The organism is Cyanobium sp. Alchichica 3B3-8F6, from assembly GCF_024346435.1.
Lineage (GTDB): Bacteria > Cyanobacteriota > Cyanobacteriia > PCC-6307 > Cyanobiaceae > Cyanobium_A.
This window is the reverse complement of sequence record NZ_JAGQCZ010000010.1, coordinates 53,074-95,808: the sequence shown is the minus strand read 5'-3', so window position 1 is coordinate 95,808 and position 42,735 is coordinate 53,074. Positions and strand designations below refer to the sequence as shown.

58 protein-coding genes, 2 tRNA genes and 1 pseudogene (1 of these 61 only partly in view) are annotated in these 42,735 nt (G+C 64.4%); 30 read left to right on the top strand and 31 right to left on the bottom strand.

Annotated elements, in window-relative coordinates; translation table 11 throughout:
- Window positions 1-86: 86 nt before the first annotated feature.
- Together KBY65_RS09815 and KBY65_RS09810 are read right to left on the bottom strand one after the other, a co-directional pair.
- The gene (locus KBY65_RS09815; RefSeq protein ID WP_094560550.1) at window positions 87-299 is read right to left on the bottom strand and encodes a hypothetical protein; all 213 of its coding nucleotides are present in this window, start codon (window positions 297-299) and stop codon (window positions 87-89) included.
- A gap of 92 nt (window positions 300-391) precedes the next feature.
- Window positions 392-640: a type II toxin-antitoxin system HicB family antitoxin gene (locus tag KBY65_RS09810; protein ID WP_255001464.1), complete on the bottom strand. Its 249-nt coding sequence runs from the start codon at window positions 638-640 to the stop codon at window positions 392-394.
- 147 nt (window positions 641-787) lie between these two features.
- Between KBY65_RS09810 and KBY65_RS09805 the strand changes: the two genes are divergently transcribed.
- The 3 genes from KBY65_RS09805 to KBY65_RS09795 all read left to right on the top strand — a co-directional run bounded on the left by KBY65_RS09805 (window position 788) and on the right by KBY65_RS09795 (window position 3,359).
- A complete protein-coding gene (locus KBY65_RS09805; RefSeq protein ID WP_255001461.1) occupies window positions 788-1,486 on the top strand; it encodes a sigma-70 family RNA polymerase sigma factor in 699 nt (232 codons plus the stop codon).
- A gap of 292 nt (window positions 1,487-1,778) precedes the next feature.
- Entirely contained in the window at window positions 1,779-2,084 is a 306-nt protein-coding gene (locus tag KBY65_RS09800) for a hypothetical protein (protein ID WP_094560684.1), read from the top strand.
- A 273-nt stretch (window positions 2,085-2,357) separates the two neighbouring features.
- Entirely contained in the window at window positions 2,358-3,359 is a 1,002-nt protein-coding gene (locus KBY65_RS09795) for an STAS-like domain-containing protein (protein ID WP_255001460.1), read from the top strand.
- A gap of 131 nt (window positions 3,360-3,490) precedes the next feature.
- Here the strand turns inward: KBY65_RS09795 and KBY65_RS09790 are convergent, their stop codons facing one another.
- A complete protein-coding gene (locus KBY65_RS09790; protein WP_094560544.1) occupies window positions 3,491-3,877 on the bottom strand; it encodes a hypothetical protein in 387 nt (128 codons plus the stop codon).
- Window positions 3,878-3,992: 115 nt separating this feature from the next.
- Window positions 3,993-4,066 (bottom strand) — tRNA-Arg (locus KBY65_RS09785).
- 126 nt (window positions 4,067-4,192) lie between these two features.
- Between KBY65_RS09785 and KBY65_RS09780 the strand changes: the two genes are divergently transcribed.
- A complete protein-coding gene (locus tag KBY65_RS09780; RefSeq protein ID WP_255001459.1) occupies window positions 4,193-4,954 on the top strand; it encodes a hypothetical protein in 762 nt (253 codons plus the stop codon).
- Here the strand turns inward: KBY65_RS09780 and KBY65_RS09775 are convergent.
- Both KBY65_RS09775 and rsmI read right to left on the bottom strand, forming a co-directional pair.
- A complete protein-coding gene (locus KBY65_RS09775; protein WP_094560540.1) occupies window positions 4,933-5,175 on the bottom strand; it encodes a hypothetical protein in 243 nt (80 codons plus the stop codon). The two genes, KBY65_RS09780 and KBY65_RS09775, sit on opposite strands and share 22 nt — an antisense overlap.
- 69 nt (window positions 5,176-5,244) lie before the next feature.
- Entirely contained in the window at window positions 5,245-6,168 is a 924-nt protein-coding gene (gene rsmI / locus KBY65_RS09770; RefSeq protein ID WP_094560682.1) for a 16S rRNA (cytidine(1402)-2'-O)-methyltransferase, read from the bottom strand.
- Between rsmI and KBY65_RS09765 the strand changes: the two genes are divergently transcribed.
- Complete coding sequence (locus tag KBY65_RS09765; RefSeq protein ID WP_094560538.1) at window positions 6,167-7,102, top strand: 3'(2'),5'-bisphosphate nucleotidase CysQ; 936 nt, start codon at window positions 6,167-6,169, stop codon at window positions 7,100-7,102. The two genes, rsmI and KBY65_RS09765, sit on opposite strands and share 2 nt — an antisense overlap.
- 15 nt (window positions 7,103-7,117) lie before the next feature.
- On the opposite strand, the gene KBY65_RS09760 is transcribed toward KBY65_RS09765, so the two are convergent.
- From KBY65_RS09760 to KBY65_RS09740, 5 genes are all read right to left on the bottom strand, one after another.
- Window positions 7,118-9,250 carry a polyribonucleotide nucleotidyltransferase gene (locus KBY65_RS09760; protein ID WP_094560536.1) on the bottom strand — a complete coding sequence of 711 codons (2,133 nt, stop codon included), beginning with the start codon at window positions 9,248-9,250 and terminating at the stop codon, window positions 7,118-7,120.
- A 189-nt stretch (window positions 9,251-9,439) separates the two neighbouring features.
- Window positions 9,440-9,742, bottom strand: coding sequence for a 30S ribosomal protein S14 (rpsN, locus tag KBY65_RS09755; protein ID WP_094560534.1), 303 nt, complete (start codon window positions 9,740-9,742; stop codon window positions 9,440-9,442).
- 73 nt (window positions 9,743-9,815) lie between these two features.
- A complete protein-coding gene (gene rseP / locus KBY65_RS09750; protein WP_094560532.1) occupies window positions 9,816-10,904 on the bottom strand; it encodes an RIP metalloprotease RseP in 1,089 nt (362 codons plus the stop codon).
- Window positions 10,905-11,057: 153 nt separating this feature from the next.
- The gene (gene serS / locus KBY65_RS09745) at window positions 11,058-12,335 is read right to left on the bottom strand and encodes a serine--tRNA ligase (protein WP_094560530.1); all 1,278 of its coding nucleotides are present in this window, start codon (window positions 12,333-12,335) and stop codon (window positions 11,058-11,060) included.
- 38 nt (window positions 12,336-12,373) lie between these two features.
- A complete protein-coding gene (locus KBY65_RS09740) occupies window positions 12,374-12,658 on the bottom strand; it encodes a NifU family protein (protein ID WP_094560528.1) in 285 nt (94 codons plus the stop codon).
- Between the two features lie 76 nt (window positions 12,659-12,734).
- Between KBY65_RS09740 and lepA the strand changes: the two genes are divergently transcribed.
- The 5 genes from lepA (at window position 12,735) to KBY65_RS09715 (ending at window position 16,662) form a co-directional block, all read left to right on the top strand.
- A complete protein-coding gene (gene lepA / locus KBY65_RS09735; RefSeq protein ID WP_094560526.1) occupies window positions 12,735-14,543 on the top strand; it encodes a translation elongation factor 4 in 1,809 nt (602 codons plus the stop codon).
- A gap of 161 nt (window positions 14,544-14,704) precedes the next feature.
- Entirely contained in the window at window positions 14,705-15,169 is a 465-nt protein-coding gene (locus tag KBY65_RS09730) for a hypothetical protein (RefSeq protein ID WP_094560524.1), read from the top strand.
- Window positions 15,166-15,594: a hypothetical protein gene (locus tag KBY65_RS09725; protein ID WP_094560522.1), complete on the top strand. Its 429-nt coding sequence runs from the start codon at window positions 15,166-15,168 to the stop codon at window positions 15,592-15,594. The genes KBY65_RS09730 and KBY65_RS09725 overlap by 4 nt, the downstream gene beginning before the upstream one ends.
- The gene (locus KBY65_RS09720; protein WP_254987597.1) at window positions 15,581-16,105 is read left to right on the top strand and encodes a GspH/FimT family pseudopilin; all 525 of its coding nucleotides are present in this window, start codon (window positions 15,581-15,583) and stop codon (window positions 16,103-16,105) included. Before KBY65_RS09725 ends, KBY65_RS09720 begins: the two co-directional genes overlap by 14 nt.
- The gene (locus tag KBY65_RS09715) at window positions 16,102-16,662 is read left to right on the top strand and encodes a prepilin-type N-terminal cleavage/methylation domain-containing protein (RefSeq protein ID WP_255001457.1); all 561 of its coding nucleotides are present in this window, start codon (window positions 16,102-16,104) and stop codon (window positions 16,660-16,662) included. Before KBY65_RS09720 ends, KBY65_RS09715 begins: the two co-directional genes overlap by 4 nt.
- A gap of 7 nt (window positions 16,663-16,669) precedes the next feature.
- Here the strand turns inward: KBY65_RS09715 and KBY65_RS09710 are convergent, their stop codons facing one another.
- From KBY65_RS09710 to KBY65_RS09675, 8 genes and pseudogenes are all read right to left on the bottom strand, one after another.
- On the bottom strand, window positions 16,670-17,875 hold the full coding sequence (locus tag KBY65_RS09710; RefSeq protein ID WP_255001456.1) for a hypothetical protein: 1,206 nt from the start codon (window positions 17,873-17,875) through the stop codon (window positions 16,670-16,672).
- A complete protein-coding gene (locus KBY65_RS09705) occupies window positions 17,869-18,441 on the bottom strand; it encodes a prepilin-type N-terminal cleavage/methylation domain-containing protein (protein WP_255001455.1) in 573 nt (190 codons plus the stop codon). Before KBY65_RS09705 ends, KBY65_RS09710 begins: the two co-directional genes overlap by 7 nt.
- 5 nt (window positions 18,442-18,446) lie before the next feature.
- Window positions 18,447-19,010: a hypothetical protein gene (locus tag KBY65_RS09700; protein ID WP_255001454.1), complete on the bottom strand. Its 564-nt coding sequence runs from the start codon at window positions 19,008-19,010 to the stop codon at window positions 18,447-18,449.
- Between the two features lie 404 nt (window positions 19,011-19,414).
- Window positions 19,415-19,549 (bottom strand): annotated as a pseudogene (locus KBY65_RS14075) (prepilin-type N-terminal cleavage/methylation domain-containing protein); the annotation flags it as partial.
- Window positions 19,550-19,984: 435 nt separating this feature from the next.
- Complete coding sequence (locus tag KBY65_RS09690; protein ID WP_255001453.1) at window positions 19,985-20,389, bottom strand: type II toxin-antitoxin system VapC family toxin; 405 nt, start codon at window positions 20,387-20,389, stop codon at window positions 19,985-19,987.
- Window positions 20,386-20,634, bottom strand: a complete 249-nt coding sequence (locus KBY65_RS09685) for a FitA-like ribbon-helix-helix domain-containing protein (protein ID WP_255001452.1) — start codon at window positions 20,632-20,634, stop codon at window positions 20,386-20,388. Before KBY65_RS09685 ends, KBY65_RS09690 begins: the two co-directional genes overlap by 4 nt.
- 81 nt (window positions 20,635-20,715) lie before the next feature.
- Complete coding sequence (locus tag KBY65_RS09680; RefSeq protein ID WP_233128602.1) at window positions 20,716-21,171, bottom strand: TA system VapC family ribonuclease toxin; 456 nt, start codon at window positions 21,169-21,171, stop codon at window positions 20,716-20,718.
- Window positions 21,168-21,416, bottom strand: a complete 249-nt coding sequence (locus tag KBY65_RS09675) for a CopG family transcriptional regulator (protein WP_094560676.1) — start codon at window positions 21,414-21,416, stop codon at window positions 21,168-21,170. Before KBY65_RS09675 ends, KBY65_RS09680 begins: the two co-directional genes overlap by 4 nt.
- Window positions 21,417-21,560: 144 nt before the next feature.
- Here KBY65_RS09675 and KBY65_RS09670 point away from each other — a divergent pair, with 144 nt between their 5' ends.
- Window positions 21,561-22,382 (top strand): ABC transporter permease, encoded by an 822-nt coding sequence (locus tag KBY65_RS09670; RefSeq protein ID WP_255001473.1) that lies wholly within the window; start codon window positions 21,561-21,563, stop codon window positions 22,380-22,382.
- A gap of 180 nt (window positions 22,383-22,562) precedes the next feature.
- Entirely contained in the window at window positions 22,563-22,775 is a 213-nt protein-coding gene (locus KBY65_RS09665; protein ID WP_254987591.1) for a hypothetical protein, read from the top strand.
- Here the strand turns inward: KBY65_RS09665 and trmH are convergent.
- Window positions 22,769-23,458, bottom strand: coding sequence for a tRNA (guanosine(18)-2'-O)-methyltransferase TrmH (gene trmH, locus KBY65_RS09660; RefSeq protein WP_094560672.1), 690 nt, complete (start codon window positions 23,456-23,458; stop codon window positions 22,769-22,771). The two genes, KBY65_RS09665 and trmH, sit on opposite strands and share 7 nt — an antisense overlap.
- Before the next feature lie 126 nt (window positions 23,459-23,584).
- Here trmH and KBY65_RS09655 point away from each other — a divergent pair, with 126 nt between their 5' ends.
- Window positions 23,585-23,941: an MGMT family protein gene (locus KBY65_RS09655; RefSeq protein WP_255001451.1), complete on the top strand. Its 357-nt coding sequence runs from the start codon at window positions 23,585-23,587 to the stop codon at window positions 23,939-23,941.
- 31 nt (window positions 23,942-23,972) lie between these two features.
- Window positions 23,973-25,364, top strand: coding sequence for a 16S rRNA (cytosine(967)-C(5))-methyltransferase (locus KBY65_RS09650; RefSeq protein WP_255001471.1), 1,392 nt, complete (start codon window positions 23,973-23,975; stop codon window positions 25,362-25,364).
- On the opposite strand, the gene KBY65_RS09645 is transcribed toward KBY65_RS09650, so the two are convergent.
- From KBY65_RS09645 to KBY65_RS09635, 3 genes are read right to left on the bottom strand one after another with little or no spacing between them, the layout of a single operon-like run.
- Window positions 25,361-27,451 carry a transglycosylase domain-containing protein gene (locus KBY65_RS09645; RefSeq protein ID WP_409996640.1) on the bottom strand — a complete coding sequence of 697 codons (2,091 nt, stop codon included), beginning with the start codon at window positions 27,449-27,451 and terminating at the stop codon, window positions 25,361-25,363. The genes KBY65_RS09650 and KBY65_RS09645 overlap by 4 nt on opposite strands.
- A gap of 1 nt (window position 27,452) precedes the next feature.
- Entirely contained in the window at window positions 27,453-28,433 is a 981-nt protein-coding gene (gene chlG / locus KBY65_RS09640) for a chlorophyll synthase ChlG (RefSeq protein ID WP_094560498.1), read from the bottom strand.
- 25 nt (window positions 28,434-28,458) lie between these two features.
- Window positions 28,459-28,674 (bottom strand): DUF2862 domain-containing protein, encoded by a 216-nt coding sequence (locus tag KBY65_RS09635; protein ID WP_254996055.1) that lies wholly within the window; start codon window positions 28,672-28,674, stop codon window positions 28,459-28,461.
- A 68-nt stretch (window positions 28,675-28,742) separates the two neighbouring features.
- Here KBY65_RS09635 and hisF point away from each other — a divergent pair, with 68 nt between their 5' ends.
- The 8 genes from hisF to KBY65_RS09595 all read left to right on the top strand — a co-directional run bounded on the left by hisF (window position 28,743) and on the right by KBY65_RS09595 (window position 34,829).
- Window positions 28,743-29,531: an imidazole glycerol phosphate synthase subunit HisF gene (gene hisF, locus KBY65_RS09630; protein WP_255001449.1), complete on the top strand. Its 789-nt coding sequence runs from the start codon at window positions 28,743-28,745 to the stop codon at window positions 29,529-29,531.
- A gap of 113 nt (window positions 29,532-29,644) precedes the next feature.
- Entirely contained in the window at window positions 29,645-29,953 is a 309-nt protein-coding gene (locus KBY65_RS09625; RefSeq protein ID WP_254987587.1) for a hypothetical protein, read from the top strand.
- Entirely contained in the window at window positions 29,940-30,644 is a 705-nt protein-coding gene (gene ubiE, locus KBY65_RS09620; RefSeq protein ID WP_255001448.1) for a bifunctional demethylmenaquinone methyltransferase/2-methoxy-6-polyprenyl-1,4-benzoquinol methylase UbiE, read from the top strand. Before KBY65_RS09625 ends, ubiE begins: the two co-directional genes overlap by 14 nt.
- 59 nt (window positions 30,645-30,703) lie before the next feature.
- The gene (locus KBY65_RS09615) at window positions 30,704-31,471 is read left to right on the top strand and encodes an EAL domain-containing protein (RefSeq protein WP_255001447.1); all 768 of its coding nucleotides are present in this window, start codon (window positions 30,704-30,706) and stop codon (window positions 31,469-31,471) included.
- Between the two features lie 94 nt (window positions 31,472-31,565).
- Window positions 31,566-32,486: a glycine--tRNA ligase subunit alpha gene (glyQ, locus tag KBY65_RS09610; RefSeq protein ID WP_255001446.1), complete on the top strand. Its 921-nt coding sequence runs from the start codon at window positions 31,566-31,568 to the stop codon at window positions 32,484-32,486.
- Window positions 32,483-32,677: a hypothetical protein gene (locus tag KBY65_RS09605; RefSeq protein ID WP_233128597.1), complete on the top strand. Its 195-nt coding sequence runs from the start codon at window positions 32,483-32,485 to the stop codon at window positions 32,675-32,677. The genes glyQ and KBY65_RS09605 overlap by 4 nt, the downstream gene beginning before the upstream one ends.
- A 58-nt stretch (window positions 32,678-32,735) precedes the next feature.
- Entirely contained in the window at window positions 32,736-34,709 is a 1,974-nt protein-coding gene (locus KBY65_RS09600) for a ComEC/Rec2 family competence protein (protein ID WP_255001445.1), read from the top strand.
- A gap of 35 nt (window positions 34,710-34,744) precedes the next feature.
- Window positions 34,745-34,829, top strand: a tRNA-Ser gene (locus KBY65_RS09595).
- Window positions 34,830-35,145: 316 nt separating this feature from the next.
- On the opposite strand, the gene KBY65_RS09590 is transcribed toward KBY65_RS09595, so the two are convergent.
- On the bottom strand, window positions 35,146-35,373 hold the full coding sequence (locus KBY65_RS09590; RefSeq protein ID WP_255001444.1) for a hypothetical protein: 228 nt from the start codon (window positions 35,371-35,373) through the stop codon (window positions 35,146-35,148).
- An 863-nt stretch (window positions 35,374-36,236) separates the two neighbouring features.
- Between KBY65_RS09590 and KBY65_RS09585 the strand changes: the two genes are divergently transcribed.
- Window positions 36,237-36,410, top strand: a complete 174-nt coding sequence (locus KBY65_RS09585) for a hypothetical protein (protein ID WP_198953867.1) — start codon at window positions 36,237-36,239, stop codon at window positions 36,408-36,410.
- Between the two features lie 310 nt (window positions 36,411-36,720).
- Here KBY65_RS09585 and KBY65_RS09580 read toward each other — a convergent pair whose 3' ends face one another.
- Both KBY65_RS09580 and KBY65_RS09575 read right to left on the bottom strand, forming a co-directional pair.
- The gene (locus KBY65_RS09580; RefSeq protein ID WP_255001443.1) at window positions 36,721-36,900 is read right to left on the bottom strand and encodes a hypothetical protein; all 180 of its coding nucleotides are present in this window, start codon (window positions 36,898-36,900) and stop codon (window positions 36,721-36,723) included.
- Window positions 36,897-37,091, bottom strand: coding sequence for a hypothetical protein (locus KBY65_RS09575; protein ID WP_094560481.1), 195 nt, complete (start codon window positions 37,089-37,091; stop codon window positions 36,897-36,899). Before KBY65_RS09575 ends, KBY65_RS09580 begins: the two co-directional genes overlap by 4 nt.
- Window positions 37,092-37,435: 344 nt before the next feature.
- Here KBY65_RS09575 and KBY65_RS09570 point away from each other — a divergent pair, with 344 nt between their 5' ends.
- Window positions 37,436-37,567, top strand: coding sequence for a hypothetical protein (locus KBY65_RS09570; RefSeq protein ID WP_255001442.1), 132 nt, complete (start codon window positions 37,436-37,438; stop codon window positions 37,565-37,567).
- Between the two features lie 288 nt (window positions 37,568-37,855).
- The gene (locus KBY65_RS09565; RefSeq protein ID WP_233128612.1) at window positions 37,856-38,062 is read left to right on the top strand and encodes a hypothetical protein; all 207 of its coding nucleotides are present in this window, start codon (window positions 37,856-37,858) and stop codon (window positions 38,060-38,062) included.
- A 16-nt stretch (window positions 38,063-38,078) separates the two neighbouring features.
- On the opposite strand, the gene KBY65_RS09560 is transcribed toward KBY65_RS09565, so the two are convergent.
- The gene (locus KBY65_RS09560) at window positions 38,079-38,222 is read right to left on the bottom strand and encodes a hypothetical protein (protein WP_255001441.1); all 144 of its coding nucleotides are present in this window, start codon (window positions 38,220-38,222) and stop codon (window positions 38,079-38,081) included.
- A gap of 391 nt (window positions 38,223-38,613) precedes the next feature.
- On the opposite strand from KBY65_RS09560, the gene KBY65_RS09555 reads away from it, so the two are divergent.
- Window positions 38,614-38,859 carry a helix-turn-helix domain-containing protein gene (locus tag KBY65_RS09555; RefSeq protein WP_158217103.1) on the top strand — a complete coding sequence of 82 codons (246 nt, stop codon included), beginning with the start codon at window positions 38,614-38,616 and terminating at the stop codon, window positions 38,857-38,859.
- Between the two features lie 249 nt (window positions 38,860-39,108).
- Here the strand turns inward: KBY65_RS09555 and KBY65_RS09550 are convergent, their stop codons facing one another.
- A complete protein-coding gene (locus tag KBY65_RS09550) occupies window positions 39,109-39,291 on the bottom strand; it encodes a ribbon-helix-helix domain-containing protein (RefSeq protein ID WP_254987579.1) in 183 nt (60 codons plus the stop codon).
- Between the two features lie 238 nt (window positions 39,292-39,529).
- Here KBY65_RS09550 and KBY65_RS09545 point away from each other — a divergent pair, with 238 nt between their 5' ends.
- Entirely contained in the window at window positions 39,530-39,739 is a 210-nt protein-coding gene (locus KBY65_RS09545; RefSeq protein ID WP_094561777.1) for a hypothetical protein, read from the top strand.
- 138 nt (window positions 39,740-39,877) lie between these two features.
- Window positions 39,878-40,081 (top strand): hypothetical protein, encoded by a 204-nt coding sequence (locus KBY65_RS09540; RefSeq protein ID WP_094561781.1) that lies wholly within the window; start codon window positions 39,878-39,880, stop codon window positions 40,079-40,081.
- A gap of 403 nt (window positions 40,082-40,484) precedes the next feature.
- Here the strand turns inward: KBY65_RS09540 and KBY65_RS09535 are convergent, their stop codons facing one another.
- Together KBY65_RS09535 and KBY65_RS09530 are read right to left on the bottom strand one after the other, a co-directional pair.
- Entirely contained in the window at window positions 40,485-40,793 is a 309-nt protein-coding gene (locus tag KBY65_RS09535; protein ID WP_255001439.1) for a hypothetical protein, read from the bottom strand.
- Between the two features lie 357 nt (window positions 40,794-41,150).
- Window positions 41,151-41,345, bottom strand: a complete 195-nt coding sequence (locus KBY65_RS09530; RefSeq protein ID WP_094561783.1) for a ribbon-helix-helix domain-containing protein — start codon at window positions 41,343-41,345, stop codon at window positions 41,151-41,153.
- Between the two features lie 351 nt (window positions 41,346-41,696).
- Between KBY65_RS09530 and KBY65_RS09525 the strand changes: the two genes are divergently transcribed.
- Complete coding sequence (locus KBY65_RS09525) at window positions 41,697-41,906, top strand: hypothetical protein (RefSeq protein ID WP_255001437.1); 210 nt, start codon at window positions 41,697-41,699, stop codon at window positions 41,904-41,906.
- Window positions 41,907-42,232: 326 nt separating this feature from the next.
- Window positions 42,233-42,565: a YciI family protein gene (locus tag KBY65_RS09520; protein ID WP_255001436.1), complete on the top strand. Its 333-nt coding sequence runs from the start codon at window positions 42,233-42,235 to the stop codon at window positions 42,563-42,565.
- Here the strand turns inward: KBY65_RS09520 and KBY65_RS09515 are convergent.
- A protein-coding gene (locus KBY65_RS09515; RefSeq protein WP_255001435.1) for a hypothetical protein crosses the window boundary here: on the bottom strand, window positions 42,531-42,735 show its 3' portion. It continues 38 nt past the right edge of the window; only the last 205 of its 243 coding nucleotides appear in the window; its start codon lies beyond the right edge, outside the window — the gene reads right to left on this strand; it ends in the stop codon at window positions 42,531-42,533. The genes KBY65_RS09520 and KBY65_RS09515 overlap by 35 nt on opposite strands.

Here is a 42,735-nt window from a genome sequence, read left to right as displayed (position 1 = left end):
TTGGTAGGCGCGCCTGATTTTCCGCCTCCTCTCAAGGGGCGCCTGGATGTAGAGCTGTCGGAACTGGTCGGTTGTAACCGAGTTCACTACAACTGGTCGATGGGCTGAACCCGGCCCGCCTGGAGATCCTGAATGGCTTCATTGGCCATCCGCTCCAGCAGATTCTGCGAGTCGGCAAAGAGTGTGCTCCAGCGCTCTTCCGATTCCATTTCCTCTAGGAGGATCGCCGCCAGAGCATCCTGTTCCTCTTCAGGAAGCTGGGCAGCAGTTGCAACCGCGGCCGACAAGGCTTGCGTCATCGCTCCCGCTCCAGGTCAGAGGGCTTGATCCATTCTGTCAGGCCTAGCTAGCGGTCACCGGAGAGTGGCGGCCCCTGCTCAGAGCGACTGCTCTAGGGCAGCCAGAACTGAATCGGCATCCAGCCCAGGGTCGCTGCCTCGTCGGTGAGCACAGGCCCCACCAGCACCGGCTGGGGAAGCTCCTCCATGAACAGCTCGGTGGCCTCCCGCAGGTTGGCCAGGGCCTCTTCCACGGTGTCGCCCTGGCTCACGGTTCCCACCTCCGGGCACTCGGCCACGACTACCTCCTCCTCCTCGCGGTGAAGGATCGCCGTGAGTCGTTGGGCTGTTGCAGTGCTCATCGGCGTTGAGCGACGTGCTTCCAGTCTGGGGCTTTTGCTGAGCGCCAGCCAGCAGCACTGACCACGAGGGGATTGGATCGCCACCGGCCCGGCACACACCCACCTCATTCCCTCGTCCAGTCCTCACGCCGTGTCAAGGATCGGGCCATGCGCCCCTACTGGGCGTCCTTGCCACGGCACTGCGGCCGGCCGTTGGGGGTGGGGTTCTCCGCCGTCCCCCAGATGGCTTCTCCTCTTTCCCCCTCCCGCCGCAAGCAGCAAGCCAAGGCCCTCAGCCGCTCGGCCCTCAAGGCCCGCAATGCCCTTGTGCTGGAGCACCTGCCCCTGGCTGATGCCATCGCTGCCAAGGTGGCCTGGCGCTTCTTCCCGCTCGTTGATCGGGAAGATCTGATCCAGGTGGCCCGGGAGGCCCTGCTTTTCTCATCTCCTAGCTGCCGCGCCGGCGAGCCTGCAGCTCCCTATCTCCGCCGCTGCATCAGCGGGGCCCTGCAGCATCACCTGCGTGATCGAGTCCGCCTGGTGCGGGTGCCCAGGCAGGTTCACGAGGCAGGTCATTGCCCTCTGGGCCACAGCAGCCTCGATGCTCAGGCCGATGGCGAGCCCTGCCTGCTCGATCAGCTGGCCGCCCCAGAGCCCGAGGCACCTGATGGCAATGGCGCCGATGGGCTGGCGCTGGAGCAGCTGGTCGAGCAGCTCCCCGCCGCCCAGGCCGCAGCGCTGCGGCTCACGATCCTTGAAGGCCTGAGCCTCCGAGATGCAGGTCAGAAGCTCGGCATCAGCGCCATGTCAGTGCAAAGGGCCCAGAAAAAGGCCCTTGGGGCCCTGCGTATGCAGCTCCAGGCCTGAGGGGCCTTTGGCCACCCCTGGTGGCCGGAAGGTTCTGGGAACAGGCTCCGCGTTTCCACCCACTCGCTCCCGCTCGGGGATTCCAGCTCTGCGCTGAACAGCCCGGACTTCGGGCCTTGCTCCACCCGTTCACGCCTGCTCAGGGATTCCGCTGCAACCCAAACAGCCCCTGACCTTGATCCCCTGAGTTCTCCACCAGTGGCTTGCTCCGGGCTTCCTCAGTGTGAGGCATTCCTGCGTCATGCCTCGGCTTCGGGAAGTCCCTTCGCTGCGCCAGATGGCGCAGAAAATCATGGCTTCTCTTTCAGCTACCGCTTCACCGTTCTGCCGTCCTGAGGAAGATCCGTTCCTGCTGCTCGAATCCACGCTCCGTTCCATCGAGGTGGTGCTGATGCTGCGGCGCGATCTGCCGCTGCGCCGCACCTGGATCGAGCAGCCCTATGGAGAAGAGGAAATCACCCTCTTAGAAGAAGAGGTGCTGCCCGCCATCCGCCAGTGCCTGGCGCGGGTGGATGAGCTCGATGAGCGGCTGCTGGCCAAGCAGGAGTTGCTGCGGCGCTGTACGCTGGAAGCTGAGCGCAGGCCATTGCTGGTCTGATCGGCACATGCGGCCGGTAGCAGCGGCTGCCGGCTGCTTTGCACGATCCAGCCATCGAGCTGACCGGTGGTCATCAGCCGCCTAGCTCCGCCTCAAGGGACCAGCCAACGGTCGCTGGCCATCCCTCCCCAGAACGCTGACAGGGACTTGAGCTTGCCTTGGCTGTCAGCCAGCGGAGGTTGACAATGATGTTGACAATGCAGCCTTATTAGGTTGACAATTAGGCATCTATCGAGCGGTGCCTTGCCAGCGATTCGAGGTCGTGGAGAGGAGGTGCGCACGTTCATCGTCGCCAATGTGACCAAGCACCCCACGGACATCGTCCGCCGTGCGGCGGAGAAGTTCGACTGTTCCCGTCAGGCCATCCATCGCCACATTCAACGCCTGTTGGAAGTAGGGGCGCTGATCGAATCCGGCAAGACCCGCAGCCGCACCTATGCGCTGGCCCAGCTCAGCTCATGGCGGCAGCACTATGAAGTGGCCTCCAGTGGCGATGAGGGTGATATCTGGATGCGGGACGTCCGCCCGCAACTCGAGCCCTTGGCCACCAACGTGATGGGCATCTGGCAGTACGGCTTTACGGAGATGTTCAACAACGCGCTGGATCATGCCCAGGCCAGGAGCATCGCGGTGGCCGTCACCAAGACAGCAGCCACTTCGGAGGTGAGCATCCGTGATGACGGTGTTGGCATCTTCCACAAGATCCAAGCAGCCCTTGGCCTTCTGGATGAACGCCATGCCGTGTTGGAGCTGGCCAAGGGTAAATTCACCACTGATCCACAGCGCCATTCCGGAGAAGGCATCTTCTTCAGCTCGCGCATGTTCGATTGTTTTTCGACCACATCGGGCTCTGTGAGCTTCAGTCATCAGGCCAAAGCCCCTGAAGACTGGATTCTCGAAACCGACGCTAGCGGTGGCACCGCCGTCAGGATGGAACTCGGCAATCACACGTCTCGTTCCGTCAACAAGGTCTTCAAACAGTTCACCACTGGTGATGACTTTGGTTTCACGAAGACCGTTGTGCCCGTTCGCCTGGCCCAATACGGCGACGACAATCTTGTGTCGAGGTCGCAGGCCAAGCGCCTGATCGCCCGATTTGAAAAATTTAGAACTGTGGTGCTCGACTTCAAAGGTGTCGCCTTGATCGGCCAGGCTTTTGCCGATGAAGTGTTACGTGTCTTCCCCCTCGCCCATCCAGAAGTCGAGCTTGTACCCCTCAATGCCAACAAGGAAGTAAGCCAGATGATTGCTCATGTTTTAGAGACCTCCAGGTGAAGAGCATGGTCATTCGTTACGAGGTGCTGGTTGCGGCCCAAGTTCTTGTCATCAACGCATCAGTGGCTTGATGCGGTTGCTGCTGAGCTGATCAGGACTTCACGACCGGTGACAGCCGCCGCTCGCGTGGATCAAGCCAGCCAACCAGCGGTTCTCTTTGCCACCCGTTGCCGCAGCGTCTGCGTCAGCTCCTGAATGGCGGAGCACTCCAGCAAGGCGCTGGGCACCAGCAGATCGAGCTGCTCCAGCTGAGTGATCCACTCGATGGAACTGGTGCTGGCGCAACTCATCAGCGGCGCCAGCAGGCTGATCTCCACCAGCAGCGCCGGACCATCGCGCTGTGGCAAGGCTTCACCGGTGAGGGTGCACCAGTGCTCCAGCAGGGAAGAAAACATCGACGCCTTCTGGATCGCCTGGCTCTGCAACAGCGCATAGGCCTGGGATGCCGCCAGCGAGACCTCGGTGGCGATGCGCGGTGCACCCTGGGCGCTTGAGGGGATCAAAGCGTCGCGGCGCATCCCTTGGTCGAGCGATTCCAGCCAGGCGCAGGCGAGCAGAAGCAGGCAAAGCCTGTCAGCCCAAAAGCCTGTGACAGGAAGGCTTTTGGGCTAAAAAATCAGGCTCTGACTGAAACGCCCCCTGTGTGATTCGAACACACGACCGGCTGCTTAGAAGGCAGCTGCTCTATCCAGCTGAGCTAAGGGAGCTTCGATCTCATGATCGCGCACCTGCCCCAACGTCATATCCGCCCACCCCCTGAGCGCCGCCGTTGGCTGCCTTTGGGGGAGTTGGGGCAATCCGCCTAAAGTGGCGAGCTGCGCATTGCTCGACCCATGGCTGCCCCCCGGCTCTCCGCCAGCCAGAAAATCGAGATCGTGGCGCGCTATCGCGCCGGTGAGGGGAGCACGGAGCTGGCGGAGGCCTACGGCTGTAGTGCCAACACCGTGAGCCGCGCGGTGAAGGCCGCGCTCGAGCCGGCCGAATATGAGCAGCTCAAGCAGCTGCGCACCCCCCGCGCCGCCAAGGCCGTGCCGCAGCCCGCCAAGCCAGATCCCCTTCCTCAAGTCAGCGCGCCAGATCTCCCAGATAGCCCGCCAAAGGGGGCCGACGACGACGAGGCTGCGGTGTTGGCGATCGACGATGCCGATGATTTCGGCGATGACGCCAGCGACGCAGCCGAAGCGGACGCCCACCTCGACTTCGACGATGACGACACGAGCGATCCGAGTGAGTCGTTCATGGCTGTGCCGTTGCTGCTGGGAAACCACCACGGCGAGCCAGCCCAGTGCCAGCCCCTGGCGGAGGCGCCGCTGCCCGCCAGCGTCTACATGCTGGTGGACAAAACCGTGGAGCTCCAGGCCAAGCCGCTCAAGGAGTTCCCGGAGTTGGGGCAGCTGCCCGATGGGGAAGAAGACCGGCAGGCCCTGTTGGTGTTTGCCAATCCGCGCCAGGCCAAGCGCCACTGCGGCCGCACCCAGCGGGTGATCAAGGTGCCCGACACCCGCGTGCTGGAGCGCACCGCCCCCTACCTGATCGCCCAGGGCATCAGCCGTGTGGTGATCGAGGGAAGCCTCTATTCCCTGCCGGGCAGCTGATCGCTGCGGGGAGCCAGTAGCGCCGCGCTGCAGCCGCCGCTGAGCACACCGATCACCAGGGCGATGCCCACCAGGAAGCCGGCGGGCAATGGAGCGCTGCGGCCAAACCCCAGGTTGAGGCTGGGGCGCTGATCGAGGTTTTGGGCGCCGAGGCAGAGAATCGCCAGCAGCAGGCTGCCGCCCAGCAGGCTGGCCAGAAGCAGACGCAGGCGCACGGCCATCAGGGGATCCGGGATCGGCCGATCCGGAGCTGGAACTGCGCAGAAGTCTGACGGGTCAGGGTTGCGGCGTCAGCTGTTGGGGCCTGGCGGCGTCTGATGCAACAGAGCGTAGAGCTCGCGTTTGCTGTGGCCGGTGCGTTCGGCCAGCAGCTTGGCGGCGGCATTGCTGCTGTGGCCCGCCTGTTGCAGGGCCTCAAGCTCGGCCGTGAGGCTGGCGGCGTCCCAACTGGGCGGCGCTGGCGGCTCGGCGCCGCCCAGCACCAGGGTGCATTCCCCCTGGGGTGGCGTGCGCCGGAAATGCTCGCGGGCCGCCACCACCGTGGGGCCCACCTGCTCCTCGTGCTTCTTGGTGAGTTCGCGGGCGACGCGCAGGGGCCGATCGCCCAGCACCGCCAGCAGATCGTTGAGCAGATCCAGCAGCCGGTGCGGTGCTTCAAACAGCACCAGGGTGCGCTGCTCGCCGGCGAGCTCCTGCAGCCGCTGGCGCCGCTGGTTGGCCTTGGGCGGCAGGAAGCCCTCAAAGCAGAAGCGCCCGCTGGGTAGGCCGCTGCTCACCAGGGCCGTGGTCACGGCGCTGGGGCCAGGAACGCAGATCACCCCATGGCCGGCGTTGCGGGCGGCCGCCACCAGCGCCTCGCCGGGATCGGAGATGCCCGGCAGACCGGCATCACTGATCACGGCCAGCGCCTCGCCTGCGGCCAGGGCGGCGAGCAGCTCGGGGATGCGGGCGGTTTGGTTGTGGGCATGGAAGCTCACCAGCCTGGGCCCCTGGTCCTTCTGGCGTAGCCCCAGCTGGTGCAGCAGTAAACCGCTGCGGCGCGTGTCCTCACAGGCGATGCGGCTCACGCCGGCCAGCACCTGCCGGGCGCGGGGCGACAGGTCGCCCAGGTTGCCGATTGGGGTGCCCACCAGGTAGAGCACGCCGGGGGCCGGTTCGGTGGCTTGCACGGCTCGGGGCTCGCTCCTGCACAATGCTGATCCCTGCCCCACCATGATGCCGGCTGCCCTGCCCTTGCCCTCGGGCATCACCTTGGAGGTGCTGCTGGGTGAGCTGCGGCGGCTGAGCTGGGGGGCCGCCGACATCCTGCTGGCCTATGGCCGCGGCGAGCAGCCCCCCTACGGTTTTCCCCGGGCCCTGAGCGTGGACGAGGGGGGCGAGGGCCCGGTGAGCGCGGCGGATCTGGCGGTGAACCGCTGGCTGCTGGATGGCCTGGCGGCGGCTTTCCCCGCCGCCGACTGGACCGTGCTCAGCGAGGAGACCGCCAAGGAGCAACTCACCGACGGCCAGCCCTTGGCAACCGAGTGGCTGTGGATCCTCGATCCCCTCGATGGCACCAAAGACTTCCTGCAGGGCACCGGCGAATACGCCGTGCATCTGGCGCTGGTGCACCGCGGCGAACCGGTGCTGGGGGTGGTGCTGCTGCCGGTGATGGAGGAGTTGTGGCTGGGCGTGATGCCCGCCCTCACTGGGGCCAGCGGTGAGGCTTGGTGTGAAAACCGCGCTGGTGTGCGCTCGCCCGTGCGGTTCAGCGGCCGCCACGCCCTGGGCGAGCTGGTGCTGGTGGCCAGCCGCAACCACCGCGACGCGCGCCTCGAGCAGCTCCTAGAGGCCTTAGCCCTAGGCGACACCAAGGCAATCGGCAGCGTGGGCGGCAAGGTGGCCACGATCCTGCGCGGCGAGACCGACCTTTACATCTCCCTGTCTGGCAAGAGTGCCCCGAAGGACTGGGACATGGCGGCCCCGGAAGCGGTGCTGCGCGCCGCCGGTGGGGCCTTCAGCCATGCCGATGGACGGCCGTTGGCCTACAACAGCGGCGACGTGCGTCAGGCAGGTTGCCTGATCGCCAGCCACGGGACCGCCCATGGCGCGTTGTGCGCAAGGGCGGCCGCGACGATGGCCACGATTGATCCGGGCTTTGTCGTCTGAGTTGGCCTCGGGGCCTCAGGCCGGCACCGGCGCTTCGGATTCGGATTGGGGCACACCGCGCAGGGTGAGGTTGATGCGGCCGCGGTTGTCGATTTCGCGCACGCGCACGGTCACCTGATCGCCCACGTTGACCACGTCTTCCACCTTCTCTACCCGGGCTTCGGAAAGCTGGGAGATGTGGATCATCCCTTCCTTGCCGGGCAGGATTTCCACGAAGGCACCGATCGGGATCACCCGGGTGACGCCACCGGTGAACACCTCGCCTTCGCTGATGCGACGGGTGAGGCCTTCGATGATGCGCTGGGCCTCTTCGGCCGCGGCGCCGTCGTGGCTGGCGATCGTGACGATGCCGCCATCTTCGATGTCGATCTTGGTGTTGGTGCGCTCGGTGATGCCCTTGATCGTGCGGCCGCCGGGGCCGATCACGGTGCCAATCAGCTCCGGATCAATCCGGAAGCTGAGCAGGCGCGGGGCGTGGGGCGACATGGTGTCGCGGGGCTTGTCGATCGCCTCGAGCATCTTCTCGAGGATGTGCAGGCGGGCAGGGCGGGCCTGGTTGACGGCTTCGGCCACGGTTTTCACGTCGAGGCCCGTGATCTTCATATCCATCTGCAGGGCAGTGATGCCCTTCTCGGTGCCAGCCACCTTGAAGTCCATGTCGCCGAGGAAGTCCTCGATGCCCTGGATGTCGGTGAGGATGCGCACCTCTTTGCCCTCCTTGATCAGGCCCATGGCGGCGCCGCTCACCGGAGCCTTGAGGGGCACGCCCGCATCCATCAGCGCCAGGGTGCTGCCGCACACCGAGCCCATCGAGGTGGAGCCGTTGGAGCTGAGGCACTCCGACACCACGCGCAGCACGTAGGGGAAGGACTCCTTGCTGGGCAGCACCGGCACGATCGCCCGCTCAGCCAGGGCGCCGTGGCCGATTTCGCGGCGGCCGGGGGAGCGCATCGGCTTGGTTTCGCCGGTGGAGTAGGGCGGGAAGTTGTAGTGGTGCAGGTAGTGCTTCTCGGTGGACGGGTTGAGGTCGTCCATCTCCTGGGCGTCGCTCGGGGTGCCGAGGGTGGCGCAGGAGAGCACCTGGGTGAGGCCGCGCTGGAACAGGGCTGAGCCGTGCACGCGCTTGGGCAGCACGCCGGCGGCGGCGCTGATCGTGCGCACCTCGTCGAGGTTGCGGCCGTCGACGCGCTTGCCGTCCTTCAGGATCTGCTCGCGCATCAGCTTCTTGGTGAGGCTCTTGTAGCTGTTGCCCAGGGCCTTGCCGCTGGCCGCCGAGCGGATCGGGTCGTCCTCGGCGAGGGCGGCGATCTTCTCGCTCACCTCAGCCTTGATCGCGTCGAGTTTCTCGTCGCGCTCGGGCTTGGTTTGGGAGAACTGCTTGAGCACCTCACCGATGCCTTTGGCGCATTCCTTCTCGAGGAAGCTGGGCAGGGTGGCGTCGACCACCTGGGCCTCGGGGATCACCTGCTCGATGCCCAGCTCCTTCAGCAGGTTTTGCTGGGCCTTGATCAACTCGCACACCGCTTCGTAGCCGAAGTCGATTGCTTCGATCACGTCCTGCTCGGGCAGCTGGTTCGCTCCGGCTTCCACCATGATCACGCCCTCGGGCGTGCCGGCCACCACCAGGTCCAGCTCGCTGCGCTCGATCTCGCGGAAGCTGGGGTTAAGCACGAAGTCGTCGCCCAGCAGACCCACCCGCACCGCAGCCATGGGGCCGTGGAAGGGGATCTTGGCCAGCAGGGTGGCCATCGAGGCGCCGGTCACGGCGAGCACATCGGGCGGTACCCGCTCATCGAGGGAGAGGCAGGTGGCCACGATCTGGATGTCGTCGCGCATCCAGCTGGGGAACAGCGGCCGCATCGGCCGATCGATCAGCCGGCAGGTGAGGATCGCCCGCTCGGGGGGACGAGCCTCACGGCGGAAGAAGCTGCCGGGGATGCGACCGGCTGCATACAACCGCTCTTCGTAGTCGCAGATCAGGGGCAGAAAATCGATGCCTTCGCGGCCGCCTGAGCGGGTGGCGGTAACCAAAACGGAGGTATCACCACATTCGACCATCACCGAGCCCCCGGCCTGGGGGGCAAACCGACCGGTGGTCAGCCGGATCTCCCGACCATCGAAGGAGATCGACTGAGTTTGTCCTTGCACTTGGGCTTATGTCCTGTTGTTGTCAAGAGCCATTCTCGCATTCGGCCTCTAGCTGCTGCGGATTCCTTTGCTTTTTCTCGCGTTTGGGCCGTTGGCGGCAGCACAAAAAAAGGCGCCCTTAGGCGCCTTGGGGGATTGGATGGGGGAGAGGCAATTCGGATTTCGATGCCGATGCCTGCCCGCTCCGGATCACCAGGAGGACTTGACCACGCCGGGCAGCTCACCCTTGTGAGCGCGCTCACGCAGCTGGTTGCGGCACAGGCCGAAATCGCGGTACACACCACGGGGCTTGCCGGTGGCCCAGCAGCGGTTGCGCACGCGGGTGGGGGCGCTGTTGCGGGGCAGCGCCTGGATTTTGCGGTGGATTTCCAGCCGCTCCATCGGATCGGCAGCGGCGTCGAAGGCGGCCTTGAGGGCAGCACGCTTGGCAGCAAACTGCTGCACTATTTTCTTGCGCTTCACATCGCGCGCAATCATCGACTTCTTCGCCATGCGGCCTGGGCTGCGATCGGGTAGGTGGTGCCGAGCTTACCGTGCGGGGGTCGGGCTCCGGGTTGGGGCGAGATCAGCGCCCCAGCAGCTGCTGCACCGCCGGCAGCTGGGAGGTGTCCTTGACGATCAGCACCACGCTCAGGCCCACCAGGAACACAAAGCCCGACTGCATGAAGGCCATCTGGAAACGCTCGGGTAGGGGTTTGCCGCGCACGCCCTCGAGCAGCAGCAACACAAACTGACCGCCATCGAGCAGGGGCAGTGGCAGGGCATTGAGCACTGCCAGGTTGATCGAGATCAGGGCGGTGAAGATGAACAGGCTGCTGCCGCCCTGTTTGGCCAGCGATGCCCCCATCTCGACGATTTTCACCGGGCCGCTCACCTGGCTGGCGGTTTCGCCGAAGTGGGTGGCGAGGGTGACGAAACCCTCCACGGTGCGGCTGGTGAGGGCGACGAAGTCGTGGTTGGCCTGGCGGAAGGGCTCAAGCGGATTGCGGGCGGGGCGGAAGGCCTCGCTGCCGTTGGGTTGCAGCTGGGCGCCGATGCGGCCTACGCCGCCGAGGTCGGCGGGGGTGAGCTGCATGGCCACGGTCTGACCGTTGCGCTCGGCATCGAGGCGCAGGGTTTGGTCAGGGGCGGCCTTGATCCGCTCCACCAGGGCGGCCACGCCGCTCTGGCCGCCGCCGAGGGGCTGGCCATCGAGGCGCATCAGGCGATCACCAGGTTGGAGGCCGGCGGCGGCGGCGGCCTGTCCAGGCTGCACGCCGCTCACCAGCACGCCGGGGCTGGCGCTGAAGCCGGCGGGGATGCCGAGCACCAGGCCCTGGCCCAGCAGCACGGCATAGGCGAGCAGCAGGTTGGCCATCACCCCGGCGGCGATCACCAGGGCGCGCTGGGGTAAGGGCCGGTTGGAGAGCAGGTTGGGGTCGTTTTTGGGGATGGGGCTGTCGTCGTCGTCATCGGGGAAGGCCACGAAGCCGCCCAGCGGAATGGCGCGTAGGGCGAATTGCACGCCGCGGCGCTGGCGCTCCAGCAGCACCGGCCCGAAGCCGATCGAGAAGCTGCTGACCCGGATGCCCTGCCAGGTGGCGGCAAAAAAGTGCCCCGCCTCGTGCACCACGATCAACCCCGCCAGGATCGCCAGTGCTGTGAGAACGCCCATTCAGGCCCTGCTGTGAAGGCCTTCATTGTGGTGGGTTTGGGGTGCCAGCCGTTTTTGGGGCTGGTTCCTCTCCGTGGGGCCTCCAGACTTCAGTACAGCCTGTACGGAATTCGGGCAGCCCAGACGGGAGATCCGCGAGTTTGGCCCCCAGCTTCACCCTGCGCTGATCCTGGCGCTCCCGAAGTAGGGCACCAGGGCGGCGGGGAGTTTCACACTGCCATCGGGTTGCTGCCCGGTTTCGAGCAGGGCGGCCATGGTGCGGCCGATGGCCAGGCCGGAGCCGTTGAGGGTGTGCACCAGGTGGGTGCCCTTGCCCTGCTTGTAGCGGATGGCGGCGCGGCGGGCCTGGAAGTCGTTGCACACCGAGCAGCTGGAGATCTCGCGGTAGGCGCCGGCGCCGGGCAGCCACACCTCGAGGTCGTAGGTGCGGGCGGCGGAGAAGCCCAGATCCCCGGTGCAGAGCTCGATCTTGCGGTAAGGAAGCTCGAGACCTTCCAGCACGGCTTCCGCGTCGGCGGTGATCTGTTGGTGGGCGGCGGCGGACTCCTCGGGATGGCAGAACCAGTAGAGCTCCACCTTGTTGAACTGGTGCAGGCGGATCAGGCCGCGGGTGTCGCGGCCGTAGGAGCCGGCTTCGCGGCGGAAGCAGGGGGTGTAGGCGGCGTATTTGAGCGGCAACTGCTCGGCGGGGATCACCTCATCGCGATGGAGGGAGGTGAGCGGCACCTCGGCGGTGGGGGTGAGCCAGAGGTCGTCGTCGGCGCAGCGGAAGCTCTCTTCGGCGAATTTGGGCAGCTGGCCCGAGCCGGTGAGGCTGGCGGAGTTCACCAGGATCGGCGGCATCACCTCCTGGTAGCCCTTGCTGGCGTGCAGATCGAGCATGAAGCTGATCAGGGCCCGCTCTAGCCGGGCGCCAGCGCCCATCAGGGTGATGAAGCGGCTCTGGGCGATGCGCACCGAGCGCTCGGTTTCAAACAGCCCCAGCCGCTCGCCGATCTGCCAGTGCTCCTCGAGCCCCGCTTCCACGCGGGGGCTGCCCCAGCGCTTGATCTCCACGTTGTCGGCCTCCACGCGGCCGTCGGGCGCGTCGGGCGAGGGCAGGTTGGGCAGGGCGGCGAGGGCCTCGCGCAGCTGAAGCTCGAGGGCTTTCTCCTGCTCCTCGATGCTGGCCACCTGATGCTTGATGGCATTGCCCTGGTCGCGCAGGGCCTGCACCTCTGGACCTTTTGGGTCGCCTCCACCCTGGATCAGCTGCCCTACGGCCTTGCCGATGCGGTTGCCCTCAGCCTGCAGGCCGCTGCGCTGTTCTTCGAGATCGCGCTCCTGGCGGGCGATCTGCTGCAGCGGGCCGAGGTCGAGCGTCATGCCGCGCCGCCCGAGCTGCTGCGTGATCAGCTCGGGGTTGTCGCGCAGCAGGCGCTGATCCAGCACAGACCCAAGGCAAGTAAACCGAGCCTACGGGGCAAGGTTCACAGCACTTGCACCACTTCGCTCACCTCGGGGATGGCCTCGCGCAGCTTGCGCTCGATGCCCATCTTGAGGGTCATGGTGCTGCTGGGGCAGGAGCCGCAGGCGCCCTGGAGCCGCACCTTCACGATCGGCCCGTCGATCTCCACTACTTCCACGTTGCCGCCATCGGCCATCAGGTACGGGCGCAGCTCATCGAGGGTGCGCTCCACGTTTTCAATCGTGAGGGCGTGGGGGTCGGCGCTGCTGGGGGTGGCGTTTTCGGGTGCCGTGGTTTCTGTTGTCATGGCTAAGGGTTGGGGGCGATACCAAGGAGCTTAGGAATGGATCGCGGCGGCAGGGCCTCTCCCTAGGATCGCTGCCATGACAGACGTTCCCGTTCAACGGATCCGAAATTTCTGCATCATCGCCCACATCGACCATGGGAAATCCACCCTGGCCGACCGGCTGCTGCAGGACACAGGCACCGTCGCTGCCCGCGACATGCAGGAGCAGTTCCTCGACAACATGGAGCTGGAACGTGAACGCGGCATCACCATCAAGCTCCAGGCCGCGCGCATGGAGTACACGGCAGCCGATGGCGAGCCCTACATCCTCAACCTGATCGACACTCCCGGCCACGTTGACTTCTCATATGAAGTGAGCCGTTCCCTGCAGGCCTGCGAAGGGGCCCTGCTGGTGGTGGATGCGTCCCAGGGTGTGGAAGCCCAAACCCTGGCCAACGTGTATCTGGCCCTAGCCAACGATCTCGAGATCATTCCCGTTCTCAACAAGATCGACCTGCCGGGAGCCGATCCCGAGCGCATTGCCGAAGAAATCGAAGCGATCATCGGCCTCGATTGCTCCAACGCCATCCATTGCTCCGCCAAAACCGGCCTCGGTGTGCCCGAGATCCTGCAGGCCGTGGTGGATCGGGTGCCGCCCCCACCCGACAAGGTGGCTGAGCCGCTGCGGGCGCTGATTTTCGATTCCTATTACGACCCCTACCGGGGCGTGATTGTGTATTTCCGGGTGATATCCGGCTCGATCAGCAAGCGCGACAAGGTGCTGCTGATGGCGTCCAAGAAAACCTACGAGCTCGATGAGGTGGGCGTGATGGCGCCTGATCAGCGCCAGGTGGAGTCGCTTCACGCCGGCGAGGTGGGCTATCTCGCCGCTTCCATCAAGGCCGTGGCCGATGCCCGCGTGGGCGACACGATCACCTTGATGTCCAATCCCGCTGCCGAGCCCTTGCCCGGATACACCGAGGCCAAGCCGATGGTGTTCTGCGGCCTGTTTCCCACCGACGCCGACCAATACCCCGATCTGCGCGAAGCCCTCGACAAGCTGCAGCTCTCCGATGCGGCGCTCAAATACGAGCCCGAAACCAGCAGCGCCATGGGCTTCGGCTTCCGCTGCGGCTTTTTGGGCCTGCTGCACATGGAGATCGTGCAGGAGCGGCTCGAGCGGGAATACAACCTCGATCTGATCGTCACCGCGCCGTCGGTGATCTATCAGGTGAACATGCTCGATGGCAGCACCTTGATGGTGGACAACCCCGCCACCCTGCCCGATCCGCAGAAGCGCGAATCGATCGAAGAGCCCTATGTGAAGCTCGAGATCTACACCCCCAACACCTACAACGGCACCTTGATGGAGCTGTGCCAGGAGCGGCGCGGTGAATTCATCGACATGAAATACATCACCACCGATCGGGTGACGCTCCACTACGAGATGCCGCTGGCTGAGGTGGTGACCGATTTCTTCGACCAGATGAAATCGCGCACCAAGGGCTACGCCTCGATGGAATACAGCCTGATCGGCTACCGCAAAAACGAGCTGGTGCGCCTCGATGTGCTGATTAATGCTGAAAAGGCCGATCCACTTACCACGATCGTGCACCGCGATAAGGCCTACAACGTGGGCAAGGGCCTGGTGGAGAAGCTGAAAGAACTGATTCCTCGCCAGCAGTTCAAGATCCCCATCCAGGCCTCGATCGGCAGCCGCGTGATCGCCTCCGAAAGCATCAGCGCGATGCGCAAGGACGTGCTCGCCAAGTGCTACGGCGGCGACATCTCGCGCAAGAAGAAGCTGCTGCAGAAGCAGGCCAAGGGCAAGAAGCGGATGAAGGCGATGGGCAAGGTGGAGGTGCCCCAGGAGGCCTTCATGGCAGTGCTCAAGCTGAATCAGTAGCTCCCCCTGATGGGCGGCCGTGGGGGCTGTGGGAATGCTGAACGGGTCGTTGTCAAACAGGTGCCCCGATGGCCCCGTTACCGCGCTTGCGACCACGGTTTTGCTTTGGCCCTTGCTTTTGCTTTGGCCCTCGCTCTCGACCGGCGCAAGATGGCTTTCTGTTGCCGCTGTCCACTGCCGCCTCCCTGCTGTTGATGCTCAGCAGCCTGTCGCTGCAGGCGGCGGCACTCCAATCCCGCAGCCAGGTGAGTGCGGGCCAGCGGCTGCGCCAGGCCGAGGATGGGCTGATGTCGGCGGCCCAGCACCTGCTGGCGGATCCCCGCAGCGTTGATCAACTCGCCGCCCGGGTGGGCGAGACAGGCCAGGTGGGCCCGGTGGCCTACCGGCTGGTGCGGGTTGAGGGCCCCACTTGGCAGGACGCCGCTGAGGCCGGGGCTCCGCAGCGGGGCCAGGCGGTGGCCACGCTGGAGCTGCTGGCCAGTGCCGAGCAGCCGCGCCCGCTGCAGGCGGCGTTTGCCCTGGAATTGATGCGTCAGGCGGCCGCTGAGGGACTGGCGCCCCCGCAGTTGGTGGCGCTGCGGGAACTCGGCTTGCGGGGTCGCTCCGCCGCGGCGGGGGCGTCATGAACCTGGTGGAAACCCTGGTGGCGTCGGTGATTCTGGTGGTCTCGTCGAGTTGCTCCCTGCAGCTCTGGGCCAGCGGCACCAGCTCAGCGGCGGCGGCGGAGCAGCGTCAGCAGCAACTCGGGCAGCTGGAGATCGCCCTGCTGGGCAGTCAGGCCCGGCTGACGGCCATGGCGGCCGAGCCCGTGGCGGCCGACTGCGTGGATGCCGCCCGCTGGCTGGCCGCCCATCTGCAATCCCAGCCTCTGGGGGCAGGGTTGAGCCGTGTGGTGAGCGCCGAACCCGGCGCCCTGGTGCGCGTGCAGATCACTGCGGCGGAGGTGGGGCAGCGGCAGCGCTGGCTCAGCCCGGCGGCCTATGGCCTGTGCGGCTCAATGGCGCCCACAACTGAGCCCCCAACTGAGGAGCAGACCGATGCCACGCTTTGACAGCCGCACCGCACACGCTGGCTTCAGCCTGCCGGAGGTGTTGGTGGCGATGGCGGTGTTGGGAATCCTGGCCGCGATGAGTGTTGGCTCGGGCCAGCGCAGCCTGGCGCTGATGCGGGTGGAGTCGACCAGCCGCCGGCTGGCCCTGGGCCTTGAGCAAGCACGCCAGGCGGCCGCGCGCCACGGCCAGCCCTGCGCCCTGGCGCTTGGACCCTCGGGCTGGCGTGAGCCCAGTGGCGGCAGCTTGCCGGCCTGTGGAATCAGCGATGGCGCGGAGCAGGAGCACCAAGCCGGCGTGGAGCTGCGGCACAACCTGCCTGCGGCCCTGCGATTCAGCAGCAACGGACTGGTGCTGGATGGCGGCACGGTGCTGATCGCTGCTGAGGGCATCGAGCTGCGGCGTTGCCTGGTGCTGTCGTTGCCCCTGGGGGTGGTGCGGCTGGGGCGCTATAGCGGCCCGGCGGATGGCACGCCCAGCAGCAGCGCCTGCCTTGCCGATGGGGCGTTATGACCCACAAGTGTCTTGCTCAATCCCAGGGGTTTTCCCTGGTGGAGTTGTTGCTGGCCCTGGTGATCGGCTGCGGCCTCACCGGCGGGCTGCTGCAGGCCATGCTGGCGGAAGGCAGCAACGGCCAGCGGCTGGGCCGGTTGCTGCGCGAGCGGGTGGTGGCCCGGCGCACGCTGGAGCTGGTGCGGGGCGATCTGCTGCAGGCCCAAGGCCAGGCTGATCCGGCGGTGCTGCCGCCGGCCTGCAATCTGGCCGGGCGCACGGTGGTGCTGCATCTGGCCACCGCTGCCGGACCGATCACCTACTCGCTGGGCAAACCCGCCGAGCCGATCTGGCGCGGGCGGGTGCTGATGCGCTGCGGGCCGGCCTATGGACTCCATGGCGAACTGGGCAGCGGCGCGGCCCAAAACCGGGTGGTGCTTGATGCCCTGGCCAACAGCGATGGCTTTCGGGCTGAGCCCGGCGCCGATGGGGTGCTGCAGCTGCAGGTGCAGCAGAGCTGGGCCGATGGCGGGCAGCTGCGCAGTGAGTTGCCGGTGGCGCTGCTGCGGGGTGCCTGAAGGCGACTCAGGGATCGAGGTCGATGCGGGCGTCCTTGAAGATCAGGATCTCTACGCCAGACAGCGTGTTGGTGCCTTCCGGGCGGGTGCCATCGGCGCTGGCTGCTGCGTTGTCGGTCACGATGCAGCTGCTTTTGGAGCAACCAGCGGAGAGGGAGTATTCGCTGCGATTCCCTTTGAAAAACACCACATCGAGGCCAGAGCCGCCAATCACGGTGTCGTTGCCGGGGCCAGGAAGGTAGAGGTTTTGGCCTTGGCCGCCATAGAGCGTGTCGTCGCCACCACGGCCAACGAGTTCGTTTCGGGTGTCAGTAATACCAGTGTTTGTAGGACTGTCTCCGTAAAGCGTGTCGTTTTGATTGCTGCCCACCAAGCGATCGCTGCCACCCATTCCATAGGCTGTGCAGGCATCAATGCCATTGATTCCGCCATCGCCACATTCCAGAATGTCGTTTACATTGGAGCCGGGGATCGTGTCGCCACCACCTTTGCCGCACATCAGCACTTCGTCTTCGCTGGTGAGTGCACCAATGGGAACGCTGAGGGTGTCTGCGCCAGTGGTTGATCCCACGGCCCAGTTGTACATGCCGCCCCCGCACAAGCTGCCTTCACCGGGGCGTGGATAGAGAGGGTTGACGCGGGAGTGAACGCCCGCATCCTGGCTGTAGGCACGGGTTGAAAGGCCTTTCAGAGCCAGGTTAAATGTGAATGATTTGCTGTCGCTGCTACTGGCTGCAAAGCCATTCCCAATGGCGTCACCATCCAGCCCATCCACCATCATGGCGAGCTGGATTGGCTGGGAGGAATCGTAGCGGCCTTCGGCCGTGATCACCGGGCCGCAGCGCCACAGCGCATGGCTCGGTAGAGAGCCGCTCACACTGGGCTTCACCCCATAGATCACCAATGGCAGATCACGGCGGAGATCCAGAGCCGCGCGGAATTGGTCCGTTTGAAAGCCACAACTGCTGGGAATGTTCACCTTGCTGGCAGTGGTGATCACCTGCTGGCTGAGAGCGGCTTCAGCTTCGATGAAAGATGAGGCTCGCGACCACTCGCTTTTCTGGCGTTCGGCTGCCTCCATGCGCTCATCGGTGCGCATCTGGCTCAGCATGATTTGACCAGCTCCCACCACCAGCAAGCCGCTGATGAAGCCTGCTATCAGCAGTTCTGGAAGCGTGAACCCCTCAGCTTGCCGTGGTGTGGTGATCACCATGCACTAGTCCAGTCGCAGCGGTCGTTGAGCACGCGTCCTAGCCGGATCAGGCCAAGCGGTGATAGCACCGCGATGCAGCGGTTGTGGCTTTGTTTGGTGCTGTGCAGCTCAATCAGAGCATTGTCGGGCGTGGTGCCGCGCGGTGTGTAGCGCACTGTCAGCGCGCTGCCGGATGACGAGCTGCTGCAGGGTGTGAACTCCGCGCTGGGATTCATCAATCTGGCGCAGAGCTGCACGATTTCGCCTTGTCCCACCTGCTCTTGCAGATTGAAGGTGAAGGGCCGTGGAGGATCCTGAAAATCGCAGTTTCCCAGGGTGGGATCCGTGACCAGCTCCAATGTGCCGCTGGCGGGATTGATTTGCACGGTGCAGGTTTTGGAATTTTGGATGGCCATGCGCCGTATTTGATCGAGCCCGCCAGCGATAGCTTTGCCGCCTGAATTGAGGCGAGCATCATTCATGAAGCGGTAGTAGCTGCTCAGTCCGACCACGCTGGTGAAGCCCATCAGCACCACCACCAGCATCAGCTCAACCAGGGTGAAGCCTTGGCTGTTGCGGGATCGCATTGGCCTCAGGGACACCAGCCGGTGGATTCCGGCACGATGATCGCCTGTTGATACACCGGGCTGTTGCCGGATTCCGAGGAAAGCGAGCTGTATTTCACCGCGAGCTCGTTGCCCGTCGCGCTCACCGTGCGCGAGATGCTCACCCCCCGAAGGCTCACTCCTGAGAGGGTTGGGGGAATGGCCAGGGTGGAGGTGCCGCCCAAGGCAGTGTCGGTGGATGCCAGGCCTTCGGCCAGGGTGCCTGCCCTGCAGCGGGTCACATCCGGAACGAAGGTGATCTGCCCATCAGCAAAGGAATTTTCGCGGGCCGTGGGGCAACCGGCTGGCTCATTGGGCTGGGGGGATGGATCGCAGCGCACGTAGTTGAACGCTGTGGCCCGCAGGCCTTCGAGATCTTTGGCGATCAGGGCGCTGATCGCATCGCGCTCGCGGCTTTTGCTGAAGCTCTTGCCCGATTGCGTGAGCGTGCCCACCGAGTTGGTCACCACCAGGGCCAGAATGAAACCCTGCTCCTGGGGCTTGTTTGCCTTCAGGAGCAGGAATTTGCGTTGCCAGTGATGAGTGGACATGATTGGCCTTGATTCGCAGAATTAACTTTGGAACATGGCCGCTACTTAGGGCTAAGTAAAGCTGGTTAAGTTTGTCCTATTTCTTCTTTCGTTCTTTTGCCCTGTTAGCTCCAGGCGCATGCCATGGAGCCGTCTTGCTTGACGGTAATAGTTGCTATTGTCTTCCCTGAAGATTTGTCATCTGCAAGGCATTTAACTCCAGCCGGGGCTGCAGGGGAGAGTGCTGCGGTCGGAAGTAAAACATCTTGCTTGCCATCACATTTTGCGGTGGGGACAATGCCGCTGGCTCCAAGTCCAAGGGTCTGCTCTACCCCAGTAACTTGCCCCACTGCACATTCTTTTGCGAGTCCAACCAGTTCACCTACCTTGGCGGACGCTGCTGCCCGATCCCGCACCCCTAAAAACTGAGGAATCGCCACAGCAGAAAGAATGCCGATGATCGCCACCACGATCATCAGTTCGATCAGGGTGAAGCCCTGGGCCAGGCCCTTGCGGTCTTGTTTGGTGATCAGGCGGTTGAGCAGAAGCTTCTGCTGCATCAGACGTGTGGAGCTGGTCATGGGTCCGTGGGTTGGATTCCTGCAGTATCGCCGGAGTGTCTTTCCCGGTCTACAGGGTCTGCTGAGATCTGTCTGAGAATTTGCTTGGCCATCGTTTCTGACCCGCCCTTCGCAACGACCCTGCTTCCAGCCCACGTTCCTGCTGGCGGCCAATTGGCAGCTGTTGCAATGGCGCCGTTTGCAGGGCCCGCAACCGGTCCAGCAGCTTCTCGAACGAGAAGGATTCACCCGGTAGTCGTCGGCACCGGCATCCAGGGCGTTCACCCGGTCTTCGATGCCGTCAACGCCGGTGAGCATCGGCAGGGTCTAATCGAGCAGCAGCAGATTCCAGGGCTCAGCGCGGATCAGCTCCAGCTCCAGCTCGCTGCGCAGGAACGGGCGCTGGCCATGGGCGGAGGTTAGGAGGGGGCCGCGTTACGGCAGAACCTTGCTGGCAAGCTTTTGCAGTCGCTGATCAGCCGTCAGAAGCAGCGCTGCTTCTCGCCTGGCCAGGGCCAAGTAGAGGCAGTCATAAACGGGGTGGTCGAGATGGCAGGCGAGGGCCAGAGCTTCCACCTGGAGGTGACGATCCGGTTCGATTTGGTCCATCAGATCGCGGGCGTCGGCCAGCAGCTCCTGGGGATCCTGTGCACTGAGGTGGCCGGTGCGATGCAGTTTCCAGAGCGTGTTGGCAACTTCGCTCAGCATCAGTTCAGGCGCAAGCACCAACGGGGCTCGTTCGATGTGCTGCGCCCATTGGGATGCCTCCGGATCGCCCGTAATCAGCCTCACCACCGCTGATGCATCCAGCACGCAGGTGGCGAGGGAGGGTGCTGTCATCCGCGGTCACGGTCGGCCCGGATGAGATCTTCCGGTGACTGGGTCCACTGTAGGGGCAAGCGCTGCTTCCAGCGCTGCTGGATCCGCTCCAGGGTCAGTTGGCGACGCTGGCGCTGATCGCCGCCCGCCATGGTTTCCAGATCGGCCAGCGCTTGCTGGCTCAGGCTGCGCTTGTGGGCACGGGCCCGCCGCTGCAGCAGGCGATGCAATGGCTCGGGCAGGTCGCGAATCTGGAGTGAGGGCATCGCTACCCGAGGAAGGTGAATGCCGATTGTAGTGGATATGCATGCATCATGCATGCGTTATGCGCTGGCCATGGGCGGAGGTTAAGGGGGCGCTGCGTCGGTGGGAATCAGCTCAAGGGCGCCTTGTCCGCCCGCCACGGCGAAGGTGCTGAGGCGTCTGTCGAGGCTGGCCAGCACCCCTCCTTTTTGAACCGCCAAAGCCAGCAAAAAGGTATCGGTGATTTGGCCCGATTCCACCAGGGCCGATGGGTTGACATGCCCCAGGCCCAGCAAGCTCGGGGCCTCCGCCCAGAACTGATGCTGGGGATGGGAGACGAGCTCCTGCAAAATCCGACTCACCACCGCCGGTGATCCCGGGGAATTGGGGTATCGCGGATGCCCCACGATGCGCAGTACGGCGTTTTGGGTCACGGCACAACTGGCCCAATCGGCCTCTCCCCGGCTCGAAAACCAGCGATGGGAGCTGTCGTGATGCACATGCCTGGGGTCGATCAAGGCGATCAGCACGTTTGCGTCGAGCAGGGCGACCGGGATCACTCGCCGTCCTCCCGCAGGCTGTTGACCAGATCGAGATCCACCGGGCCTCCGGTGGGCTGGAGGGGCAGCAACGGAAAGCCATTGCGGTGTTCCTGAGGTGCTCTGGCGAGATCCGCTGGCACTGGCGTGGTTAAGGCGCTGCGCAGCAATTGGCTGATCACGCTGCCGATGGATTGGCGCCGTTCCCGAGCCAGAACCCGGGCAGCCGAGAGCACGTCGTCATCCAGCCGCAGGGTGGTGCGCATTTGGTGCCTGGCATCAAACATCAAAATAGATCTGATCGCCGTGGCGCTGCAGCCCCATCTCTGCTCAACTGGTGCCCACCGCCATTGGCGCACCTCTTGTTTGCAGGCTTTGCCCTTCGCCGCGCCACCAGCCTTTCGGGCCGCATGGCCCGTTGGGGGCTGGCGATCGTGGTGCTCTATGCCCTGGTGGCCCTGCTGACGCCGCTGCTGGTGCACATCGGCTGGTTGGCGGATCCCAACGCCGGCCTGCAGAACCCTATCTATGCGCCGCCGTCGCTGGCCCACTGGTGCGGCACCGATCGATTGGGCCGTGATGTGTGCGTGCGCACCCTGGCCGGCAGCGGCGTGGCCCTGCAGGTGGTGCTGCTGGCCCTGGTGATCGCCCTGGTGATCGGCGTGCCGCTGGGCATGGTGAGCGGCTACCTGGGCGGCTGGGTCGATCGGGTGCTGGTGCTGCTGATGGACACCCTCTACACCCTGCCGGTGCTGCTGCTCTCGGTGGTGCTGGCGTTTCTGTTGGGCCGCGGCCTGCCCAATGCCGCTGCCGCGCTGTGCGTCGTCTATATCCCCCAATACTTCCGGGTGGTGCGCAACCAAACGGCTCAGGTGAAGGCGGAGTTGTTTGTGGAGGCGGCCCAGTCGCTCGGGGCGGGCCCGCTCTGGATCCTGCGCCGCTACATGCTGCGCAACGTGATCACGTCGGTGCCGGTGCTGCTCACCCTCAACGCCGCCGATGCGGTGTTGGTGCTGGGCGGCCTCGGCTTCCTCGGCCTGGGCTTGCCCGAAACCATCCCCGAGTGGGGCGGCGATCTGCAGCAGGCCCTCACCGCTCTGCCCACCGGCATCTGGTGGACCGCCCTCTATCCCGGCTTGGCCCTGTTTGTGCTGGTGCTCGGCCTGTCGTTTCTGGGGGAGGGCCTGGAGAGCTGGCTGAGTGGGGCCGACGGCCAGCGGGCGGGATCCTGAAGCCGACTTCAGGGGCGCAGCTGCCGGGCGCACTGCTCGCTCAGCGCTTTTGGGTTTGTTGAACGTTCTGTTGAACAAACCCAAGTTGCCGATTCTCCTTGCCTCCTGACCAGCCCCTCCGCGAGCGGCGAGTTTTGGCATGAAGCTGCGCCAGAATCGGTGGGTGTGAAGGTCGAACCCATGCCCTGGTGGTTGGATCTGCTCCTGCTCTCTGCCGCGGCGGCCCTCTGGTTCAGCGGCAGCGCCGACCCAGACGACGTTTGGGGTCTTTTCCAGAAGCTGCTCGCCGCTGTGGCCCTGGCGGTGGTGCTGCTGGGCGGCCGCCAGATCCCGCTGGAGCTGCTGGCCCTCGGCGTGGCCCTGTGGCTCCCCAGCGCCCGCCGGTTTCAGTAGCGCATCTTCAGGGTGCGCGGCAGGTTTTCGCTGATGGCGCCCTCGGCATCGAGAGCCGGGTAGGGCCGCCCTTCCCGCTGGCACCAGGCCGCCACCTCGGGGTAGGCCCACTCAAACAACAGCGGTCCGTAGCGCTCCGCCGGCACCCCTTCGCCGCAGGTGGGCAGCACCCCGGCAGCCTGCCGCTGGCGCAGCGCCTCAAACAGCAAGGTGGCGCAGGCCACGCTCACGTTCAGCGACTGCACCATGCCCTGCATCGGGATCACGATCGGCTGGTCCACCAGCGCCGCCGCTTCTGCGCTCAGGCCCCACTTCTCAGCGCCCAGCACCAGGGCACTCGGGCCGGTGAAATCGCAGGCGCGGTAGTCCACCGCCTCCACCGACAGGTGGGTGCCGTAGAGCCGGAAGCCCTGGGCCTTGAGCTGCTGCAGCAGGGCCACGCTGTTGCTGTGGCGGTGCAGCGGCACCCACCTCTCGCTGCCCTTGGCTGTGCAGTTGAAGGTGGGGGTGCGGCCCGCCAGGCTCACCACATGGGCCTCCAGTACCCCCACGGCATCGCAGCTGCGCAGGATCGCCGAGAGGTTGTGGGGTTTGTCGACGTGCTCGAGCACCACGGTGAGGTCGCCCATGCGGCGATCGAGTACGGCCTTGAGCCGCTCGAAGCGGCGGGGCAGCAGGGGCATGGCGTTGGAATCTGGCGTCAAGGGCCGTTGCGCCATCCTCAATCAACACCCCACCAGCAACGCCCCTACCGGCTGGGGAGCTGGTGTTTCGGGCGAATTGGATTTGTTGAACAACTTGTTGCACACATGCAAACCGCCGATGGCACATCCCCGCTCCCGCCCGCGCCCAGCGCTTCCTTCGACCAGCGGGTTTATGCCGCGGTGGCCGGCATCCCCTGCGGGCAGCTGGCCACTTATGGCCAGATTGCCGAGCTGATCGGGGCCTACGGCGCGGCGCGCCAGGTGGGTTGGGCGTTGCGGCGGCTGCCCTTGCCGTCGCCGATTCCCTGGCAGCGGGTGGTGAATGCCCGCGGCCAGATCAGCTTCAGCCCCAGCCGCGAAGGCAGCGACTGGATCCAGCGCGAGCTGCTGCTGGCCGAAGGCATCCCCGTCGACGCCGCCGGTCGCCTGCCCCTGGCCCGCCACCGCTGGCGGCCGCGCTAGGTGTGGAGTTGGATCACCGCCCGCACCACCCCTGACCCCGTCGCCCGCCGCACCGCCCACCGCGCCCCCTGCCGCGATCGGTCTGGCGCCACGCCAGTTGGCCTGGCAGGTGTTGCTGGCGGTGGGGGGTGGCGCCTACGCCGATGTGGCCCTGGAGCGGGAGCTGCAGCGCCATCCTCTCGACGGGGCCGACCGCGCTCTGGCCACCGAACTGGCCTACGGCGCCATCCGCCAGCGGCGCCTGCTCGATGCCTGGCTCGATGCCCTCGGCAAGGTGCCGGCCGCGCGCCAGCCGCCCAAGTTGCGCTGGCTGCTGCATCTGGGGCTCTACCAACTGCTGTTCAGCAGCCGGGTGCCGGCTTCGGCGGCGGTGAGCACCACCGTGGAGTTGGCGAAACGGGGCAAGCTTGGCCGGCTGGCGCCGGTGGCCAATGGCCTACTGAGGGCCTGCGGGCGGCGGCGCGCGCAGGCCGGACCTGAGCCCTGGGATGGGTTGGGCCCCCTGCCCGGCGATCCTGCGGCTGCGTTTGGCCTGCGCCACTCCCTGCCCGAATGGCTGGCGCAGCTGGCGCTGCAGTGGCTGCCCGCTCCAGAAGCAGAGGCCTTCGGCTGCTCCTGCAACCAGGCCCCCGCCCTCGATCTGCGGGTCAACCCGCTGCGCACCAGCCGTGCGGCCCTGCTGGAGGCCTTCGCCGCCGTCGGGCTGGAGGCGGCCCCCCTGCCGGATCTGCCCAACGGCCTCACGCTCCTGGGCCGCAGCGGCGAGTTACGAGCCCTGCCCGGCTACGCCGAGGGCCACTGGTGCGTGCAGGACCGCGCCGCCCAGGCGGTGGGCCTACTGCTCGCTCCCCTGCCTGGCGAGCGGATTCTCGATGCCTGCGCCGCCCCCGGCGGCAAAAGCACCCACCTGGCCGAGTTGATGGGCGACCAGGGCGAGGTGTGGGCGGTGGATCGCTCCGAAGGGCGGCTGCGCCGGGTGGGCGTTAACGCGGCGCGCCTGGCCCTGCAGAGCATCCACACCCTGGCCGCCGATGCCGCCCAGTTGGCGGCCGACAAGCCCGAGTGGCGCGGCAGCTTTGATCGCATCCTGCTGGATGCCCCCTGCTCAGGGCTCGGCACCCTGGCCCGCCACGCCGATGCCCGCTGGCGCATCACGCCCGAGGCGATCGCCGAGCTGGTGCTGCTGCAGCGCCAGTTGCTGGAGGCCCTGCTGCCCCTGCTCAAGCCCGGCGGCCAGGTGGTGTACGCCACCTGCACGGTTCATCCGGCTGAAAATGCCGAGCTTCTCGATGGCGTCCTGGCCGACCACCCCAGCTGGCAGCGGCTGCAGCAATGGCAGCGCTGGCCGGAGCCCAGCGGTGGCGATGGCTTTTTTGCGGCCCTGCTGCAGGCCCCGCTGCCACCCGCGGCCTTGGCGGCTTAGGGCGGCGGGGGTGCCGCCACCGGTGGCGGTGGGGCGTCCAGGGGTGGCGGTGGTGTGGCCTGGGGTGCGGCCGGGGTGGCCGGTGCAACGGGCGCTCCTGCTCCGGGTGCGGTGGCGCCTGGCTGCTCGTTGACCCCCGGGGTGGGATCGAGCTCCTGTCCCCGCGCGTCCTCGCCATCCAGTGGGGCGTCGGGGCGTGCAGGGGCTTCACTGGGGCGCACCGGCGGCTTCTTGCCGCCCCGGTAGGTGTCCTGCAGATCCGGCTTGGGCGGAAACTGGCGCGCCGGTAGGTCCTTGCTGATCGGCGCCATGAAGGCCCGCCAGGCGTAGGTGGCCACCACGCTGGTGCTCTTGGTGGTGCGGCTGTTGTCGTAGCCCAGCCACACCCCAGTGGTGAGCTGGGGGATCGAGCCGATGAACCACAGATCACGGCCCCCTTCTGAGGTGCCCGTTTTGCCCGCCACCGGCCGGTCCGGCAGGGCGGCGCCGCCACCGGTGCCCGACTGCACCGCCCGCTGCAGCATCCACAGCATGAGGGCGGCGAGGTCGCTGCTCACAGCCCGGCGGCCCTGGTCGCCGTCCACCCGCCGGCTCCACAGCAGCTCGCCGTCGGGGCCGAGGATCTCCTCAAACGGCGTGGGCTTGACGTAGATGCCGCCGTTGTTGATCGCCGCGTAGGCGGCCGTCATGTCCACCACGGTCTGCTCGGTGGCGCCGAGGGCCAGGGGGAAGAAGCGCCCCAGCTCCCGCGTGATGCCCAGGCTCTTGGCCGTGTCGATCACCTTGTCGAAGCCCAGCTCCTGCAGCAGCGCCACCGCCACGGTGTTGAGCGAGTTCTGCAGGGCCACCACCATCGACACCGAGCCCATGTAGCGGTTGCCGAAGTTCTTCGGGCAGTAGCTGGCGAAGCAGCGGGCCGCATCGCGGAACATCCGCTCTGGCAGCATCCCCTGCTCCAGGGCGGTGAGATATACAAACAACTTGAAGGTGGAGCCCGGCGAGCGCAGCGCCTGGGCCGCCCGGTTGAACTGGCTGGCCTTGAAGTCGGTGCCGCCCACCATCGCCCGCACCAGGCCCGTGCCGGGCTCCATCGCCACCAGGGCTCCCTCCATGTCGCCGCTGGCGTAGGTGTTAATCGCCTTCTGCGCCTGCTGCTGCCAGGCCAGGTTGACGCTGCTGCGCACCGTCAGGCCGCCCACCTCCAGTTGCTCGGGGGTGAGCACCTTGGGCAGCTCCTGCTGCACCCAGCTGCTAAACCACGGCGCCCCACTGTCCCAGTATTTGGGCTCGGCCGGCTTCAGCTGCAGCGGCGTGGCCTCGGCCTGTTGCTGCGCGCTGGCGCTGATGAAGCCCGCCTCCTGCATGCGGCGCAGCACCACCGCCCGGCGCTCGAGGGCCAGCTCCGGGTTCACCAGGGGCGAATACACCGAAGGAGCCGGCGGCAGGCCCGCGATCAGGGCCGCCTCAGGCAGGGTGAGCTGGTCGGGGGTTTTGGAGAAGTACACCCAGGCCGCATCCGCCACGCCGTAGGCGCTGGAGCCCAGATACACCACATTCAGATACTCGCTGAGGATCTGCGGCTTGCTGAGCTGGCGCTCGAGCTTGCCGGCCAGGGCGGCTTCCTTGATCTTGCGCACCAGGGTGCGGTCCTGGCTGAGAAACACGGTGCGGGCCAGCTGCTGGGTGATCGTGCTGGCGCCCTCCTCAACCGAGCGCTGGGTGATGTTGCGCATCAGAGCCCGGCCGATGCCCACCGGGTCGATGCCGTCGTGGTTGTAGAAGCGCCGGTCTTCCGCGGCGATGAACGCCTGCTCCACCAGGACGGGCATCGTTTCGGGGGTGAGCTTCTCGCGCGTCACCGGGCCGATTTTGTGCACCACCTGGCCGTCGGCCGAGAGGATCGTCAGGGTGCCGGGGCGGTTGAAGTGGTTGATGCCACGGGCATCGGGCAGCAGGCTGTCGAAGCCGGACACCAGGGCCGCCTGGCCGCAGGCCACGCCCCCGCCGATCAGTGCCGCCAGCACGCCGGCACCCACCAAGTTGGTGCGGCGCGTGGGCTTGCCGGAGCTTTTGACCGTGCGGCTCACCTCAGGCAACGAGGGCGCTGTGGCCGATAGCCAGAGCCGTCACCAGCATGCCTAACACCAGGAAGGGTTGGGCACTGGCCTGGTATTTCACATCAAAGGCCACCGGATCGCGCAGCAGCCAGATGTCTTGGAAGGTGATCTGGGGAATGATCAGCAGCACCAGCAGCACCGCGGCGAAATGCTGACCGATGGCGATCAGCACGGCCACCATGGCCAGCTGAAACACATCGATCATGCCGGCGCTGATCCAGCTGGCCTTCTCGATCCCGAAGGCCACGGGCAGCGATTGCAGCCCCAGGGCCCGGTCGCCCTCCACGCTCTTGAAGTCGTTCACCACGGCGATGCCCAGGCCTGCCAATGAGTAGGCCAGGGTGAGGATCGCGGTGGTCCAGGTGAGCTGGCCAAACAGCGCCTGGCCGGCCCACCAGGGCAGGGCGATGTAGCTGGCGCCGAGGGCGTAGTTGCCCAGCCAGCCGTTCTGCTTGAGCTTCAGCGGCGGGGCTGAATAGATGAAGCTCACAAACGAGCCACCCAGGGCCAGCAGCAGCAGCACGGGGGTGGAGTGGCCGGCCCACAGGTCGAGCCCATAGGCCACGCCCAAACCCGCCAACAGCAGGATCCAGATCTGGGCCTTCACCTGGCCCAGCGGAATCGCGCCTGAGGGGATGGGACGGTAGGGCTCGTTGATCGCGTCAATCTCGCGGTCGTAGTAGTCGTTGATGGTTTGCGTGTAGCCGGCCAGCAGCGGCCCGCTCATCAGCATGCAGGCGATCGAGGCCCCCACCTCCGGCAGGGTCCAGTGGAAATTGCCTGATGCCGCCGCGCCACACAGCACACCCCAGATCAGGGGGATCCAGGTGACGGGCTTCATCAGCTGCAGCCGGATTTTCCAGATGCTGCTGGTGCCGCTGGCACCCTTCATGCCCAGCAGCTGGCGGGCGCCGGCGCCGCTGGAGGCTTCAGGGTTGGGGCTGTTGGTCAAGGCGGGCTGTTCCGGCGAGGGGAGCTCAGGCGAGGGTGATTTCGTCGTCGAAGAACCAGGCGGTCTGACCACCACTCAGCTCCACCACCACGCCGATGCCTTTGCCGTCCACCGTGCGGAAGCCCGTCACGGTGCCGGTGGCGTCAGCCTTCAGGGAATCCACCATCTCAGTGGAGATGCGATCCCGCACCCGGGTGATTCGCACCTTCGACCCGACGTTGATGGTGGCAGCCTGGGACATGGCCAGCGCGACTGGAAAGTGGCGCAACCTTAACAGTGGCCACACAGTGCCCAACGGAGTTCGCGTCCATGGTTGCCAAGCGGATCATTCCCTGTCTGGACGTGGCTGATGGCCGGGTGGTGAAGGGGGTGAATTTCGTGGGCCTGCGGGACGCGGGCGACCCGGTGGAGCTCGCCTGCCGCTACAGCGCCGCGGGGGCCGATGAGCTGGTGTTTCTCGACATCGCGGCCAGCCACCAGGGCCGCGGCACCCTGGTGGAGCTGGTGCGGCGCACCGCTGAGGCCGTCACCATTCCCTTCACCGTGGGTGGCGGCATCAGCAGCGTGGAGGGCGTCACCGAGCTGCTGCGCGCCGGCGCCGACAAGGTGAGCCTCAACTCCTCGGCGGTGCGCGACCCGGAGCTGGTGGCCCGCGGCGCCGAGCGCTTCGGCTGTCAGTGCATCGTGGTGGCGATCGACGCCCGGGCCCGCAGCGGCGAGGCCGCCACCACCGGCTGGGATGTGTATGTGAAGGGCGGTCGCGAGAACACCGGCCTCGATGCGGTGGCCTGGGCCAGGGAGGTGGTGGCGCTCGGCGCTGGCGAGATCCTGCTCACCTCGATGGATGGCGACGGCACCCAGGCCGGCTACGCTCTCGACCTCACCCGGGCGGTGGCCGATGCGGTGGAGGTGCCGGTGATCGCCTCAGGTGGCGCTGGCTGCATCGCCCACCTGGCCGAGGCCCTCGATCCGGGCCCCGAGGGCGGGCATGCCTCCGCGGCCCTGTTGGCGTCCCTGCTCCACGACGGCGTGCTCACCGTCGAGGCGATCAAAACCGAACTGCTGCAAAGGGGTTTGCCGATCCGGCCGCTGGCGTGATGAGCACCCACGTCGGCGTGTTAACGCTTGTAACGTGATTGCATTAAGGCCAGCCGCAGTCCACCATTCCGGCATCACTCCGTTTTCGGCATCACTTCGCTTCAGGCATCACGTTGTTCTCCGCCCTGCCCGTTCTTCCTGCTCCCGCGTCCACAGCAATCGCCATCGGCATGGCGGGGGCCGTGGTGGCCTTGGTGGCCTGGGCCCTGCAGCTGATGCAGGCCGCCAACGATCGCCAGGAATTTTCGTTGATGCTGGCCGGCTGCATGGTGTGCTCGGCCGCCGTTGGCCTGGCCACGGTGATGGTGCTCACCTTCACGAGCCCGGAGCGACTGGAGGCCCGCGGTTTGCTGCCCGTTCCGGAGGTGGAGGCTGGGATCAGCCTTGATGCCATCGTGTTGCCCTGGGATGGTCAGCTTTAAGCCGGGAGATCCGGCGGCGGTGCAGGAGCTGTTTGAACAGATTGCACCCCGCTACGACCAGCTCAACGATCTGCTCAGCTTCGGCCTGCATCGGCTCTGGAAGCACCAGGCGATCGCCTGGTTGCAGCCCCGCCCCGGCCAGCAGCTGATCGATCTTTGCTGCGGCACCGGTGATCTGGCGTTGGTGCTGGCGGCCCGGGTGCGGCCGGGGGGCTCCGTGCTCGGAATCGATGCGGCAGCGGCTCCCCTGGCGGTGGCAGCCCGGCGCGGCGCGGCCCAGCCCTGGCTGCCGCTGCGCTGGCAACAGGGCGACGCCCTGGCCACCGGCTTGGCGAGCGCCAGTTGCGATGGGGCCGTGATCGCCTACGGCCTGCGCAACCTCGCCGATCCGGGCGCTGGCCTGCGGGAGCTGCGGCGGTTGCTGCGCGACGGCGGCCGGGCGGCGGTGCTCGATTTCAACCGGCCCAGTGGAGTGGCGGCGCGCTTTCAGCGTTTCTATCTGCGCCGTCTGGTGGTGCCCACCGCCGAGCAGTTCGGCATTCCGGAGCACTACGCCTACCTCGAAGACAGCCTGCAGCGGTTTCCCACCGGGCTCGAGCAGGAGGCCCTGGCTCGGCAGGCGGGCTTCAGTGCGGCGCGCCATCGCCCCCTCGCTGGCGGCCTGATGGGGCTACTGGAGCTGGTGGCTTGACACCAAGCAACTTGCTGGCTGTCAGGGTTGATTAATCTTTGCCAATAGGCTCGATTGTTGTGGGCCATCGTTTGAGGGCTTTGGCAACGTTTCACATCCAGCCCATCGTTGATCTGACCTCAGGGCGTGTTTGCGGCGGCGAAGTGCTGTGGCGTCCCATCAATGCTCAGCCGACGGCGGCAGACATTCAGGCCCTGGAGGTGGATCCGGATCTGAACATTGCGGTGACGCAGGACTCTTTTATTGTTGCCTTGCGGGCCCTCGACCGCATGCCGCCCCACCTTTGGTTGTCGGTCAACCTGTCCTGTAAGTTCATCGGCTCCGGGTTGATGTTTTTCAGGCCCATCTCCCGGGAGCTTGGTGATCTCGACAGCCTGCGTCGTCGCATCGGCCGACGGCTTGTGGTGGAGGTGACCGAGTCTGGTGTGGCGGATCAGCATGCGTTGTCATTCATCCACGAGCTCGCAGACCTGCACACGATCGCTGTTGATGATTTCGGCACCGGCGATGCACCCCTCTCCCACATGCTGAATCTGCACTTCAGCAAGCTCAAGCTGGATCGCTCGATCGTCGCGGGCGTTGATGTGGATGGCTTCCGTCAGCGGTTTGTGAAGTGGGTGGTGTCGGGCTGCCACGCCATCGGGGTGGAGGTTTGCGCGGAGGGCGTGGAAACGGAAGCGGAAGCCAGCTTCCTCCGCAACCATGGGGTCAACCAGGGCCAGGGCTGGCTGTGGAGCGAAGCGCTCCCCGTGGAGCTGTTTGAGAGCCTTGCCCTCGCCGGAGAAGCGGTGCCCGCGTCGTTCGATCGCCTGCTCAACGCCCCCTGAGCTTGGGAACCTCCTGCCACACCGCTAGCCCTTCTGGGATCATCAGAGGCTCACGGCCTGCGGGTCGATCCTCGAATCCAGTTGCTGCCAGCCCGTGAACTTTCAGGACATCATCCAGACCCTCAACGGCTTCTGGGCCGAGCGCGGCTGCCTGATCCTGCAGCCCTACGACACCGAAAAGGGCGCCGGCACGATGAGCCCCCATACGGTGCTGCGGGCGATCGGCCCCGAGCCCTGGGCGGTGGCCTACCCCGAGTCCTGCCGCCGCCCCACCGACGGCCGCTACGGCGACAACCCCAACCGGGCGCAGCACTATTTCCAATACCAGGTGCTGATCAAGCCCAGCCCCGACGGCATCCAGGAGACCTACCTCGCCTCCCTCGAGGCGCTCGGCATCCGCGCCAAGGATCACGACATCCGCTTCGTCGAAGACAACTGGGAATCGCCCACCCTCGGCGCCTGGGGTGTGGGCTGGGAGGTGTGGCTCGACGGCATGGAGGTGACCCAGTTCACCTACTTCCAGCAGTGCGGCGGGCTCGACTGCCGGCCGGTGTCGATTGAGATCACCTACGGCCTCGAGCGCCTGGCGATGTATCTGCAGGATGTGGAGAGCATCTGGGATCTCTCCTGGGATGCCAACCGCTCCTACGGCGACATCTGGCTGCCGTTTGAGAAGGGCCAGTGCACCTACAACTTCGAAGCCTCCAACCCCGAGCGGCTCAAGCAGCTGTTTGCCATCTATGAGGCCGAGGCGGCGGATCTGGTGGCCAAGCAGCTGCCGGCTCCGGCGCTGGATTTCGTGCTCAAGTGCAGCCACACCTTCAACCTGCTGGAGGCCCGCGGCGTGATCTCCGTCACCGAGCGCACCGCCACCATCGGCCGCATCCGCACCCTGGCCCGTCAGGTGGCGGAGGCCTGGCTGGCGGAGCGCGAGGCCCTGGGTTTCCCGCTGCTTGATTCGGCCAAACGCCAGCCCGAGATGGTGGCCCAAGGCGCTGCTGCTGCTGCGCCGTGAGGCGTCTGCTGCAGCGCACCCTGCTGGTGGCCGTGCTCGCCGGCGGCAGCTTCCAGTTGGGACGCCTCAGTGAGCGGGCTGTGTGGCCGTGCCGCCTGCGGCCCGTGGCCGGCCTGGTGGCGCCGCTGCTGGGCCAGCAGATGCCCAGCCGGGAGGTGTGCGATCTGCTGCTGAAGATTCCGCGTTTTTAGGTCGGTCTTCTGGGCGCTCCGTGGGAACCCTGAGCGGGTTGCAGCCAGGTGCAAACCGTTGGCCAAGTGTCCGCTGAAATCGCTGCTCTGGGGGCTGCTGCTGGCGCTGCTGCTGTTGCGGGTGGCGCTGGTGGCCTTCACCCCGCTGGCCCCGGCAGCTGGCGATCCGGTGCTGCGGCTGCAGGCAGCGGCGGACACATCGGTGGAGCTGGAGCTGCGGGGCACCCTGCTGCGCGATCCGGTGCCCAGCGGTGGCCCGATCCCCAGAGGTGGCGCCGGAGCCTGCCGGGTCCTGCTGCAGTTGCCCGTAGGCCGCACCGAACTGCGTTTTCAGGAGTGCCCACTGCTCCAGGAGGGTTGGCGCCTGCAGGTGCAGGGCCGCTTGCGCCAACCCCAGAGCTCGCCGCATCCGTTGCTGTCTGCCCCTGCCGAGCGTTTGGCCCGCCAGGGGGTTTTCAGCCAGCTGCAGGTGCAGGATTTCACCGTGCTGCAGCGTCCCGCCACGCCGGTGGCGGATCTGCGCCGCCGCATGGCCCGGGCCCTGATCCAGCAGGCTGGCCCCGACCGCGGTGGCGTACTCGCTGCCCTGGTGCTGGGCGGTGCGGTTGTGCCGCTGCCGGCGGAGCTGCGCGAGGCCTTCCGGGCGTCGGGCCTCTCCCATGCCCTGGCCGCCTCGGGCTTTCACCTGTCGGTGTTGCTGGGGGTGGTGCTGCCGCTGGGCTCCCGGCTGCCGCGCTTGGGCCGGTTGGGCCTGGCGGCGGCGGCGATGGGGTTGTTCGTGCTGCTGGCTGGGCCCCAGCCTTCGGTGCTGCGGGCGGTGTTGATGGGGGCGCTGGCGCTAGGGGTGCTGGAAAGCGGCCACCGCAGCAGGCCCTTGGGGATCCTGGCGGCCAGTGCTTTGGTGCTGCTGCTGGCCCGGCCCGACTGGCTGCTGGATGTGGGTTTTCAGCTGAGCGTGGTAGCCACTGCTGCCCTGGTGATCTCGGCCCGGCCCCTGGAGCTGGGGATGCGCCGCTGGCTGCCGGGCTGGTTGGCGGTCGCCACCGCGGTGCCCCTGGCGGCTTCGCTTTACACCCTGCCGCTGCAGCTCCTGCACTTCGGCGTGGTGCCGCTCTATGCCGTGCCCGCCAACCTGGTGGTGGCGCCGCTGCTGACGCCCCTCACCCTGGGGGCGATGGCGCTCGCTTGTTTGGCGGTGCTGCTACCGCCGTTGCTGCCCCTGGCCACCGTGCCCATCGACTGGCTGTGTCGGCTGTTGGTGCTGGTGGTGAAGGCCTTTGCGGCCCTGCCCATGGCCCAGTGGCAGCTGGGCCGGCCGGCGCCGTGGCTGGTGCTATTGCTGGCCTTGGCCGTGATCGCCCTGGCGGTGCCGGGCCTGACCCGGCGCTGGCGGCTGCTGGGCGTGGGGCTGCTCACCCTGGTGGCGGCGGTTCATCTCAGCCTGCTGGGTGCCGACCAGCTGCTGCTGGTGCACCAGGGGCGGCTGGATCTGCTGGTGGCGCGGCATCGCGGCCGGGCGGCGCTGGTGAGCAGCTCGGCTGATGGCTTCAGCTGCAGTTTGGCCAGCCAGCTGGCCCGTGGGCTGGGGGTGCAGCGCTACGACTGGGCTCTGTTGCTCGATCCCCTGGCCCCCGAGCAGCCGGGCTGCTGGCAGGGGCAAGCCGGCCTGGTGCTGGCCAGCGCCGACGGCAGTGTGCCGCTTCAGCCCGGCCAGCGCCTGGCCAGCCGGGGGCTGAGTGCCGCCCCGGTGGCAATCGAAAGCCGGGCGATGCAGCTGCAGGTGGGCCGCTGGCACTGGTTGCTCTTGCCCGACCGACAGGCGCTCTGGGCCTGGCAGGGGCGTGCCAACACCGGTGATCCGGCACGTCTTGATGGCGTGTGGCTCGGCTTCCGGCCTTCACCTCGTGAGCGTGTCCAGCTGCAGGCCCTCGGCGCTGAGCGGGTGTGGCTCAGCGGTGGCACCCCTCCAGGCTGGCCCGGGGGCTGGGCGGCCAGCGGCTCCAGTGGATCCCTGCAGGCTGCTCGGGGCTGATCGATCCTTAAGGTGGTCTGGGCCTGCGGGCTGTTGGAGAGGTGGCTGAGTGGTCGAAAGCGAACGACTCGAAATCGTTTGAAGGGAAACCTTCCGTGGGTTCGAATCCCACCCTCTCCGTGTAGAGAAGGTCCTGCGAAGACCGCCTAAGTCCCACTTCCCCTGCGGCAGTGGGACTTTTGCTTTGTGGATCGTCCTGGTTTGTTCGCCCTAAAACGGAGGAGTCCGAGCGACGTGTTGTTGGATTGCTGAGACGCCACTCTCTGACTCGCAAGTTCGTGCCCTGAAGGCGGCTGAGCGCAGGCAGAGCAAATCTGTCGGGTATTCCCTGATTTTGGTGATTGAGTCCGTTGCCAGGGGGGCAAGTCCTTTGAAGGGGCTGGGCATGTGGACCCTCAAGGAGGCGAGGGAGGAGTGGGATCGCATCCGGGCGCGGTCAAACCTGAATGTCTTCCACGCTGGTTGGGTTAATCGCCTGAAGTTCTCTATATACTATTGGAATAAATTTGTCATCCAATGCATAGTCTCCCGTGCATGCATGCATTGCAGGAGTCGCCTCGTGCACAAGGCTTTCCCAGTATTCATCGGGATCTTTGGCGTCTATGTTGTTGATGCAAATCACGATCCGATCAGTCTTCTTATCTTCGAATTCGTAGTATGACACAACGTTCTTTTCCTTGCACTTTGATTCAACTATTTTTGTGCCTGTTTTGAGTAACTCGTTTCTTGGCCTCTCAATATCGCTCCATGTCCCTGCGATTACAGGTGCTTGCGCGAGGCATCCTGCAGTGAGCGCCCTCGCTTCACTTGAGGGTGCTATGTGCTACCCCCCTTGGTTTTAGGCAGAAAATGCTCAAGTTTCTTAATTAATCTTTCTATGTTTGAAGTGTCTACTTCGTAATCCACGGAAGACTCCAGCTCTCCTTGGTAATACGAAAGAATTTTTGCTAGTTCTAATATATCTTTGTGCTGCAACTTGAACTCTACCTTCTCGCTAAGGAACTTTGATTCCTTTTTGCTCCTTGACTTTGGCTTCTTGAGTTTTTCGTCACAATCAAGACAGTAATAAGAGTACCCGTCCGTAAAGTATTTGACTACCTGAAAGTGTTTTTTGTCCAGTGGTTTGGTTTTTTGGCAGCAAACGCATTTACGTTTTATGGCGCCTCTGTGTCATGTACAATGTCAAGATGATCTCTCTTCCAAGGAATAAAGGTGGTTGCGGTTACTTCCTCCAACTCATCAGGGTAATCACACTCAATAGCCGCGCCATAAAACTTTGTACGGAGGTCATTCGCTCTAATGGTCGATTTTGAGGAAGACCCATCAAGTCATCAACCTTCCATCCAGTATCCCACCGCCGTCCTGAACTGCGATGTCGCCTTCTCTTCCCACCATGTTCTCAGCCCACACATAGACCCACTCCTCCTCTTCAATAGGGGCCATGTGGCGCTTTTTGGACGGATTTACGCCCCTCTTGATGCCTGACCTTCACGGCGCTTTTCTGAGTTCCTCCCTTCTGCCCAAGCAATGTCCCTGATCCCCCGCTGGCGCTACATGACCGATGAGGCGAAGGCACTCACCAAGCGCACGGCGGTCTCTGCCCTAGTGCTTCTGGTGGTGCTGTTGGTCTTTAGGACACTGGTGCCTTGGGTGATGGTGGCAGTGGTTGCCTGGTGGATCTGGAGGTCGGTTCAGCGGTAGTTGCCTGTGGGCGGCAGAAGCGCAACCATTTCGCCTCTACAGAACGGTTGCCCAATAAAAAAGCGGACCCGTCCAGGACCGCTCGATGACCAGAGCACACTCTATGAACTTCTGTAACGAACCGTGGATGCGCTGGGTTTTCAGGGTCGCTTTGACCAGATCCGCTCCAGTGCCCGTCTGAATTGCCCCTCGCTCATTGGTCGTGCCAGCTCTCGCCTTCTAAAGACGCTGCTGATCCACCAGACCTGAAGACCGCCAAAGGCAAGGGCGACTAATCCCAGTTGGATGGTGCCCCAGTTCAGGTGGTCCATCACACCGCCTGCTGATCCTTCTGCCAGATCCTCTCCAGTGCCTGCCTGAAGCGTTCGGTTCGTGAGGGGACCCCCAGCAGGTGCTTGCGGAACAGGGCGGAGAGGCGCCAGAACTTTAACCCAGCAGCGATCGCAAAGACCGCCCAGGGCACCAGCATCCACAGGGGATTGGTTGTCACCGATTCAGTGCCCATCGCAATGCCCCCACACCGATAGAGAGTCCCACCATCGTGTTCCAGGCGATTGCCCTGCGGGTGCTGAGGCGCTGAAGCAGTGGTGGCAGGGTCTGAGGTCGTTGAAGCAGCAGCAGGGTGGAGACCACCAGATAGGCGGTGGGTATGCCCAGTGCCAGTAGCAGTTCAGTGGTCACAGGCGACGCTTCTGGTGCCTTTGCTGAAAACGTAGGCACCTCAGTCAGTCCAGTGAGGCGCCTCAGGAGACTTCTTGACCTCAGCCCCCATCAGGAGTAGTACTGATGTTCTTATCTCGCTGCTGTGACCGCCTCTGCCGCTTTGACCCACCCAGAGGAGTGGGATGACCTGGAGTGGGATGTCCTGAAACCATCCCGCACGGGGTCTGTCTGCATCACCTGCCAGTACTTCCGCTACGAGGTCGGCAGGCACTGCGTCACCCTGCTCACCTGCCCCCTCCATAGTTGGAGTCGGTAGTCGTGTCAATTGCCCTGGCGCTTATTTGCTAGCAGGCAAAGGGAAGGTGTGCCAGGCAGCACCTGAATACAAGGACATCATCTACCTTGGCGAGAACTCCAGCAAAACCTGCATCTTTCCCTACACCCGTGTGAATGCCGGTGATAGCAAGTGGTGCGTGACCTACCTCAACCCCTAGAAGGCCCACTCAAGGATGTCCATCAATCGCCCACAGCTATCCACCTGGTTCTGCTAGGTCTGGATGGTCGCCGGATCACCCTTCCCCACCTCACCCCCAGCAGCAGTGGGCTTAGGGAGAATTTGACGGCAGTGGAGGCGGATGCCTGGGGGCCGTTGCTGCTGCTCTTGTGAAGTTATTTGTTGGGCACTCCCGCCGTTGCAGATAATGGTTCTCATCAGTTGAGCACCCTGGGTGGATTGCTCCTCGTCCCCGCTACTGGATGCCCTGGATCACTTCCTGTATCGGATGGATGGTGACCCAGAGTTGGGGCGTGAGTTCTATGCCGCCACCACCCCAGAGGAGATGGTCGCCCTGGCGGAACACTGCGGGATTTTGATCGATGCCGATGACTTCCGCGCCCTCCTCAGAAGCGGCAGCACTGAGTTTTGGGTTGTTGGTGGAGATGAGGCCAGCAACCCCGTCGCCCATCTTCAGCGGGTTTTTCGCGTCTGATGCTCGGGAGGGAGTCTCAGGCGCTTTCCTGGGTCAGGCAGAGGGTGATGGCTTGATTGCTGCGTTGGCGGAAATGCTGATTTTCAGAGACCAGTCTGATCGTGTCCTCACTGTGGTGGATGCCGAGCGGCTGGGGCGCATCAGGGTGTTCGTGCGCCATTCGCGCTGGGGTGGGTGGAGGAAGGGTTGCTGGGGATTCCGCCCGCACCAGCAGGAGTCGCGGAACGCATTGAGAAATCTCTTGTCTTAAACACTGTACTACTAGTGCCTAAAACTGATAAATGAGCGCTTAGTGTTCTGAGCCATTGAGCGATGTTCTGTTCGGTGCTGCTGTGTGTATCACTACGGATGGTTCTTCGGATTCCCTTTAGAAATGGTTGATCGTTCGAGGGCGGGAGATGGGTGTCGCTGGTCTGCCGTCGTTGCTTGCCCTTGTGGGTCTGCTCGGATTCCTGGTGGTGCGGATCGTGATCGGGGTGATTGCTTGAGCGCCTTTTGGTGTGCCTCATACTCAGGGTCATGCCGAGGGCACCTGAGTTATGGTGCCCGATATGGCAAAGCAAGTTCGCCTGACCCTCGCCAAAGCAATTGCCAAAGCAAATTTGCGCCGTGCTGAGACGGGCGAGAAACCCATCACGATGAACGCGCTGGCCGTTCAGGCGGGGGTGGCGGCGACCACCATCACCCGACTGGCACGAAACGATCAGAAGGCGGCATCAGCGCTGTCGCTGGATCTGGCGTCCAAGATTGTGACGGTGCTGGATTGTGGGATTGAGGACTTGCTGGAGGTTGTTTAATCTGCACAAGTGACTTCCTTGATCCAGTTGGCGGGTCGCTCTCCCACCAGTTCCCTGCGCGTTGGTCAATGCCCCTGCCTTGCTGATAGCGGGTGAGTGCAGTCGCAGCGTTGATGAACCCTGTCTCCAAACAACGGTTTAGTAGATTCTGCCCACAAAGATTCAGGGTGTTGAAGGAGGTAAGAGGCATTCTCTCAAGAGACTGATGTCTCGTTTGATAGTCCCACTCTTTGTGCCTTCGTCGTCGCTTCATGAGTTCTTCGTCAGTGCACTCTCCAGGATGAATGCTGCCAAGTTGCTCATGGATCGACCTTCCATGGCGCTTCGTCTTTCCAAATTCTTGTAGGCAGCGTAGTTCAAGGCGATGGATAGCCTTTGTGGGGCGCGGTTACCCGTGAAACCATCAGTCCCTCCCTCCTCTCTGCCGTACATCGCTAAAGCGGCTTGAATTCTTGTTCATCTTGTTGCGCCTTACCTTTCTTCTGTTTTTATGCGTGTACATTTGTTAAGCGCTCTCGCTCGCGGCACTCCTTTCGCGGCCCCCCCCCCCCCCCCTACTACCCTGCTTTAGGTTTTCTTAAGAGTGGCCGATTTAGGTTCGACCTGTAGTTATTACTGTCTGCGATATTTGCGTTTTTTATTTCAGCAGTCCCTCTCTGGAGCAAGACTCTTGGTTGATGACTCGCAGAAGGCATTAGATGCCTGGAAACTGGACCCATCCAAGATGCCAAGGCGTCTGGATCTGGACTTGAGTGAGGAGGTCTATGACGCACTGGAAGCGTTGAGCAGGCGTACAGGGCGCTCGATCCGCGACCTTGTGGAGGATTTCATCGCTCAATCGGTTACGCCGCCGCTGCCACTGCAGGAGGAAGATCCTTAAGGGGATGTCGTCAGCGCCTCGGTTGAGGCAGAGGGTATCGACGTTTCTGTCGGCATCATGTTCAAGGATGATGACCTCTCCGTTAGGGTGCTCCTGGCGCGACAGCAACCTTGCTGCGTCCTTTCAAGACCAGTTTCGATGACCTTCACCATCAAGACCCACGATTCCTGGGGCATCGTCAAGGTTGGTAACTTCCAGTCGCTTGAGGAGGCGCGGAAGGTTTTTTCTTCCCTTTGCGAAGACCCGTGGTACAAAAGCGACGGAATGGTCAAAGGCGTGGAGTTGCTTCAAGACGCTGAGCAGGGTGAAGGCATCAGAATGGATTGGTTCGCTTTTCGGTAGGGTGCACGGTGGTCCATATGGGCGGTAAATGTTCTATTCGCTATCGAGAAAGTGCAGTCTGTCCTGTACATCCTCCCTGAAGCTTTCTGAAAGCATGCTCTTGCCATCCTGCAGCTGAGGCTGTAATTCGAGGGGGGAATTTCTCCTGACCCTCCTGTTTTTACTGGTCGTCCACAACGCTGCCGAGTATCCTAGTAGCCCTGCGGCTGCTGGTGCCACTGTCAACAAGAGGTTGCGATGAATGGCGCTCGCCGTAATCAAGCACACCCCTCCGGCAACTCCAAGCGTGAGCGCCACGCCACGCTTCATGCTTCTTTCTTTTTGGATCGCCGCGCCTAAGGCGAGCTCCAGTTGTCTGGCTCCGCTGTCTGGCGGCATCCATCGCTTTTTGATCGTGCGCACCCTATGGCTTGGCAGGAATCACCGCCTTGAGATCGTTGGCGATTTGCTCGCAGCGCGTCCCGCGCTTGAGCATCGGCTCTGAACTTCTGACTTCTACTTGGAACTCGTCCCTTGTTCCGTTGTTCGGAGAGATCATCACGGTGCCCCGAGCATTGATGGAGGTCTTCAAGCCGTCTTTGTCTCTTGCATAGATCGTCCCGCTGTTCGAGAACTCCTGGTCAATCTCCAGATTCAACCGCCCCACAGCGCTGGCGAGGCGATCCTGGAATTCACCCTGCTCAGCTGCTGCGATCCATTGAAACAACGCCAATGTTCTTTACTCCCTCTGCGCAATTCTCCCGCGGTGACCATGCTTTGCCCCCCTCCGACCTGCTTTATTGTGCGTTTTTAGTTAAATTCTGCACTTTTTGTGTGCTAATTGTAAGCTTTTTAATTATGTTGGCTATCGCTTCTTGGCTTGCCGCCCTTTCCTCTGGCCCTTCAGGCGAGCCCACCAACGAACTATCTGCCTTCGGTCAGCGGCAGACCTCGACCAGATTGCCGCTTTCATCCTGGTCCTTCGGCAAGCACTGTCTTTCTAATCAGCGGTCTGTCCAGGTGCTGCAAACAGTAGCGAATAGACGAGGATGCTCGCCTGAGTAACCCTGGTTGCGTGTTCAGGATTCTTTTAATTGTCTGCTCGCAAATCTGTTGTCAGAGCTTTCTCAAGGATGAATGCGGCCAAGTTGCTCATTGAACGGCCTTCCATGGCACTCCGCTTTTCTAAACCCTTGTATGCAGCGTAATTCAAAGTGATTGTGACCCGCTGTGGGGTGCGGTTGCCGATAAAGTCATTAGTCCCACCGTGCCTGGTCTCGTACATGATTGGTCAGATTATAAGAGCCAACTCATTTTGGCGTTCTTTTCTTGTTTTGCAAGTTTTTCACTTTTGCACGTAAACATTCGCGAGGCGCCCTCTTGTGAGATCCTGATCAGCCCCATGGGCTGGTACGATCCCTCCGATTTCTTGAGAACGAGTGCTTCTTTTCTGATTGTCCGGCATATCCCTTTGTGCTCTTCCGGGGATGGCAGGGCAGCGGTCGAATCCGCCGCCCTGGGAGCCCGCGTTGATCGGGTTCCCTCTGATTGGCCCTATGCAGTTGATATTTAAAGTGAAATTCCGCTTTTTTGATGGCTGCTTTTTCTCGACCACTCCCTGTTCCGAGCAAGAACCTTGGTAGACGATCCGCTGAAGTCGATTGATGAATGGATCTTGGATCCATCCAAGATGCCCAGGCGTCTGGATCTCGAGCTGAGTGAGGAGGTCTATCAGGCGCTGGAGGCACAGAGCAGCCGCACGGGCCGCTCGATCCGCGACCTGGTGGAAGATTTTATCGTTCAGTCCGTTACGCCTCCGCTGCCACCCTTGTCCCATTCTTCCTAGGGGTTTTCGTGTCGCGCGGAAGGGGGAAGTCTCCTTGTTTCAGCGCATCCAGAAAGTCCTGCCAGCAGGAGGCTTGTTGGGCGATGCTCAGCACGGCACGGCGCCGCTCCGGCGTGATACCAATCACCAATGGTGTCAGGCGTTGGCTGATGGAGGGGTGCAGGCAATTCATCTGCCTTGGCTTGTGGAACACGTGCGTGAACGTATAGGCGCTGGCTGGCCTCAAGAGGGATTGGGGCTGATCTGCAGCAGCCCCCAAGCACGCTGCAGCGTTGTGGAGTCCTGCTTAACGCAGCGGTACCGTCGGCTCGCAATGGTCTGATCCCATGCCCTGGTTTGTGAAGCTGGAGGCGGGCCTGGTGTCCAAGCCGCAATTCGATGCGGTGATCCCAGCCCATTTGGCCTGGCTGGCTGATCTGGAGCGCAACGGCCACGCGCCCCGCAGTGGCTACTGGGCTGATCGGGTTGGCCGTAGTGGCGACGGAGCCGGTGGCATGTTGGTGTTTCGCGCCCGCGACTGGGCTGAAGCCGAGTTGCTGGTGCGGAGCGACCCGCTGATCCTTGAGGGCTGTGTCGACTGGACGCTGCATGAATGGGCGGTGGTCTTTCCGCGCCCGCCCCTGGCTAGCTGTGAAACAGCAGCACCAGGCCCGAGTTGAGCTGGTGAAATTCCCGCTCTTCGCGGCTCAGGTCAAGCCCCACCTGCAGGCCTTCTTTGAGGGCGTCTTCGAACGGCGGGGAGCTGGGAGGCGAGCCGGCCTGCCAGAGGGCTGCGATGCCCACTGGCGTGACGTGCCAGCGGAAGCAAGGGGTGAGGCCGATATTCGGC

What these genes read in the sequence shown, in the direction of transcription:
- KBY65_RS09815 (WP_094560550.1), bottom strand. Translation starts at nt 299, where the DNA reads ATGACGCAAGCCTTGTCGGCCGCGGTTGCAACTGCTGCCCAGCTTCCT.
- KBY65_RS09810 (WP_255001464.1), bottom strand. Translation starts at nt 640, where the DNA reads ATGAGCACTGCAACAGCCCAACGACTCACGGCGATCCTTCACCGCGAG.
- KBY65_RS09805 (WP_255001461.1), top strand. Translation starts at nt 788, where the DNA reads ATGCGCCCCTACTGGGCGTCCTTGCCACGGCACTGCGGCCGGCCGTTG.
- KBY65_RS09800 (WP_094560684.1), top strand. Translation starts at nt 1,779, where the DNA reads ATGGCTTCTCTTTCAGCTACCGCTTCACCGTTCTGCCGTCCTGAGGAA.
- KBY65_RS09790 (WP_094560544.1), bottom strand. Translation starts at nt 3,877, where the DNA reads ATGCGCCGCGACGCTTTGATCCCCTCAAGCGCCCAGGGTGCACCGCGC.
- KBY65_RS09780 (WP_255001459.1), top strand. Translation starts at nt 4,193, where the DNA reads ATGGCTGCCCCCCGGCTCTCCGCCAGCCAGAAAATCGAGATCGTGGCG.
- KBY65_RS09775 (WP_094560540.1), bottom strand. Translation starts at nt 5,175, where the DNA reads ATGGCCGTGCGCCTGCGTCTGCTTCTGGCCAGCCTGCTGGGCGGCAGC.
- KBY65_RS09765 (WP_094560538.1), top strand. Translation starts at nt 6,167, where the DNA reads ATGATGCCGGCTGCCCTGCCCTTGCCCTCGGGCATCACCTTGGAGGTG.
- rsmI (WP_094560682.1), bottom strand. Translation starts at nt 6,168, where the DNA reads ATGGTGGGGCAGGGATCAGCATTGTGCAGGAGCGAGCCCCGAGCCGTG.
- rpsN (WP_094560534.1), bottom strand. Translation starts at nt 9,742, where the DNA reads ATGGCGAAGAAGTCGATGATTGCGCGCGATGTGAAGCGCAAGAAAATA.
- rseP (WP_094560532.1), bottom strand. Translation starts at nt 10,904, where the DNA reads ATGGGCGTTCTCACAGCACTGGCGATCCTGGCGGGGTTGATCGTGGTG.
- KBY65_RS09740 (WP_094560528.1), bottom strand. Translation starts at nt 12,658, where the DNA reads ATGACAACAGAAACCACGGCACCCGAAAACGCCACCCCCAGCAGCGCC.
- lepA (WP_094560526.1), top strand. Translation starts at nt 12,735, where the DNA reads ATGACAGACGTTCCCGTTCAACGGATCCGAAATTTCTGCATCATCGCC.
- KBY65_RS09725 (WP_094560522.1), top strand. Translation starts at nt 15,166, where the DNA reads ATGAACCTGGTGGAAACCCTGGTGGCGTCGGTGATTCTGGTGGTCTCG.
- KBY65_RS09720 (WP_254987597.1), top strand. Translation starts at nt 15,581, where the DNA reads ATGCCACGCTTTGACAGCCGCACCGCACACGCTGGCTTCAGCCTGCCG.
- KBY65_RS09715 (WP_255001457.1), top strand. Translation starts at nt 16,102, where the DNA reads ATGACCCACAAGTGTCTTGCTCAATCCCAGGGGTTTTCCCTGGTGGAG.
- KBY65_RS09710 (WP_255001456.1), bottom strand. Translation starts at nt 17,875, where the DNA reads ATGGTGATCACCACACCACGGCAAGCTGAGGGGTTCACGCTTCCAGAA.
- KBY65_RS09705 (WP_255001455.1), bottom strand. Translation starts at nt 18,441, where the DNA reads ATGCGATCCCGCAACAGCCAAGGCTTCACCCTGGTTGAGCTGATGCTG.
- KBY65_RS09700 (WP_255001454.1), bottom strand. Translation starts at nt 19,010, where the DNA reads ATGTCCACTCATCACTGGCAACGCAAATTCCTGCTCCTGAAGGCAAAC.
- KBY65_RS09690 (WP_255001453.1), bottom strand. Translation starts at nt 20,389, where the DNA reads ATGACAGCACCCTCCCTCGCCACCTGCGTGCTGGATGCATCAGCGGTG.
- KBY65_RS09685 (WP_255001452.1), bottom strand. Translation starts at nt 20,634, where the DNA reads ATGCCCTCACTCCAGATTCGCGACCTGCCCGAGCCATTGCATCGCCTG.
- KBY65_RS09675 (WP_094560676.1), bottom strand. Translation starts at nt 21,416, where the DNA reads ATGCGCACCACCCTGCGGCTGGATGACGACGTGCTCTCGGCTGCCCGG.
- KBY65_RS09670 (WP_255001473.1), top strand. Translation starts at nt 21,561, where the DNA reads ATGGCCCGTTGGGGGCTGGCGATCGTGGTGCTCTATGCCCTGGTGGCC.
- KBY65_RS09665 (WP_254987591.1), top strand. Translation starts at nt 22,563, where the DNA reads ATGCCCTGGTGGTTGGATCTGCTCCTGCTCTCTGCCGCGGCGGCCCTC.
- trmH (WP_094560672.1), bottom strand. Translation starts at nt 23,458, where the DNA reads ATGCCCCTGCTGCCCCGCCGCTTCGAGCGGCTCAAGGCCGTACTCGAT.
- KBY65_RS09655 (WP_255001451.1), top strand. Translation starts at nt 23,585, where the DNA reads ATGCAAACCGCCGATGGCACATCCCCGCTCCCGCCCGCGCCCAGCGCT.
- KBY65_RS09635 (WP_254996055.1), bottom strand. Translation starts at nt 28,674, where the DNA reads ATGTCCCAGGCTGCCACCATCAACGTCGGGTCGAAGGTGCGAATCACC.
- hisF (WP_255001449.1), top strand. Translation starts at nt 28,743, where the DNA reads ATGGTTGCCAAGCGGATCATTCCCTGTCTGGACGTGGCTGATGGCCGG.
- ubiE (WP_255001448.1), top strand. Translation starts at nt 29,940, where the DNA reads ATGGTCAGCTTTAAGCCGGGAGATCCGGCGGCGGTGCAGGAGCTGTTT.
- KBY65_RS09585 (WP_198953867.1), top strand. Translation starts at nt 36,237, where the DNA reads ATGTCCCTGATCCCCCGCTGGCGCTACATGACCGATGAGGCGAAGGCA.
- KBY65_RS09565 (WP_233128612.1), top strand. Translation starts at nt 37,856, where the DNA reads ATGGATGGTGACCCAGAGTTGGGGCGTGAGTTCTATGCCGCCACCACC.
- KBY65_RS09560 (WP_255001441.1), bottom strand. Translation starts at nt 38,222, where the DNA reads ATGGCGCACGAACACCCTGATGCGCCCCAGCCGCTCGGCATCCACCAC.
- KBY65_RS09555 (WP_158217103.1), top strand. Translation starts at nt 38,614, where the DNA reads ATGGCAAAGCAAGTTCGCCTGACCCTCGCCAAAGCAATTGCCAAAGCA.
- KBY65_RS09550 (WP_254987579.1), bottom strand. Translation starts at nt 39,291, where the DNA reads ATGTACGGCAGAGAGGAGGGAGGGACTGATGGTTTCACGGGTAACCGC.
- KBY65_RS09540 (WP_094561781.1), top strand. Translation starts at nt 39,878, where the DNA reads ATGACCTTCACCATCAAGACCCACGATTCCTGGGGCATCGTCAAGGTT.
- KBY65_RS09530 (WP_094561783.1), bottom strand. Translation starts at nt 41,345, where the DNA reads ATGTACGAGACCAGGCACGGTGGGACTAATGACTTTATCGGCAACCGC.
- KBY65_RS09520 (WP_255001436.1), top strand. Translation starts at nt 42,233, where the DNA reads ATGCCCTGGTTTGTGAAGCTGGAGGCGGGCCTGGTGTCCAAGCCGCAA.